The organism is Kitasatospora sp. NPDC087314, from assembly GCF_044744365.1.
Taxonomy (GTDB): domain Bacteria; phylum Actinomycetota; class Actinomycetes; order Streptomycetales; family Streptomycetaceae; genus Kitasatospora.
In genome coordinates this window covers 1-55573 of record NZ_JBIUYE010000026.1, presented here as the reverse complement: position 1 = coordinate 55573, position 55573 = coordinate 1, and the positions used below count along the sequence as shown (strand labels likewise).

Sequence of the window (55573 nt, the reverse complement as noted above, 5' to 3'; positions counted from 1 at the left end):
CGGGCCGGCACCCGGGGGGGCCCCCCCCCCCCCCCGCCGCCGGCCGGCCCGCCCCCCCCCCCCCCCCCCCCCGGGGGGGGCCCGGGGCCCCCCGGCCGGGGGCCCCCCCCACGTCCGCGGCGCTACCGCTTGAGCTTCCAGACCGGGGCGGTGGCGATCGCCTTCAGCTGGTCGTTGGTCAGCGCCGGGGTGCTGCGGGTCGCCGGGGTCCGCTGGCTGCCGCTGTTGAACGCGCTGATCACCACCCGCAGGCCGTCGGCGTGCAGGGTGTCGACCGTCCACATACCCGGGTTGCCGCCCTCCTTGCGGACCACCACCTTGGTGCCGTCCGGCTGCGTCTGGGCGCCGCCGAACAGCTGCTCCTTGGTCCCGTCGTCGCGGGACCAGTCCTGCACGTTGATCTGCACCATGGACTTGCCCTTGCCGTCGTTGACCACGAAGTTGGCGTAGCCCGGCTGTCCGTCGGCCTCCGACTCGGTCAGCCCCTTCGGCAGCAGGCCGGCGACGATGCGCAGGATCTCGTCCTGGCCGTACTCCTTGCCGGTGTCCGGGAGCTTGACCGGCTGCGGCTCCGGAATCGCCGCGACGACCCGGTCCCAGGACTTGTCGGTGACGATCGCCTTCAGCTGCTCCGGCGACAGCGGCGGGGTCGGACGGCTGTCCGGCCGGCCCTTCTCGGCCGGGGAGTTCCACTCCGACAACTCGATCTGGCGGCCGTCCTGGCCGATCAGCTTGGCGTTCCACCACTTGGTGGTGGCCCGCTTGTCCGGGTACTCGTAGCCCTGCAGGACGGTCAGCGAGCCGCCGCCCGGCAGGCTGGTGGCGGTGCAGGCGTCGTAGGGGACGAGCTTCTTGTCCGGGCAGGTGTTCTGCGCCCGGTTCGGGTCGTTCGGCGCCAGGCGGCCGAGCGAGATGCCCATCGCGGCCTTGCCGTGGCCGTCGTCGAAGACCAGCGAGGCGACCGCGCCGGTCCCGCCGCCGGACGGCTTGCCCGGCACGGGCTCGGTGCCGGTGCCGTGGCCGTCGGTGGTCTGCCCCTGGGGCAGCAGGGCCTGGAAGGCGGCCAGCACCTCGTCGCCGGTGACCGCCGGCGCCGCCGGGGCGGACGCCGAGGAGGCCGGGGCCGCCGAGCCGCTCCCGCTGCCGCCGGCGGTGGTGGGCGGGGCGGCCGCGGGCGCCGTGCTCGGGCCCGACGAGGAGCCGGTCAGGTACACCGCGCCGGTGCCCACCAGGGCCAGCGCGGCCGCGCCGCCCACCACCGCCGCGGTCGAACGGCGGCGCCAGCGGCGACGGCCGCGCCGGTACCCGCCCGCGACCAGGTCCGCCTGCTCGGCCTGCTCGGTGCGGAAGCCCTCACCGGTACGGGTGATGGCGTAGAGAAGATCGTCCTCGAACTTGTCCGGCTCGGGCATGGTTGGTCACCGTCTCCTTGCGTCGCGGAAGTACCGGAAGTGGTCAGCGGGTGGCGGTCGGCGGGTGTCGCGGGAATCGTTCAGCGGCCGGCGAGTTCGGCCAGCGAGTCGCCGAGCAGGGTGCGCAGCCGGGCCAGTGCCCGGGTGGTCCTGGTCCGGACGGCCCCGGAGGAGACCCGCAGCACCTCGGCGGTCTCCTCGACGCTGCGGTCCTCCCAGTAGCGCAGCACCAGCACGGCGCGGTCCTTGGCCGGCATCCGCCCGAGCGCGTCGAGCAGGGTCAGCCGCAGACTGCTGTCCGCCTCGTGCCCCTCCGGCTCCGGCAGGGCCTCGGTCGGGCGCTCGCCGCTGGAGCGGCGGCGCTGCTGGGCGATGAAGGTGCGCACCATCACGGTGTGGGTGTAGGCCGCCGGGTTCTCGATCCGGGCCCGGCCGCCGGTGAAGGCGCTGCGCCGCCAGAGCACGTACATCCGGCCGAGGGCCTCCTGGACGAGGTCCTCGGCATAGTGGGTGTCCCCGCTGGTGAGCAGACAGGCCGAGCGGTAGAGGTGTCCCGTCCGGCCGGCGACGAGTTCCAGGAACTCGGCGTCCTTGGTCTCACGACCGCCCCCGGTCCGCCCCATGCGTGCCGCCCCCCGTGTCCGCGCTCCCTGACGCTTCTTGGATGCGGCGAGCAGCCCACGATGTTACAGACGTTTCGGAGGATTCCTCTGCGCACTCCCCGGACGCCGGGCGGACGCTGCGCACACGGATCAGTCGGCGGACCTGCGGCGGTGGTCACGCAGAACGACGCCGCCGCCGATGAGCAGCGCGACCAGCAGCGCCCCGACGCCGAGGACGTACGTCGCGGTGCGGCCGTCGCGGTCGGCCTGGGTCTCGCCGAGGCCGACCGGCCGGGGCACGATCGGGGCGGCGGCCAGTTGGACGGGGGCGTCCGGGGTGGCGGTGAACGGCGCGCTCTCGGGCGCCTTGGTGACGGCCTTGACCGGGTCGACCACGCCCCAGCCGATGAACTGGTCCGGGTCGCGCCGGGTGCGCTGGGCGGTCTGCTCGATCCAGGCCCGCACCTGGGCCGGCTTCCAGTTCGGGTGGGCGCCGACCAGCAGCGCGGCGAGCCCGGAGACGTACGGGGCGGAGAAGCTGGTGCCGTTGTCGACGCACTGGCCGCCCCTGGGGACGGTGGAGAGCATGTCGACGCCGGGTGCGGCGACCTTCACGAAGGAGCCGTACTGGGAGAACGGGGCGCGCTCGTTGTTGCGGTCGGAGGCACCGACGGCGAGCACGGTCGGGAACGCGCCGGGGTAGGTGTCGCCCTCCTTGCCGTCGTTGCCGGTGGAGGCGACCACCACGATGCCGTTGTCCTCGGCGGCCTGGACGGCGGCCTTCAGCTCCTGGTAGCCGCCGAAGCCCGCGGTGCCGGCGCCGCGGACGTCCTGGGAGATGTTGATGACCTTGGCCTGGGCCCTGATCGCCTCGTTGATGGCCTGGACGAGCGTGGAGACGTCGCCGTTGCCGTCGCTGTCGTTCTGGCGGATCGACAGGATCATGGCGTCGGGGGCGAGCCCGACGAAGCCGGTCCTGTCGTAACGGCGGGCGGCGATGATGCCGGCGACCTTGGTGCCGTGGCCGACCGGGTCGTCCTTGGACGTGCCCGGGATCCTTTCCTTGGTCTCCCGGTTGACCAGCAGGCTGGGGCCCTCCACGACCTTGCCGGCCAGCTGCGGGTTCTGGTCGTCCACGCCGGTGTCGATGACCGCGACGGTCACCCCCGCGCCGGTCGTCCGCCCGCCCTGCCAGAGTTCGTCGAGCAGCAGCCGCTGCAGCGACCACGGCACGGTCGCGACGTCCGGCGCGGACTTGGGGCAGTCGCCGGCGGCGGCCAGGCCGGGGCCGTCGGCGTACGCCGGGGCCGCGAGCGGACCGCCCAGCACGGCGAGCGCGGCCAGTGCCGCCGCCGCCTTCCGGTACCCGCGTCCGGACACCCTGCCACCCCTCATGTCGTCCACCCGTGCCGCGCGTCGGGGGCGGGCACCCGGAGTCCGGGCACCCGCCCCCTGACGTTCCCGCCCGGAACGCGCGGTCAGGCCTGCCAGAGCTTGGCGTTGTTGTTCTCGGTGGTCTTGTAGCTCTGCGCGGCGTTGTCCAGCGAGGTCGCGATCTGCGCGCAGACCTTCTGCAGGTCGGAGGCGCGGGCGTCCCACTGGGCCTGGTGGGCCTGGTAGCCCTGCTGGGCCGCGCCCTGCCAGCTGGCGGCGATCCGGTTGACGTCGCCCTTGAGGTCGTTCAGCAGGTGGTCGATGCGGCCGGCCGAGGCGCGCACCTCCTCGGCCGCGTGGTGGACGGTCTCGAAGTTGACGAGGATGTGGTCGGACACGATGTCTCCCTTGACGAGGATGCGGAGCACCCCGCGCTCAGCCGCGGGCGCCCCACCGAGCGGAAGGTCGGAACAGAACGGTGATCGGCGCGGTGCGGCTGATCAGCTCTGGGCGTTGGAGAACAGCGCCTTCTGCTCCTCTTCGGTGCTCGCGTAGTGCTTGGTGGTCAGCTCGATCGCGTGCTGGATCGCGCTCAGCGACTCCTTCAGCTTCGCGATGTCGGTGTTGACCTGGTCCTGCAGGGTCTTGTAGGCGGTCGCCGCCTGACCCTGCCAGCCACCGGTGATGCCGTCGACCGTGCTGATGAGCTTCTGCCGCTCGGCCTCGATCTTCCCGATCGCGTCCTCGATCCGCTTGGCGAAAGCCAGCATCTCCTGCGCGGTCATCGTGAACTGACCCTGAGCCATGCTCCACCGTCCCCCATGAGACAACCATTGCGTACACGGAGGGCCTTGCAGCCCACCTGCCACATCACCCGAGTGATGTCCAGGAGCACTGTAGTCGGCACACGCAGCTCACCCAACACCGAGCACGGAGGAGTTACCAGACCATGACACGGGGGCCAAGTCCGGTGCCCGGCTTGGTCGATCAGGCGTTCTGCGGCTGGGCGGCGCTCTTCGCGGTCAGCGGCGGACCGGCCGGGACCAGGTCCGACCACTCGCGCGGGACCGGGAGCGGCTGGACCTCCTTGTAGCCCAACCGGGCCTGGTTGGCGCCCGATTCGTCCTGCGGGGGCTGCTGCTGGTCCGGCGCGGTGGTGCTCGGCTGCGGGGTGGGCGTCCTCGGGACGCCGCCCTGGCCCGGCTGCGCGCCCGGCGAGGCGGTGGCGCCGCGGCCGCCGTCGCCGTTGGACGGGACGGAGTAGCGCAGGCCGGTCTCGGTGATCAGGAAGTCGGTGCCGGAGCCGCCCGCCGTGTTGTCCAGCGCGCGGTAGAAGAGGCCGTGACCGGGCGTCACGTACGCGGCGCCCGCGCCGTTGTTGTACGCCGCCGGGTAGGAGGTCCCGGCCCAGACGCTGCGCCGGGGCGTGCGGCCGTCCTCGGCGACGCCGTCGAAGGTGCTGCAGACGACCAGGCGCGCGTCCTGCCGGTCCTGCCAGTTGTTGGCCGGCGCGCCGGACTTCAGCGGCCAGTCGTCCCCGGTGTTCGGCAACCGGGTGTCATTGCCGAACGAGGCGTGGTCGGCCGGAGTCATCTCGTCGCTGCGAGGCCTCTTGTCGGCGTCGTACTTGTAGAGATCCTGGTAGGCCGGGTTCTGCCGGATCAGCTCCGCCTGGAACGGCGTCACCAGGTAGAGCCGGTCCTTGCCGACCACGTAGTGGCGGTCCTGGTAGTGCACCAGCCGGCCGATCCGGCGGTCGGACTGGTTGCCCAGCGCCACCGAGGAGTTGGGGTTCGGGCTGTCCGCCACCCCGTCGATCTTCGGGAAGGTGATCGGGCTGCCGGTCACCAGGGTGTCCAGCCACTCGCGCTTGACCCGCTGCGGCACCGCGTTGGGCCCGAAGACCGCGGTGATCAGCGCCTTGCGCTCCTTGTCGTCCGCCTGCGCCGAGCCGATCCCGTGCTTGCGGCCCTGCGCGTCGACCAGGAAGACCTTCGCGTCCCCCGGCCTGGCGGCCGGCTGGCCCGGCGCCGGCTGCGCGGAGACCTGCTGCTCGTCCGCCTGCTGCACCAGCAGCAGCTGGTCCTGGCCGAGCATCCGGCCCTTGGCCCCCAGCGCCGCCGCGTCCGGACCGGCCGCCACGAACACCGCCTGGTTGACGGTCTCCTGTTTGTCGTCCGAGCCCGGGCGGTCGCAGACCGACCACTTCATCGGCTTGTCCGCGTTGTCCCTCGTCGGCAGCTTGTCCGGCGCGTACGGGATGCCGATGGTCGGGCCGTGGTTGGGGTAGCTGTCGAGCACCCCGTCGTCGACCACCACCACCTTGGCGTCGGCCGGCAGCACCAGCCGCGCCGAGGACATGTTGAGGACCTGGTGCAGGCGCTTGGTCCTGCCGTCCGGGTCGATCAGCACCACGTACCGGGTGGTCGACTTCTTGCCCTGGACGACGTTCTTGCCGTCGTCCCAGTGCAGCGGCGCGCTGGGCTTGAACACCCCCCACAGCCCGAACCCGGCGACGACCACGGCCCCGGCCAGGACGCTCGGCAGCACCGCCTTCACCGGGCGCGGCGCGTCCTCGTCGCTGCCGCCGCCACCGGGCAGCAGGAAGGCCCCCACCGTGCGCTTGCGGGCGAAGGTGTACGCGTTCAGCTCGTCCCGGCGCGATGCCATCCTCGTCGTCCCCCTTGTCGGACATTGTCGGACCGGCCTGCCCCGCCGCCCGCACCCGCCGGGCGCGAACCCGCACGAACCCTCTACGATGCGGCAGCAGACGGTGAGTACGGTACGGGTACGGTCCGCGAACCATCCAGCCGGGCCGCGGCAACTGAGCAGAGAGGGTCACCCGGGGGATGCCAGACCAGACCGCCCCAGGACGCCGCGACTCGGCAGCGGGCGGGAGGTCGCGCCGCTCCGGCCGGGCGCAGCGCGTCGACCCCGCAACCGGGACCGCGCCCACGCAACAGCCCGGCGGCGGGCCGGTCCAGATCCCGGTCAACCCCCGACCCGGCCTACTCGGCGGCCGGCTGAAACTCCAACAGCTCGTCCTGGTGGAGGTCGCGGCGGCGCTGGTCGCGGTGGGCTGGACGATCAGCCGACCGGTCGCCGCCGGCTTCGGCGCCGTCGCGCTGGTCCTGGTCGTCCTCGCCGTGATCCCGCTGCGCGGCCGGACCATCCCCGAACTGCTGCGGGTGCGCGCCGCCCTCAGGTCCCGCCGCCGGCGGGCCCGCGGCACGCTGCCGCCGGCCGGCACCGACCCGGCGCTGGCCCCGGCGCTGGAACTCGAACCGGCGCTGCGCACCTGCACCCACGCCACCGAGGCCGACTTCGGCGGCCGCCCGGTCCGCCGGGAGACCGGCATGGTCGGCGACGGCACCTTCCTCAGCTCGGTGCTGCTCGTCCAGGCCAAGGACCAGCCGCTGCGCCCGGTGCGCACCGCGCTGCCGCTGCCCCTGGACGTGATCTGCTCGGCGCTGAAGGTGGACGACATCACCCTGGAGTCGGTGCAGCTCGTCCAGCACACCCAGCCGGCCCCGGCCCCGCACCTGCCCGAGCAGTCGCTGGCCGCCCGCGCCTACCGGGAGCTGCCGGACGGCACCGCCACCCCGGGGCTGCGGCTGACCTGGGTGGCGCTCAAGCTCGACCCGGAGCGGGCCGCGACCGCCGTCCGGGCCCGCGGCGGCGGGGAGGAGGGCGCCCGCAAGGCGCTGCAGCGGGTCACCGACCAGCTGGCCGGGCGGCTCAACAGCGCCGGGTTCAACGCGACCGTGCTGGACGAGCGCGAGCTGATCGCCGCGCTGGCCATCTCCACCTGCGCCAACCCGCTCGCGGTGGCCGGGCGCCAGGGCACCGGCAGCGGCGGCGGCACCACCCGCCGCACCCAGGAGAGCAACCGGTTCTGGCGGATCGACGACCGCTGGCACAGCACCTACTGGATCTCCCGCTGGCCGCAGCTCAGCCGCCCCGGCGGTACCCCCGGCCGGATCGCCGCGCCGGACCTGGTCAACCTGATCACCGGCTCCCCCGCGCTGGCCAGCACCTTCAGCCTGACCGCCGGCCGCGGCACCGGCGGCTCGGTGACGGTCAGCGGGCACCTGCGGGTGACCGGGCGCAGCGAGAGCGAGGTGACCCAGGTCGGCCGCCAGGTGGAGGCCCGGGCGCAGGGCGCCGGACTCGGCCTGGTCCGGCTCGACCTGGAGCAGGCCCCCGGGGTGCTCGCCACCCTGCCGCTGGGAGGAGCGTCCTGATGGCGTACCAGACCTATCCGACCCCCGGGCCGCAGCGCGGCGCCGAGCAGCCCCGGGCGCGGACGCGGATCCTGCCCGGCTTCGGGCTGCGCGGCCCGCGCCGGGAGAAGCACGTGCTCGACGCCGCGGACCTCGGGGCGCTGGCCTTCCCGGTCGGCGACGACGGCGTGGTGATCGGCGCCGACCCGCAGGGGCTGCCCGCGGTGCTCGGCCTGTTCCGGCCCAGCGCATACGACCTGGTGCTGGTCGGCGGCGTGTGGACGGCGCAGGTCATCGCGCTGCGGGCGGCCGCGATCGGCGCCCGGGTCGCGGTGGAGACCGCGCGCGGGCAGCTGTGGGGCCCGCTGGCGCAGGCCGCCGGCGGCGGGCAGCCGTGCGTGACGGTCCACCAGGTCGGCCGGCTCGGCCCGCAGGGTGCCTCGGTGGCCTCCCCGGTGCTGGTGGTGCGCGACCTCGGCGCCCGCCCGCCGCGCAGCCGGCTCTCCGCGGCTCCCTGGCAGACCACCCTGACCCTGCTGCCGTACCTGGGCCCGAACGCGGCCCGGGTGCTCAACGCGGCCGACCTGGTGGGCGTGCAGCGGATCTCCCCGCAGGAGGCGGAACTGACCGGCCGGGTGCTGTCCCTCCCGCCGGAGGACGTCGCCGCGCTGCCCACCCTCGGCGACGACCTGACGCTGTGGGCCACGCGGATGCGACGTCAGTACGTACGGGCCGTGGCCGGGCAGGCCGAGCAGCAGGTTCTCGGCGGTCCGCGCCGGATGGACTGAGCGGCGGCGCCGGGCCCGGAGGTCCGCTCCGGATCCGACGCCGCCTTCAAGAGGGGTTGCCGCACGGCCTAGTCTTTGATGCGGCAACGGCACCGCGGAAACAAGCGGCGGCGAACACGAGGGAGCCCTAGTGAGCAGCGATCGGGACGGCGTCTACGTCGGCGACAACGCGGCGGAGGACGACGACGACTGGTCCGACGCGCCCGACTACACTCCCCCGTCCTGGTACGTCCAGACGGACGCCGTGCAGACGCCGCCGCAGCCGCCGACCCCGGTGGCCGAGGCTCCGCACGTGGACAAGGCCGCACCGGCGGCCCAGCCCCCGGCGGCCCAGACCCCGGCTCCTCAGACCCCCCTGGCGGCTCAGGCCCCGGCCCCGACGCCGGATCAGGCGCCCGCGCCCGTCCAGGCCGCACCGCCCGTCCAGCCCGCCCAGGCCGAGGCGCAGCACGTCCCGTTCCCGGCACCCGGCCCCACCCCGGGCTGGCCGACGGCGGAGGCCCCGGCGCAGCCGCAGCCCGTCCCGGCTCCGCAGCAACCGCCGCAGCCGTACGCGTACCCGAGCCCGGCCCCGCAGCCGGTGCAGCCCGCCCAGCCGGTCCCGCCGCAGTCGTACGCGCAGCCGCCCGCGCAGCAGCTGCCCCCGCAGCAGCAACCGCAGGACCCGCAGGCCGCCGCATGGGCTGCCCAGCCGCAGCCCGTACAGCCGCAGCAGCCGCAGCCCGCCGCGCCGGTGGACCCGCGCCAGGGCGGCTGGCCGCAGCCCGCCGGCTATCCGTCGGCGCCCCAACCCCAGCCCGGGCCGCGGCCCGGCGCCGCGCACCCGTGGCCGGCGCAGGACGCCGCCGTGCCGCCGCCCGTCGCGTTCCAGCAGTCCGCCGCCCCGCAGCAGGTCGCGCACGGCGCGCCGCTCGGCTACACCGCCGCGGTCGAGCTGTCCTCGGACCGGCTGCTGCGCAGCCAGCCCAAGCAGCAGCGCCAGCAGCCGCGCTTCCAGTTCGGCGGCAAGGCGGCGGCCGCCGAGAAGTCCCGCAAGCTGGAGATCATCCGCACCCCGGTGATGAGCTGCTACCGGATCGCCGTGATCAGCCTCAAGGGCGGGGTCGGCAAGACCACGACCACCACCGCGCTCGGCGCGACCCTGGCCAGCGAACGCCAGGACAAGGTGATCGCGATCGACGCCAACCCGGACGCCGGCACCCTGGGCCGCCGGGTCAAGCGCCAGACCGGCGCGACCATCCGCGACCTGGTGACGGCCATCCCGCACCTGCGCAGCTACATGGACATCCGTCAGTTCACCTCGCAGGACCTCAACTCGGGCCTGGAGATCCTGGCGAACGACGTCGACCCGGCGGTCTCGACCACGTTCAACGACTCGGACTACCGCCAGGTCATCGAGGTGCTGGGCCGCCAGTACCCGATCATCCTGACCGACTCCGGCACCGGCCTGCTGTACAGCGCGATGCGTGGGGTGCTGGACCTCGCCGACCAGCTGATCATCGTCTCCACCCCGAGCGTGGACGGCGCCTCCAGCGCCTCGACCACGCTGGACTGGCTCTCCGCGCACGGCTACGCGGACCTGGTGCAGCGCAGCATCACGGTGGTCTCCGGGGTGCGCGAGACCAGCAAGATGATCAAGGTCGAGGACATCGTCGCGCACTTCCAGACCCGCTGCCGCGGGGTGGTCGTGGTGCCGTTCGACGAGAGCCTGGCGGCCGGCGCCGAGGTCAACCTCGACATGATGCGGCCCAAGGTCCGCGAGGCCTACTTCGAGCTGGCCACCCTGGTCGGCGAGGACATCATCCGGGCCCAGCAGGCCGCCGCCCAGCAGTCCGGATGGCAGCAGCAGGCGCAGGCGGCGGCGTACCCGGCGCAGGCCGGCCAGCCGCAGCCGCAGCCGTACACGGGGCAGGCGGGGCAGGCGGGGCAGCCGGGGCAGGCCGCCCAGCCGGCCCCCGGGGCGCCGTGGGCGCCGCAGCCCGGCCAGACCCCGCCCGGGTACGGCTACCCGCAGCAGCCCCCCGCCCCGGCGGCCTGGCCGCAGCCGGGCGCCCAGCAGCCGCCCGCGCCGCAGCCGGGCCCGGGCTACGGCTACCCGCCCGCCCAGGGGCAGCCGCCGCAGCCCGCCCCGCCGGCCCAGCCGGACGGCTGCCAGCCGCCGCCCGGGTACGGTCCCCCGCAGCAGTGACGCCGAAGGGCCCGCCGGACACGGCGGGCCCTTCCCCGTGGCGCGGCGGCGCTCAGGCGCCGTCGGTCAGCTCGCGGGCCTGCTTGACGTCGTCGGCCATCCGGTCGAGCAGCGCCTCGATGGAGTCGAACTTCTCCATCCCGCGCAGGTAGGCCAGGAAGTCCACGGCCACGTGCAGCCCGTACAGGTCCAGGCCGACCCGGTCGATGGCGTACGCCTCGACGGTGCGCGCAGTGCCGTCGAAGGTCGGGTTGGTGCCGACCGAGATGGCGGCGGGCATCCGCTCGCCGTCCGCGGTCAGCCAGCCCGCGTACACGCCGTCGGCCGGGATCGCGCTGTACGGCACGGTCTCGACGTTGGCGGTCGGGTAGCCGAGTTCACGGCCGCGCTGCGCGCCGCGCACCACCACGCCCTCGACCCGGTGCGGACGGCCCAGCACCTCGCCGGCGCCGGCCATGTCCCCGGCCTCGACCAGCCGCCGGGTCAGGGTGGAGGAGAACGGCTCGCCGGCCCCGGCGGTGCCGCTCACCTGGAGGTCGACCACCTCGACGTCGAAGCCGGCCGACCGGCCCAGCTCGGCGAGCAGCGCGACGTCCCCGGCGGCCCGGTGCCCGAACCGGAAGTTGGGGCCCTCGACGACGGCCCGGGCGTGCAGCGCCTCGACCAGGACCTGCCGGACGAAGGTCTCCGGCGACTCCTGGGACAGCTCCGGGGTGAACGGCAGCACCAGCACCGCGTCCACGCCGAGGCCCGCCATCAGCTCGGCGCGGCGCGCCTGCGGGGCGAGCAGCGCCGGGTGGCTGCCCGGACGGATGACCTCGCGCGGGTGCGGGTCGAAGGTCACCACGACCGCGGGGAGGCCGAGTTCGCGGGCGCGCTCGACCGCCCGGCCGATGATCAGCTGATGCCCGCGGTGCACCCCGTCGAACGAGCCGATGGTGACGACGCTGCGTCCCCAGTCACCGGGGATCTCCTCCAGGCCACGCCAGCGCTGCACCCTGACCGCTCCTTGTTCCGTACGGCGCGTACCCTCTGTACGCTCAAACGCTCAAACCCGAACCCCTATAGCGTGCCATGCGCCTGCTCCGGCTCCGGCACCGGAATACGGGTTGGGCGCACCGGCGGCCGTACGGCCCGCCCGAGCGCGGTCCGCTCCGCCTCGGCGGCGGCGTACTGAGGGTCGCGGCCGGCCGCTGCCAGGGCGCGCATCCGGGCCAGCCGGGGACCGTCCGGCCGGGGCGGGGCGGCGTCCCGCGGCCACTGGACGAGCAGCTGCGCGAACGCCGCCGAGCGGCCCGCGCAGCGCACCAGCAGCTCGTCGGCGGCCGGCAGGCCGGGTGTCGCCCGGGCCAGCACCGCCCGGGCCCGGGCCGGCTTCTCGGCCGCGCAGTGCTCGGCCAGCCGCTCCACGGCCGCGGTCAGCACCGCCGGGTCGGCCTCGGTGGCGAGCAGGGTGTCCAGCAACTCGCAGCGCAGCGCGTCCGCCGCCGGGTCCGCCACCGGGACGGACAGCACCTGTGCGAACGGCCGCCGCACGCCCGCCGCACGGGCGGCCAGCGCGCCGCCGAGCAGCACCCGCAGCTCCAGCCGGGCGGCCGGGCCGGCGGTCGCGGCGCGCTCCAGGCGGCGGCCCAGGTAGTCGACGGCGACCGGCCCGGCCAGCGCCGGGTGGTCGTGCAGCAGCCGGGCGGCCAGTTCGGTGCCCCGCCGGGTGGCCACCGGGGTGCGGGCGTCGGCCAGCACCCGCAGGGTCTCGGCGGCGGCCGCGCCCGGGGCCGCCAGCCGGTCGGCGAGCGCGGCCAGCACGGGCTCCGGGTCGCTCTCCAGGGCCGGGGCGAGCGCCCGGGGGGTGAGGAAGGCGTCGCCGCCCGCCCGGTGCAGTGCGAGCGCGGCGGGGAGGTGCTCGGCCCGGGTCTCCGGATCGCCGACCAGCAGGGCGAGCGCGGCGCCGCGCAGGCCCGGTTCGTCCTCGCGGGCGAGCAGGGTCAGCGCGGTGAACCGCAGCAGTCCGGCGGCGGCTCCGGCGGCGTGCGGGGCGACCCGCAGGGCGTGCACGGCGGCGGCGACGTGCCGCTCGGGCCGCCGGTCGTGGCTCCAGCGGTCCACCGCCCGGCAGAGCGCGGAGGGCTCCTCGACCGCGAGCACGGTGAGCAGCGCGTCCGCCCTCGGGTGCGCGGCGTCGGCCAGCGCGTCGGCCAATTCGTCCAGGGCGAGCCTGCGGTGGGCGTGCAGCAGGTCGTGGGCGAGGTCGGCGACGGTGCGGCCGGGGCGGCCGGGCAGGCCGCGCGGGTCGTCGAACCAGGCGCAGAGCAGCGGGAACACCGCGACCGGGTCGGCGCGCAGCCGCTCGGCCGCCGCGCCGAGGAACGGCTGCCCGGGCCCGTCGGCGGCCACCAGGCGGCGCAGCAGTGCGAGTTCGGCCTCGACGGGCAGGCCGAGCCCGGTCCAGAACGCCGGGCCGAACGCCCCGAGCCCCTCCGCCGGCAGCCCGTCCACCCCGCCCGCCGCGGCCGCCTGTTCGGCGATCCGCCCCGCCAACTGGTCGAGGAGTGCCCGGTGTTCGGCGGGATCGGGGCTGGCGGCCAGCCCGGCGGTGAGCAACCGGCAGGCCCACCAGGCCGGTTCGCTGCCCGACGGGCGCAGGTCCAGGGCGCGCCAGAGCCGGTGCAGCCACGGGTCCAGGGCGGGCGCGCCCCAGGTCTCGGCCAGCCGGCGCAGCGCGGCGGCGACCGGGCCGATCCGGTGCCGGGGGACGGCGCGCACCGCGCCGCGCGGGCTGGGCCCCGCTCCCCCGGCCCGTCCGCCGGGCGACGCCCCCAGCCCGTCGGCGGGCGAGGGGGGCGTGTCCTCGGTCTCACCCAGCAGCATCCGCAGCGCGGCGTCCAGGTCCAGGTGCAGACCCTGCAGCCAGTCCGCGAACTCCCCGTGCGCGAACCGGAATCCGGGCCCGGCGGGGACGAACAGGCCCTCGGCGAGGACGGCCGTGGCCCAGCCGCCGGACGCCGGGAACAGCTCCTCGAACGCGGCCCGGCCCAGCCCGCCCGGCTCGGCGCCGAGCATCCGCCGGGCCGCCTCGTGCACCCGCCCGGCCACCGCCGCCGCCAGCCGCCGCACCCGCCCGTGGGACGGCCCGGCGGGCCGGGCGGAGCCCCGGCGGTGGGCGCCCGGGCGGCGCGGCCGGCCGTCCTCGGCCAGCCGCTGGGCCACTCGCAGGCAGCGCAGGTCCAGGTAGGCGCCGAACAGCTCGCCCCGGCGTGCCGGTTCCCCGCGCAGGCCCTCCGCCCACAGCTCACCGGCCAGCCGGGCGGCCAGCGGGTGCCGCGCGTCGGCGGCGGCCGGCCAGCCCGGCGGCAGCCCGTACCGGCGGCGCACCCGCTCGGCCGCCTCGGCGGGCAGCGGGCCGAGCCGGTGCCCGCCGAGGGTCGGGGCGCCCGGGCCGGCGCCGTCCATCCGGACGGTGGGGGCGCTGGCCAGGTCGCCGCCCGGCTCCGGCTGGTCCGCGCACCGGGTGCGGTCCGTGCCGCTGCCCCACTTCTGGGCCGCCAGCCGCTCCCAGGCCTCCTCGCCGCAGGCGGTCAGCAGCCGCGCCCCGCAGCCGGTCAGCCAGTCCCCGGCGCCGCGCAGCCAGCGCGGGTCCTGCGGCGCCGGGGCCTCCTCGGGGCCGTCCAGGACCACCAGCAGCGGCCGCCCGGCCGCCGCGCACAGCGCCGCCACCGGCTCCGGCGCGGGCGCCGGGATGCCCAGTTCGGCCGCGGCGGCGGCCAGCGCCCGCTCCACCGCGGCGGCGAGCGAGCGGTCCTCGGCCAGCAGGTCGGCGCCGCGCAGCCAGAGGGTGGGCAGCGGCCGGGCGCCGTCCGCGCGGCGGGCGGCGAGGGCGGCGAGTTCGGTGGAGCGCCCGCTGCCGGGGGCGCCGACCAGCGCGGTGACGGTGGCCGGCGGTTCCTCCCCGGTCAGCCCGTCGGGCCGGTCGACCCGGTCGGCGGCGAGCCCGGCCACCCGGCCGGGTCCGGCCCCGGCGGCGGCCAGCTGCGCGGCGGTCAGCCGCAGCACCCCGGCCAGGTTGAGCGTGGGCCCGTAGGCGGGCACGGTCGCGGCGTTGCGCGCCAGCAGTTCGGCCAGCGGCGGGGCGACGACCGCGCCGCCACCGGCCGGTACCGCGGGCAGCGCGCCGCCGCACTGCGGGCCGCCCAGCGCGGGCACGGCCAGGGCCACCACGGCGCCGCTGCGGGCGTCCAGCACCGGCGAGCCGGCCGGCACCGCGACGCCGGCGATCACCGGCGGGTCGAGCAGCAGCAGCCCGCCCGGCAGGTGGCCGCCGTCCGGCCGGACGTACCCGGCGCCGGTGACGCCCAGCAGGCCGCAGCGCAGCGCCACCGCCCGTTCGTCCTCCCCGGCCAGCGCGGGCAGCAGCACCTCGGGCCCGGCCCCGAGCGCGGCGACCGGCAGCGGCGGTACGGGCAGCCCGCCGACCGCGTCCGTGCGCAACAGGGCGAGCCCGTGCTCGGGCAGCGGCAGCACCGCGTCCGGGCCCACCACCCGGGTCTGCCCGCCGGGGGTGTGCAGGACGATCCGGTCCAGGCCGGTGACGCTCTCGTGCGCGGTGAAGACGGTGCCCTGCGGATCGGCGACGAACCCTAAACCGTGCAGCCGCCCGTTGAGGTCGCGGATCCGCAGCAGGTACCGCCCTGGCTCCCCCGCCACACCGTCGCCGTCCAGGAATCCCGGCATTCGCACCGCCCTCCCCGCAGGGCCCGGCGGCCCGGGAGCGGACTCGTCGCGGCGACCTGCTCGCCGCCGGGGAGCCTGCCCGCCCGGGAGCGGGCCCGACCGCGCCCGCGCCGCTCACCACGGCCGTTCACCTCGCGCGCCCCCCCGGACGAGTGAAACCCCCGCCGGGATGACTCCCGACGGGGGTGAACTGCGGCTAGCCCCAGGGACCTGAGGGGCCTCAGCCGACGAAGACCGCGACCGGCTTCGCCTGCCCGCCCTTCTCCTCGACCAGCGCGAGGAAGCGCCCGTCCGGCCCGAACACCGCGATCGGCCCGTCCACGCCCAGCCCGGGCGCCTTGAGGCGGGCGCCGTGCGACAGCTTCTCCGCCGCCGCCTCGTCCAGGTCCCAGCGCGGGAAGGCGGCCGCCGCGGCCTCGGCGATCGGCAGCACCTGCAGCCCCGCGGCGGAGTCGCCGGTGACGGCGGCCTCCAGCTGCTCCAGGGTGTGCGCCGACTCCACCGAGTACGGCCCGACCCGGGTCCGCCGCAGCGCGGTCAGGTGGCCGCCGACGCCGAGCCCGGCGCCCAGGTCGCGGGCCAGTGCCCGGATGTAGGTGCCGGAGGAGCACTCGACGGTCACGTCCAGGTCCACCACCGGCGTGCCGTCCTCGGCGACCGCCGCGCGCTGCCCGTGCACGGTGAAGGAGTGGATCGTGGTGGGCCGGGCCGCGAGCTCGAAGTCCTCGCCCTCGCGCACCCGCGCGTACGACCGCTTGCCGTCGATCTTGATCGCGCTGACCTTGGAGGGCACCTGCATGATCTCGCCGGTGAGCGCGGCGATCCCGGTGTCGATCGCCTCCCGGGTCACCCCGTCGGCCGGGCTGGAGGCGGTGACCTCGCCCTCCCGGTCGTCGGTGACGGTGGTCTGGCCGAGCCGGATGGTCGCCTCGTACGTCTTGGCGGTGAGCATCAGGTGCCCGAGCAGCCGGGTGGCCCGCTCGACGCCGATCACCAGCACGCCGGTGGCCATCGGGTCCAGCGTCCCGGCGTGCCCGACCTTCCGCGTCCCGGCCAGCCATCGCAGCTTGGCGACGACCCCGTGCGAGGTGATGCCCTCGGGCTTGTCGACGATCACCAGGCCGTCCGGGCCGGTGCCTTTGCGCTTCATCAAGTTCTTTCTCTAAAAAACGGTCAAGAGATGATCAACGTACCGGTCGCAGCGCGCCCCGGAACCGTTCGACCACCGCGGCCACGTCCTCCCGCGCGCTGAACCCGGCCGCGAAGACGTGCCCCCCGCCGCCCAGTTCGGCGCAGGCCGCGGCGACGTCCACCGCGCCCTTGGAACGCGAGGAGCCCCGCAGCGTGCCGTCCGGGTCCTGCTTGAGCACCAGCGCCACCTCGGCCTCGGCCGGGCGGCGCAGGATGTCGATCAGCCCCTCGATCTCCTCGACCGTGACGCTGAACAGCACCAGGTCCTGGTACGGCACCCAGGTCCACACCAGGCCCAGCCCGCCGGCCGCGTCCGGCTCGTAGACGGCCCGGTCCAGCGCGCCCGCGAGCACCTTGAGGTAGCCGAAGGAGGAGGTGTCCCACAGCTGCCGGGAGATCAGGTCGTGCCGGATGCCGGTGGCCAGCAGCCGCCCGGCGAGTTCGTGGGTGGCGGGCGTGGTGGCCCGGTACTTGAACGAACCGGTGTCGGTGGCGACGCCGGTGTAGAGGCAGGTGGCCAGATCCTGGTCGAGTTCGACGCCGAGCCGGCGCAGCAGTTCGTCGACCAGAACGGCGGTGGCCGGCGCGGTCGGATCGATCAGCTGGTGCGTGCCGAAGCCCGGATTGGAGGCGTGGTGGTCGATCACCACCAGCGCGGGCGCGGCGAAGGCCTTGCCGTGCAGCAGGCCGAGCCGGCTCTCCGCGGCCACGTCGAAGCAGAGCACCAGCTCGGGGACGTCCGGCACCTCGGCGGCCGGCACGATCAGCTCCTGGCCGGGCAGGAAGGCCAGCGACTCGGGCACGATCTGCGGGTCGTCGCCGAAGGAGACCCGCACCTGCTTGCCGAGCCCGCGCAGCGCCAACGCGGCCGCCAGCGAGGAGCCCAGGGCGTCGCCGTCCGGGCAGATGTGGCAGATCAGGTCGATCGAACGCGCCCGCCCGATCTCCGCCACCACCTGCTGCCAGAGCAGCTCGAAGCCGCTCTCCTCGGCGCGCGGCCCCGGGAGCGCCGCGAGGGCACCCTCCACCGTGCTGGTGGAGGACGCCCCCGTGGTCGAACCGGCTCGCGAGGCGGCCTTCGCCGGCTCACCCGCCATGACTACTCGTCCTCGTCGTCACGCTCGGACGCCGGAACCTTGTACGGGTCCGCGTCGCCGGCGTAGGTCGCGCCCGCGGCGGTGGTGCGCACCGCCGCGTCGATGGCCTTGGCCCGGTCGAGCAGGTCGTCGATGTTCCGTGCGTTGTCCGGCAGCGCGTCCGCGACGAAGGTCAGCGTCGGGGTGAAGCGCACCCCGATCTTGCCGACCTCGGAGCGGATCACGCCCTTGGCGCTCTCCAGCGCGGCGGCGGTCGCCTCGCGCTCGGTCTCGTCGCCGAAGACGGTGTAGAAGACGGTGGCCTCGCGCAGGTCCCCGGTCACCCGGGTGTCGGTGATGGTCACGAACCCCAGTCGCGGGTCCTTGATCCGCCGCTCCAGGGTCTGGGCGACGACCACCTGGATGCGGTCGGCGAGCTTGCGCGCCCTTGCGGTGTCGGTCACGTTGCCTCCTCGTGCAGTGGGTCCGGCATCCGGGCGGCTGCGCGCCCGTCGGGGCCCAAGCCCCAAAGTACCGGCCCGCGCCCGGCCTTGCGGGCGCTCTGGGTCCTGATCCGTGTGAGAACGGCGACTTCCGCCGACCGTCTCCACGGCTCTCATTCGTCGTCGTCGTTGTGGTAGCGCCTCCTCGCGGAGAGGAGCTGCACCTCGGGGCGGCCGGCGACCAACCGCTCACAGCTGTCCAGGATCTCGGTGACGTACCCGGCCTCGCCGGACACCACCGCGAGGCCGATCTCGGCCCTGCGGTGCAGATCCTGGTTCCCGGTCTCGGCAGCGCACACGCTGTACTTGCGCTGCAGTTCGGCCACGATGGGCCGCACGATCGAACGCTTCTCCTTGAGCGAGTGGACGTCGCCCAGCAGCAGGTCGAAGGTGAGTGTTCCCACGAACATGTGTGACAGGTCTAGCCGACCTGGAAGGCCTCGGGGAAGCCGCCCGGAACCGGGCTGGCGTACGAGGACCGACCCTACACAGCGAGACCGGGGCCGGTCGACGGAAATACCACCCGTCGACCGGCCCCGGCGGCCACCCGCTTACGCGCGCGGCTTCTCGCGCATCTCGTAGGTCTCGATGACGTCGTCGACCTTGATGTCGTTGAACGACCCCAGGGTCACACCGGCCTCGAAGCCCTCGCGGACCTCGGTCGCGTCGTCCTTGAAGCGGCGCAGACCCTCGATGGTGAGGCTCTCCGCCACGACCTTGCCGTCGCGGATGAGGCGGGCCTTGGCGTTGCGGCGCAGCAGGCCCTCGCGGACCAGCACACCGGCGATGTTGCCGAACTTGGAGGAACGGAACACCTCGCGGATCTCCGCGGAGCCGAGGCGCACCTCCTCGTACTCGGGCTTGAGCATGCCCTTGAGGGCGTTCTCGATCTCCTCGATCGCCTGGTAGATGACCGAGTAGTACCGGACGTCCACGCCTTCCTTGTCGGCCGCAGCGCGCGCACGGCCTTCGGCGCGCACGTTGAAGCCGATGATGATGGCGTCCGAGCCCATCGCCAGGTCGACGTCGGACTCGGTGATCGCACCGACGCCGCGGTGCAGCACCCGGAGCTCGACCTCCTCGCCCACGTCCAGCTTGACCAGGGCGTCCTCAAGGGCCTCGACCGAACCGGAGACGTCACCCTTGATGATGAGGTTGAGCTGCTCGATGGAGCCGGCGGCGATGGCCTTGTCCAGGTCCTCCAGGGACACCCGGACCCGACGCTGCGCGAAGGCGGCGTTGCGGTCGCGGGCCGAGCGCTTCTCGGCGATCTGGCGGGCGGTGCGGTCCTCGTCGACGACGATGAAGCTGTCGCCGGCGCGGGGCACCGAGGTCAGACCGAGCAGCAGCACCGGACGGGACGGGCCGGCCTCGGTGAGGTGGTTGCCGTTCTCGTCCAGCATCGCGCGGACGCGGCCGTAGGCGTCGCCCACGACGATCGAGTCGCCGACGCGGAGCGTACCGCGCTGGACCAGCACGGTCGCCATGGCGCCGCGGCCCTTGTCGAGGTGCGCCTCGATGGCGATACCCTGCGCGTCCTGCTCGGGGTTGGCCCGCAGGTCGAGCGAGGCGTCGGCGGTGAGGACCACGGCCTCCAGCAGCTGGTCGATGTTCAGACCCTGGCGCGCGGAGATGTCGACGAACATGGTGTCGCCGCCGTACTCCTCGGCCACCAGACCGAACTCGGTCAGCTGACCGCGGACCTTGGTCGGGTCGGCGCCCTCGACGTCGATCTTGTTGACGGCGACCACGATCGGCACACCCGCGGCCTTGGCGTGGTTCAACGCCTCGACCGTCTGCGGCATGACACCGTCGTTGGCCGCGACCACCAGGATCGCGATGTCGGTGGACTTGGCGCCACGGGCACGCATGGCGGAGAACGCCTCGTGACCCGGGGTGTCCAGGAAGGTGATCGGGCGCTCTTCGCCGTTCACGATCGTGGCCACCTGGTAGGCGCCGATGTGCTGGGTGATGCCACCGGCCTCGCCGGCCACCACGTTGGACTTGCGGATGGCGTCCAGCAGGCGGGTCTTACCGTGGTCGACGTGACCCATGACGGTGACGACCGGCGGGCGCGGGGCCAGCTGGTCCTCGTCGCCCTCGTCGGCGCCGAAGTCGATGTCGAACGACTCCAGCAGCTCGCGGTCCTCGTCGTCCCGGCTGACGATCTCCAGCTGGAAGCCCATCTCGCCGGCCAGCAGCTCGAGGGTCGCGTCGGAGACCGACTGGGTCGCGGTGACCATCTCACCGAGGTTGAACATGACGGAGACGAGCGCGGCCGGGTTGGCGTTGATCTTCTCCGCGAAGTCCATCAGCGAGGCGCCGCTCGACAGGCGAACGGTCTGGCCGTTGCCGCGAGGCAGCATCACACCGCCGACGGACGGGGCCTGCATGGCCTCGTACTCCTGGCGCTTCGCCCGCTTCGACTTGCGGCCACGCGCCGGGCGACCGCCCGGGCCACGACCGAAGGCGCCCTGCGTGCCACCACGGGCACCCGGGCCGCCGGGACGACCGCCGAAACCACCGGGGCGCGGGCCGAAGCCGCCGCCGCCACCCGGGGCACCGCCACCGGGACGCGGACCGCCGAAGCCGCCGCCACCGGCCGGACGCGAGCCCGGACCGGCCGGACGACCCTGGAAGCCCGGACGGGCGCCACCGGCACCACCCGGACCACCCGGACGGCCGCCGGGGCCACCCGGGCCACGGCCACCGGGGCCCGGACGCGGGCCGGGAGCCGGACGCTGCGGCATCATGCCCGGGTTCGGGCGCGGCATGCCGGACGGGGTCGGGCCGCCGGGACGCGGGCCGGCCGGACGGGGCATGCCGTCCGGACGCGGACGGTCGCCACCCGGACGCGGCGCGCCACGGTCGGCACCGGGAGCACCAGCGGGACGCGGACGGTCGCCACCCGGACGCGGGGCGCCACGGTCGGCACCGGGAGCACCGGCCGGACGCGGACGGTCGCCACCCGGACGCGGCGCGCCACGGTCGGCACCGGGAGCACCGGCCGGACGCGGACGGTCGCCACCCGGACGGGGACGGTCACCGGAGGGAGCGCCGCCACCCGGACGGGCACCCGGCGCGGCCGGACGACGGTCGCCGGGGCGGGCCATGCCGGTGGCGCTGCCCGAGGTGAACGGGTTGTTGCCCGGACGCGGACCGGCCGGACGCGGGCCCGGACGGGCGCTGCCGCCGGCAGCAGCGGGGGCGGACGCCGGACGCTGGGCCTGGGCGGCCGGGCGCTCGGCGGGGGCCTCGGCCGGAGCCGGGGAGGAGAACTCGGCCGCCGGAGCCGCAGGTGCGGCGGGGCGGGCCGCCGGGCGCGGGCCCGGGGTCGGCGCACCCGCGGGGCGCGGGGCGGCGGGCGCGGCCGGGGCGGCGGGAGCCGCTGCGGCCGGGGTGGGACGGGGGCCCGGGGTCGCGGCAGGGCGCGGACCCGGGGTCGGGGCACCCGGCTTGGGTGCGGCCGCACCGGCGGCGGAGCCACCGGCGGGCTGGGGCGCCGCGGGCTTGCGCGGGCCCGGCTTGGCAGCGGAACCACCGGTGGTGGGGGCCACTCCCAGAGCGTCAGTCAACTTGCGTACGACCGGCGCCTCGATGGTCGAGGACGCCGAACGGACGAACTCACCGAGCTCGGTGAGCTTGGCCATGACGGCCTTGCTCTCCAAGCCAAGCTCCTTGGCGAGTTCGTAAACCCGGACCTTAGCCACTTCACTCCTGTCTATGAGTCCGGGGTGTCTCGTCCGCCGGACCGTCGCTACTTCATGGGCGTACCCATCGCGTACTCATCGCGTACTCATCGAGTGCTCATCGCAATCTCGACCTACTTCCACATCGCGAGGTACCTGACTGGTGCACGGCGTGCGGCTGCCCGCGCGCTGTGCTTGTTGCGGTGGTTCTCCGTCGCGCAGAGCGACGGCCGTAGCGGGAGGTTCCCCGGGCGGGCCTGAGTGGACTCAGGGCTCCGGGGTGTCGCCTGCCCGCTCCCCGATGAACTCGCGGAGCCGCTCCGTGTCGAGCGTGCCCTGGAGCCGGAAGGCCCGGGGGAACGCCCGACGGCGGACCGCGAGGTCGAGGCAGGCCGGATCAGGGTGCAGGTGCGCGCCCCGGCCCGGCAGTGCGCCACGGGGATCAGGGACGCAGACGCCCTCGACCGCCGTGACACGCAACAGCTGGTGCTTGGCCGCTCGCTTGCGGCAGCCCACGCAGGTGCGTTCCGGGCGTGCTCGGACATGCGTCCGGCCAGACGAAGGCAAGTCTACCCCTCCGAAGGGACATGGCGCCGCCCCGCCGATCCCGGGGGGAGCGGCGGGGGGTCTTTGGACAGAGCGAGCGGCCGGTCAGCGCCGCACTTAACGGTCGGCGTCCCGGTCGGTGTCCCGGTCAGCGTCCCGGCCGCCGTCCTCCGGCTGGCCCTCGGTGTCCGGCCGGATGTCGATCCGCCAGCCGGTGAGGCGGGCGGCGAGGCGGGCGTTCTGCCCCTCCTTGCCGATCGCCAGCGACAGCTGGTAGTCGGGCACGATCACCCGGGCGGAGCGCTGGGCGAAATCGACGATCTCCACGCTGGTCACCCGTGCGGGGGACAGCGCCGCGGCGACCATCTCGCGAGGGTCCTCCGACCAGTCGACGATGTCGATCTTCTCGCCGTGCAGCTCGCCCATCACCGCGCGCACCCGGCTGCCCATCGGGCCGATGCAGGCGCCCTTGGCGTTCAGGCCCTGCCGGCGCGACCAGACCGCGATCTTGGTGCGGTGGCCGGCCTCACGGGCGATCGCAGCGATCTCCACGCTGCCGTCCGCGATCTCCGGGACCTCCAGCGCGAACAGCTTCTTCACCAGGCTCGGGTGCGTCCGCGACAGCGTCACCGAGGCCCCGCGGACACCGCGGCGCACCGCCACCACATAGCACTTCAGCCGGGTGCCGTGCCGGTAGTCCTCGCCCGGGACCTGCTCCTGCGGCGGCAGGATGGCCTCCAGCTTGCCGATGTCGACCAGCACGTTCTTCGGGTCGTTGCCCTGCTGGACGACACCGGTGACGATGTCGCCCTCCTTGCCCGCGTACTCGCCGAAGGTCTGGTCGTCGGCGGCGTCGCGCAGGCGCTGCATCATCACCTGGATGCCGATGCTGGACGCGATCCGGCCGAAGCCGTTCGGGGTGTCGTCGAACTCCTTCGGCTCGACGCCCTCGTCCAGCTCCGCCGGGTCCTCCATCGCCCACACGGTGACGTGGCCGGACTTGCGGTCCAGGTGCACCCGGGCGCGACGGCGCGAGCCCTCGGTGCGGTGGTACGCGGTGAGGAGGGCGGACTCGATGGACTCGACCAGCAGGTCGAAGGGGATGTTCTTCTCGTTGACCAGCGTGCGCAGGGCACTCATGTCGATGTCCACGGCTACGCCTCCTCGTCTTTCGTCACGTTCGTCATGGTCCAGGCGGTGCGCAGGTCACTCCGCACCGTCGTCCCCCTCCTCGGAGGCGTCCGCGAAGTCCGCGGCCTCGTCGAGGAGCTCGTCGTCCTTGCGGTTGAACTCGACCTGGACGCGCGCCCGAGCCACCTCGGCGTACGCCAGACGGCGCTCCTTCGGACGACCGCGGCCCTTCACCGGCTGCACCTCGACCAGCGCGCCGTCCTCGTCCGCCTCCAGCACCCGGGCGACGATCTCCCCGCCGTCGACCAGGTGGATCTTGGCCAGCCGGCCCTCGGCGCGCTGCCAGTGCCGGGGCAGGTCCAGCGGGCGCTCCGCGCCCGGCGAACCGACCTCCAGCAGGTAGGGCTCGTCACCCATCAGGTCCGACTCGTCCAGGGCCTCACCGACCACCCGGCTGAACTCCGCGATGGCGTCCATGTCCACGCCGCCGTCGGTGTCGACGTCGATCTGCACCTGGCGGCGGTTGCCCGCCTTGGTGACCTTGACGTCCTCGAGGTCCAGTCCGGCCTGCGCGGCCAGCGGCTCCAGCAACGCGCGCAGCCGGTCGGTGTGGGTGGTGCTCATCCGGGTGGACTCCTCGGCCGCGTCTGCTGTTGTCAGAAGGTCGCTCCGCACCCTCCGGCGCCGGTCCGGCGCACACCGGGTCACGGCAGCTCGGCCCAAAGCCTAGCCGGTGAAGCCGGGAACCACCGATTCCGGACCACCGCCGACCGGTCGCACGCCACCCACTGCGAGCAAGCTCACACCGGCCCCCGCCGGGCCCCGAGATCCGAATCCGGGCCCGAAATCGTGGGGATTCTGTAATCATTCACGCCAACGAGGACCGGCGGGAAGGCCGCCCTCCCGCACACGCCCCGGAGTGACACCAATGCAGCCGCCCAGCCGACGCAGCTTGCTGGCCCTCGGGCTGCTCGTCCTCACCGCGTGTACCAGCGGCTACGACGGCAACGACGCCGTGCCCGGCAACCGCGGCCCGCTGCCGAACCCGGACGAACCGGTCGTCCTGCGTTCCATCGCCGCCACCGACACCCTGCTCAGCGGCTACGACGCCCTGCTCGCCGGCCCTGGCGGCGCCCAGGCCGCCCTGCTCCAGCCGCTGCGGGCCGAGGTGGCCCAGCACCGTGCCGCGCTCGCCTACGGCCTGCCCGCCGCCTCGATCCCCCCGGCGCCCCCGGCCACGCCCGCACCTTCGGGCCCATCCACGCCTTCGGGCACGCCGTCCGCCACCCCGACCGCCGTGCCGGTGACCACCCCAGCGGCACTCGCCGCGCTCGAACGGCAGACCGCCCAGACCCGCCTCGCCGACCTGGCCGCCGCCAGCCCGCCGCTCGCCCGCCTGCTCACCTCCGTCGCCGCCTCCGACGTACTGCACGCCGTCGCACTCGGCGACACCACCGCGTCGGCCACCCCGCCCCCGGCCGCCGGCACGCCCACCGAGGCGCCGACCGCGCCCCCGGGCGACCAGCCCACCAACTCCCCCTCCCCCTCGGCCACTCCCTCCGCCGCCGCGGCCGTCACCGCCCTCCAGGGCGCGCTCGGCGCCGAACACGCCGCCGTCTACGGCTACGGCGTGGTCGGCGCCCGGCTCCCCGAGGACCAGCAGCGCGCCGACGCCCGCACCGCCTACGCCGCCCACGAGGCCCGGCGGGACTCCTGGCAGCGGCTGCTCGCCTCCCTCGGCGCCACCCCGACCGCCGCCGCCGGCGGCTACCAGCTCCCGTTCGCCGTCACCGACACGGCCGGCGCCACCCGGCTCGCCGCCCACCTAGAAACCCGGCTCACCGCCGTCTACGCCGACCTGGTCGCCGCCGTCCCCGGCCCCCAGCGGAGCGCCGCCGCCGACGCCCTGCGCGAGTGCGCCCTGCGCGCCCACCGCTGGGGCGCCGCCGACACCGCCTTCCCCGGCATCCCCGAGCCCCTCCCCACTCCCACCGCCGCCCCTTCGGCTACCCGGCCCTGAGACCGGACCCGGCCCGCGCCACTGACCTGCGGTTTCCCGTCCATGGCCGACAATGGACGGGTAGTACCAACGGGGGAGCGTCAACCGGAAGGCCGGCATGTCGGGAGTAGCACCGCAGATCACCGTCCCCACCTGGCTGGCGCGCAGCGTCGCCGCGAGCCAGGGCGAGCCGGGCCGGCAGTGGCTGGCCGGGCTCCCCGCGCGGGTGGCCACGTACCTGGCGCGCTGGGACCTCACCCTGGAGCGGGTGCTCGACCCCGGCGGCAGCCTGAGCCTGGTCGGCTACGTCCACCGTGACGACCTCTCCCTCGCCGTCCTCAAGGCCGGACTTCGCACCCCCGAGACCGCCCTGGAGCACGCGGCGCTCGCGCACTGGGCCGGCCGCGGGGCCGTCCTGCTGCTGGACTCCGACCCGGCCGAGGGCGTCCTGCTGCTGGAGCGGCTGCACGGGGAGATCCCGCTGCGCTCGCTCGCCGAGGCGAAGGCGATGCTGGAAGCGACCAGCCTGCTGCACCGGCTCTGGTCCGACCTGCCGGAGGGCCACCCGTTCCCGTCGCTCGCGGCACGGACCGCCGACACCTCGGAGCGGCTGCAAGGACTCCGCGCCCTTCCCGGAGCGGCCGAGGCCCAGTCGCTGGTCACCGAGGCACTGGAGACGGCCGACGGCCTGGCCGGCTCCGCCACCGAGACCTTCCTGCTCCACGGGGACTTCCACCACGGCAACGTGCTCGCCGCCGACCGGGCACCCTGGCTGGCGATCGACCCGCGCCCGCTGGCCGGCGAGCGCGCCTTCGACCTGGCCCGGCTGGCCCTGGACCGGGCGGACACCCTGGTCGGCTCCCCGGGCGTGGCCGCGGCCGTCCGCCGCCGGCTGCACCAGCTCGCGGACGCGCTGGAGGTGGACCGGGAGCGGCTGCGCGGCTGGACGCTGTTCCGGGCCGTCGACCTCGCCCTGCGGGCCCTGGCGGCCGGCCGCCAGGAGGACGCCGAGCTCTACCTGGAGTTCGCCGGAGCGCTTTAGGACGCGCCGGGCTCGCGCAGCGGAAGCCGCGCCCCCATCACCGCGTACAGCCGGTCCGTCGCGGGGAAGCGCACCGCGCGGGCGAGGTCCTGGTAGCCGAGCGCCCGGTAGAGGCGTCGCGCGGGGGTCTCCGCGTCGATCGCGGAGAGGATGCTGCGGTCCAGCCCGGAGTGCTCGCAGAGGGTCCGGATCAGCCGGGAACCGACGCCCTGGCCCTGGAATTCGGGCAGCACGTGCAGCTCGGTGACGGCGAACACGTCGTCCAGCCAGCCGCCGTGGCCGCCCGCGCTCAGGTAGGGCTCGATCACCGTGCTCCACCAGTGCTCGCGTTGGTTGGGCATCCCGTAGCCGAAGCCGACCAGCCGACCGTCGCTCATCGCGCCGAACGCGATCACCCCGGCCTGGCGGGCGTGCCGTCCGACGATGTGCAGCCGGACCGCGACCTCCTCGGGCGTCAGGCCGAACGCCACCGCCTGGACCTCCAGCGCCTGCGGCGCCCAGGCCGCAAGGTCGATGGCCTCGATCGTCACCCCGGTCAGCTGATCCATGCCCCGGACGTTACTACTAGCAGCCCGGTGGCGCGGGCGAAGATCGGAACCGAACACCCGGGGCCCGGGGTCAGAACAGGACGCTCATGAATGCGCCCACCTCGCGGAACCCCACCCGCCGATACGCCGCCCGGGCCCGCAGGTTGAAGTCGTTGACGTAGAGCGAGACCACCGGGGCGACCTCGCGCAGCGCGATGTCCAGGACGGCGGCCATGCCGCTCTCGGAGAGGCCCTGGCCCCGGTACTCGGGGGCGACCCAGACGCCCTGGACCTGGCAGGCGCCCTCGGTGACGGCGCCGATCTCGGCCTTGAAGACCACCTGGCCGTCCTCGGTGAAACGTGCGAACGAGCGCCCGGTGGTGACGAGTTCGGAGACCCGGGCCTGGTAGAGCAGGCCGCCGTCGCCGGCCAGCGGGGAGACCCCGACCTCCTCGGTGAACATCGCCACGCAGGCGGGCATCAGCGCCTCGACCTCGTCGCGGCGCACCCGCCGCACCAGCGGGTCGGGGGCGATCTCGGCGGAGGGCGCGGTGGTGGCCATCAGCGGCTGGTGGGCACGGACTTCGCGGGCCGGGCCCCAACTGCGTTCCAGCAGCGCCCAGAAGGCGGCGGTGGCCTCGGCCGGTCCGACGATCGAGGAGCAGCGGCGGCCCTGTCGACGGGCCCGCTCGGCGAAGGCGGCGACGGCCTGCGGCCCGGCGTCGACCAGGACGAGGTTGGCTCCGGCGTAGCAGAGCGCGGCCAGGGCGCCGGCCCCGTCGTACCAGCCCCACATCTCGCCGCCGAGCCGCCACGGGTCCAGGCCGACGGCCTCGACCCGGGTGGCGACGAAGGCGTTGGCGACCGGGTCTCGGTGGAGGATCTCCAGGGCGTCCGCGAGGTCGGGGGGCTCCAGCACGCGGGTGGTGGCCAGGGAGCGGGCGGCCTGGAACGAGCCGGGGAGCATCACACCTCGATCGAGCATCGAGACAGCACCTCACTGAGACGAATCTGGCCGCACCCTACTCCGTGGCCCCACCCGGCTACGGCCGCGGGGCCGTCCGCGAACGGACGGCCCCGCTTCCGGAAAGCTGCGCGCGGCGCACCCGCGCGGACCCCGCGCGGTCAGTCGGCGGCGACGACGGTCGGCGTACCGGCCTCGACGCCCGCCTCCTGCATCTGCTCGGCGAGCTTGAGCGCCTCCTCGATCAGGGTCTCGACGATCTTCGACTCGGGGACGGTCTTGATGACCTCGCCCTTGACGAAGATCTGGCCCTTGCCGTTGCCGGAGGCGACGCCGAGGTCGGCCTCGCGGGCCTCGCCCGGACCGTTGACGACGCAGCCCATGACGGCGACGCGCAGCGGCACCTCCATGCCCTCCAGCCCGGCGGTGACCTCCTCGGCGAGCTTGTAGACGTCGACCTGGGCGCGGCCGCAGGACGGGCAGGAGACGATCTCCAGGCCGCGCTGGCGCAGGCCCAGGGACTCCAGGATCTGGTTGCCGACCTTGATCTCCTCGGCCGGCGGGGCGGAGAGGGAGACCCGGATGGTGTCGCCGATGCCCTCGGCGAGCAGCGCGCCGAAGGCGACCGCGGACTTGATGGTGCCCTGGAAGGCGGGGCCGGCCTCGGTGACGCCCAGGTGCAGCGGGTAGTCACAGGCGGCGGCGAGCTGGCGGTAGGCGTTGATCATCACGACCGGGTCGTTGTGCTTGACCGAGATCTTGATGTCGCGGAAGTCGTGCTCCTCGAACAGCGAGCACTCCCAGAGCGCGGACTCGACCAGGGCCTCGGGGGTGGCACGGCCGTACTTCTCCAGCAGGCGCTTGTCGAGCGAGCCGGCGTTGACGCCGATCCGGATCGGCACACCGGCGTCCCTGGCGGCCTTGGCGATCTCGCCGACCTTGTCGTCGAAGGCCTTGATGTTGCCCGGGTTGACGCGGACCGCGGCGCAGCCGGCGTCGATCGCGGCGAAGACGTACTTCGGCTGGAAGTGGATGTCGGCGATCACCGGGATCTGGGACTTCTTGGCGATGATCGGCAGCGCGTCGGCGTCGTCCTGGGAGGGGACGGCGACCCGGACGATCTGGCACCCGGACGCGGTGAGCTGGGCGATCTGCTGCAGCGTGGCGTTGATGTCCGAGGTCACGGTGGTGGTCATCGACTGCACCGAGACGGGGGCGTCGCCGCCGACCGGTACGTTGCCGACCATGATCTGCCGGGATACACGGCGCTTGGCGAGCGGCTTGAGCGGCAGGGACGGAATACCGAGCGAGATCGCGGTCATGTGCGCAGGGTTCCCCGGGGTTGAGGTGTGGTCGACCGCCCGGCCATTGGGACGGCCGAGGCCGGGCGCGCGATCGAGGCGCGCCCGGCCTCCACGGTACGGCACGGCGCAGGGCCCCAGCACACCCGCCGTACCCGGACCCCCTAGCTGATCTTCACCGGGTTCACCAGGTCGGCGACCATCACCAGCAGGGTGAAGCCGATGAAGATGCTGGCCACGACGTACGCCACGGGCATCAGCTTGGCGACGTCGAAGGGGCCCGGGTCGGGCCGCCTGAACATCCGTGCGAAGCGGCGCCGGACCGCCTCCCAGGCCGCACCGGCGATGTGGCCGCCGTCCAGCGGGAGCAGCGGCAGCATGTTGAACAGGAAGAGCGAGAGGTTGATGCCGGCCAGCAGGTTCACGAAGATCGCGACCCGCTGGGTGGCCGACTCGTGGAGCGAGAACACCTCGCCGCTGACCCGGGCCGCGCCGACCATCCCGATCGGCGAGTCCGGGTCGCGCGGGGCGTCACCCACCACGGCGTTCCACAGGCCCGGGATCTTGCCGGGCAGGGCGGCCAGCGACTTCACCCCGTTCTCGGCCATGTCGTACATCCGGTCGACGGACTGCCCGAAGCCGAGCTGGACGGTTTCGCTCTTGGGGGTGAACCCGAGGAACCCCGCCTGAACGGTCTGGCCCTTCACCGGCACGCCCCTGCCGTCGTACTTCTGCACGTCGTTGACGGCGATGGTGGGCTTGAAGGTGAGCCGCTCACCGCCGCGGTCCACGACGATCTCCACCTGCTTGCCGGCCGACTTCCGGATGTCCGCCTGGAACTGGTCGTAGTCGCGGATCCGGTCGCCGTCGAAGGAGAGCACCTTGTCGCCCTGGCGCAGGCCCACCTCGTTGGCCGGGGTCTTGGGCGCGTCGGCGGGGCAGGTGTCGGTGGGCTGACCGGCCTTGACGACGCACTGGGCGACCGAGCCGATGGTCGGCACCGCCATGGAGACGCCGAAGCCCATCATGACGGTCAGGAACAGCCCGAAGGCCAGGATCAGGTTCATGAACGGCCCGGCGAACATGACGATGATCCGCTGCCAGGGCTTGCGGGTGTAGAACAGCCGGTGCTCGTCGCCCTCCTGGAGCTCCTCGTAGGAGGCCTCCCGGGCGTCCTCGATCATGGTCCGCCAGGGCGAACTGCTGCGCTTGGTGATCCGGCCGTCCTCGCCGGGCGGGAACATCCCGATCATCCGGATGTAGCCGCCCAGCGGGATCGCCTTGAACCCGTACTCGGTGTCGCCCTTCTTGCGCGACCAGACGGTCGGGCCGAAGCCGACCATGTACTGCGGCACCCGGATGCCGAACAGCTTGGCCGTGGAGAGGTGGCCGAGCTCGTGCCAGGCGATCGAGACGAGCAGCCCGACCGCGAAGACCAGGATGCCGACCACCGTCAAAACCATTGCCACCGCTGGTCCTCCATGCCGCTCCGCTCGTCGTCTTGTCTTACCGCAGTCACGCCGGGTCGGACACCCGGCACGGGCGTTCCCGACCGGGAACGCCCCACGCCGTCAACCCGCCGCCGTCAGCCCGCCGCCAGCTCGCGGGCCCGGGCGCGGGCCCAGTCCTCCGCGTGCAGGACGTCCTCGACCGTCAGGGAAGTTCCCGGAACGGGCGTGCCGTGCTCGGCGACGACCTTGGCAACAGTGTCCACGATTCCCGTGAAAGCGAGGCGGCCCTGCAGGAACGCCTCCACGCACTCCTCGTTCGCCGCGTTGAAGACCGCCGGGGCGGTACCGCCCAGGGTGCCCACCTCACGGGCCAGCTCCACCGCCGGGAAGGCGTCGTTGTCCAGCGGGAAGAACTCCCAGGTCGCGGCCTTGGTCCAGTCGCAGGCGGGGGCGGCGTCCGGCACCCGCTCCGGCCAGCCCAGGCCCAGTGCGATCGGCATCCGCATGTCCGGCGGGCTGGCCTGCGCCAGCGTCGAACCGTCGGTGAACTCCACCATCGAGTGCACCACCGACTGCGGATGGACCACGACCTCGATCCGGTCGAACGGCACGTCGTACAGCAGGTGCGCCTCGATCACCTCCAGGCCCTTGTTCACCAGGGTGGCCGAGTTGATCGTGACCACCGGGCCCATCGCCCAGGTCGGGTGCGCCAGCGCGTCCTGCGGGGTCACCCCGGCCAGCTGCGCACGGGTCCGGCTGCGGAACGGGCCGCCGCTGGCCGTCACCACGAGCTTGCGCACCTCGGCCCGGGTGCCGCCGGCCAGCGCCTGGAACAGCGCGGCGTGCTCGGAGTCCACCGGCACGATCTGCCCCGGCTTCGCCACCGCCTTCACCAGCGGGCCGCCGACGATCAGCGACTCCTTGTTGGCCAGCACCAGCACCCGGCCCGCCGCCAGCGCGGCCAGCGTCGGGCGCAGCCCGATCGACCCGGTGATGCCGTTCAGCACCGAGTGGCACTCCATCGCGGCCAGCTCGGTCGCCGCGTCCGGCCCCGCCAGCACCGCCGGCAGCGGACCGCCGGCCGCCTTCTCCGCCAGCGCCGCGCGCAGCGCCGGCTCGGCCACCGGGTCCGCCACCGCCACCGTGTGCACGCCCAGCCGCAGCGCCTGCTCGGCGAGCAGCTCCACCCGGCCGCCGGCCGCCGACAGGGCGACCACCCGGAAGCGGTCCGGGTTGCGGAGCACCACGTCGATGGCCTGGGTGCCGATCGACCCGGTCGAACCGAGGATCACCAGCTCCCGGGGGCCGGAAGGGTCCTGCACGATGGGCGTGAACCGCAGCTGCGGGTGGGCGAGCGAAGTCATGCGCCCATTGTGTCCTGCCCGCAGCCCTGCGCAGGACCCCCTCGACGGGACGCCCGGCAGGGGACCGCCACCGCGCGACGGCTCTCCCCAGGACGCCGGGGCCCGCCCCGGGCTACCGTCGGAGCCATGCGTACCGTCATCGCCGGGGGCCACGGACAGATCGCGCTGAAGCTCGAACGGCTGCTCGCCGCGCGCGGCGACCGGCCCGCCGGGATCATCCGCCGCCCCGAACAGGCCCAGGACCTCGCCGACGCCGGAGCCGAGCCGCTGCTGCTCGACCTGGAGTCCGCCACCGCCCCGCAGCTCGCCGAACTGCTCGCCGGCGCCGACGCGGTGGTCTTCGCCGCCGGCGCCGGACCGGGCAGCGGCGCCGCCCGCAAGAACACCGTGGACCGCGACGCCGCCGTCCTCCTCGCCGACGCCGCCGAACTCGCGGGCGTCCGGCGTTACCTGATGGTCTCCTCGATGGGCGCCGACGCCGACGCCCACCACCCCGCCGACGAGGTCTTCGAGACCTACCTGCGGGCCAAGGGCGCCGCCGACGACGCCGTCCGGGCCCGGACCGGGCTGGCCTGGACGGTGCTGCGCCCCGGCCGGCTCACCGACGGCCCCGGCACCGGCCTGGTCCGGCTCGCCCCCTCGGTCGCGCGCGGCGCCGTGGACCGGGCCGACGTCGCCGCCGTGCTCGCCGCGCTGCTGCGCGAACCGGGCACGGCCGGGCAGACGTTGGAACTCGTCGCCGGCAACGCCCCGATCGAGGAGGCCGTCACCGTCGCGGCCGGGCACAACGGCTGAACCGGAGCGGGGCGCCGGGCCGGCCCCGGCACGCGCGAAGGGCCCGGTCACCGGACCGGGCCCTTCGTCGGGGTCGCTCAGCGGGGGTCGATCAGAGGTCGAGGCCGGTGAGGACCAGGACCTTCTCGACCGTGTAGTCGTCCATCGCGTAGCGGACGCCCTCGCGGCCGACGCCGGAGTCCTTGACGCCGCCGTACGGCATCTGGTCGGCGCGGTAGGACGGCGCGTCGCCGATGATCACACCGCCGACCTCCAGCTCCCGGTGGGCGCGGAAGGCGGTCTGCAGGTCGTGCGTGAACACGCCCACCTGCAGGCCGAACGGCGAGTCGTTGGCGGCCGCGAACGCCTCGTCGACACCGTCCACCCGGTGCAGCGACAGGACCGGACCGAACACCTCGGCCTTGGCCAGGATCGCGTCCGCCGGCAGCTCGGCCAGCACGGTCGGCGCGTAGGTCGCGCCCTCGCGGGTCCCGCCGGCGAGCACCTTGGCGCCCTTGGCGACCGCGTCGTCCACCCAGGACTCCACCCGCTTGGCGGCGTTCTCGTCCACCAGCGGGCCGACGTCCGTCGCGTCGTCGTTCGGGTCACCGGTGACCTGCGCCTTGACCTTGGCCACGACCTTCTCCACCAGCGCGTCGTACACCGACGCGTCGGCGATCACCCGCTGCACCGAGATGCAGGACTGGCCGCCCTGGTAGTTGGCGAACATCGCGATCCGGGTGGCCGCCCAGTCGAGGTCGGCCTCCGAGGACCAGTCGGCGAGCACCACGGCCGCGGCGTTGCCGCCCAGCTCCAGGGTGCAGTGCTTGCGCGGCACCGAGTCCATGATCTGGTAGCCGACCTTGTCCGAACCGGTGAAGGAGATCACCGGCAGGCGCTTGTCCTGCACCAGCGCCGGCATCCGGTCGTTCGGCACCGTCAGGATGCTCCAGGAACCGGTCGGCAGGTCGGTCTCGGCCAGGATCTCGCCCAGCACCATCGCCGACAGCGGGGTCGCCGGGGCCGGCTTCAGGATGATCGGGGCGCCGACCGCGATCGCCGGGGCGACCTTGTGGGCGACCAGGTTCAGCGGGAAGTTGAACGGGGCGATCCCGAGCACCACACCGCGCGGGAAGCGGCGCACCACCGCGAAACGGCCCACGCCGCCCGGGTCGGTGTCCAGCCGCATCGTCTCGCCGTTGGTCCGGCGGGCCTCCTCGGCCGCCCAGCGGAAGACCGAGACGGCACGGCCGACCTCGCCGCGGGCCCACTTGATCGGCTTGCCGTTCTCCGCGGTGATCAGCTGGGCGATCTCCTCGGTACGCTCGGTCAGGCGCTTGGCCACGTGGTCCAGCGCGGCGGCGCGCTGGTGCGCGGGCGTGGCGGCGAACACCGGCAGCGCGGCGACGGCGGCGTCCAGCGCCTCCTCGACCTGGGCCTCGGTCGGGATGCTCACCGTGCCGACCAGACGGCCGTCCCAGCTGTTGTGCACCTCGAAGTCGGCGTCGCCGCTCGCCCGGCGGCCGGCCAGCCAGAAATCGTACGTGGTGGTCACCGTGGTACCGGCCCTCTCCTCGTCGTCGTCAGGCCCACGGGAGTGGGACCCGAACCCGAGGGTAGGTGGGGCGGCGGGCCGACCGGATTGGCCGACCAGGAGTGTTCGACTCCGAGGCCACTCCATCCCGTCCAGGGCCTGCGGTTACTCCTCGCCGGAGCGCAGCGCCAGCCACAGCTCCATCCGCACGTCGGTGTCGTCCAGCGAACGCCCCAGCAGCTCCTCGACCCGGCGCATCCGGTAGCGCAGCGTGTGCCGGTGCACCCCGAGATCGGCCGCCGCCGCGTCCCACTGCCCGTGTCGGGACAGCCACGCCCGCAACGAGGCCACCAGATCGCCGCGGGCCGTCCGGTCGTGCTCGCGCAGCGGCCGCAGCAGCCCCTCGGCGAACGCCGTCACGGCGTCCTCCCCGAGCAGCGGCAGCAGCGAACCCGCGCCGACCTCCTCGTGGTCCACCGACCGCCGGCCGCCGCGCAGCGCCACCGCCAGCGCCCGCTCGGCCTGCGCGTGCGCCGTCCCGGCCTCCTCCAGCGCGGCCGGCGCGGACACGCCCAGCGACAGGCCCTCGTGCTCCTCGACCGCGCCCAGACAGGCCCGGTGCACCGCGCCGTTGTCCAGCGCCAGCACCATCAGCCGCAGCCCGTGCGCCCCTTCCTCCCGCGCCACCAGCAGCTTCTCGCCCACCCGGGCGCCCGCCTGCTCGGCCCGGTCCCCCAGTTCCCCGAGGGCCTCCGCGGCCTCCGCGTTCGGCCCGGCCCCGGCCACCAGAACCCGTATCGTCCCCTCCGGCAGGCCGCCGAACAGCCCCACCGCCACCTGGCGGGCCGTCGCCACCTCTCCCGCCAGCACCATCCGCAGCAGCGCCGCGCCCATCCGCTCCTCCGCCTGTCGCAGCTCGCGCGAGCGCTCCAGCGTCAGGGTCAGCAGCGCCACCGCCGCGTTCAGCACGTACCGCTCGGTCGGGGTGATCCGGTCCTCGGTCCCCACCGCCAGGAAGCCCCGGGCCCGCCGGTCCGCCCCCAGCGACTGGACCACCACGTAGTCCTCGTCCGCCGTGTCTATCCCCGGCGCCCGCCCCTGCAGCGCGGCACTCGACGGCGCCGGGCGCCGGCGCAGCCGGTCCACCTCCGCCGCCAGCCGCCCCGCCCGGCGCGCCGCCCAGTCGGGCGCCACCACCGACAGCGCCCCCGACCCGTCGTACAGCGCGGCCCACCCGCCCAGCCGAGCCGCCAGCCGGCGCACCACCGCCGTCGTGCCGTCCTTGCCCAGCGCGGCCCGGGTCAGCTCCTCCTGCGCCTCGAAGGAGGTCGTCACCGCCTCGTACTGCTCCGCGGCCAGCGCCGCCGACACCACCTTGCTGATCGCGATGAACGGCGTCGGCTCCGGCACCCGCAGCAGCGGCAGCCCCCGCTGCGCGGCCGCGTCCACCAGCGGCTGCGGCACCTCCGTGTGCGACAGCCCCACCCCCAGGCCCAGTCCCACCACCCCGGCGTCGGCCAGCCGGTGCACGTACGCCTGCAGCTGCGCCGCCGTACGGCCCAGCTTGATCCCGGTGGTGAGCAGCAGCTCGCCACCCTCCAGGAACGGCGTCGGGTCGTCCAGCTCACTGGTGTGCACCCAGCGGACCGGCCGCTCCAAGTGGTCCGCACCGGCGAGGACCGTCAGATGGAGCGAGCTGTTGCGGACAACGGAGGCGAGTGTGGGGGGCATGGCACCTTCGGGGGATCGACCTGACCGCGCCGTTGCGGCCGGGCGAGGAGAGGGCAATGGGACAAGTGAGAGTCTCTCCCCTTCATTATGGACGCACCGGACAACCGGCACTGCCGAATCCACCTCGAAGGCGAGCTTGGACCTCGCGCCCCGTCACCCCCGCAGATCCACCAGCAGCGGCGGCACCTGCTCCCCCGACACCGCCGTCAACGACACCACCGCGTGCCCCGCCGGCAGCGCGTGCGCCAGATCCGACGGCGACCACCGCAGCCGCTCCACCTCCCGCGTCGTCACCGACTCCGTCTGCGCCGCCGTCCCCGACAGCGCCCGCCGCCCCAGCCGGCCGGCCCGCCGCACCACGCCGCCGGAGGTGTCGGGGGTGTGGGTCACCGCGGTCTCCGACACCAGATGCGTCCCCCAGGCCTCGGAGAACATCCGACCGTCCCACGGCGCGATCCCCGGGAACACCATCCGGCAGCCGACCGCACCGAACAGCGGCGCCCGCAGCGCCTCCGGCAGGTCCACCAGCGTGCGCAGCAGCAGCACCGCGCCCGCGTTCGCCCCGCGCATCCGCTGCACCCCGCGCACCGCGGTCGCGTCCAGCGCCGCCGAGGCGTCGTCCACCACCAGGCCCGCGAACAGGGAACGGTCCTCGCGGGCCCCCGCCGCCTGCACGAACTGACCCACCACCAGCCGGGACAGCATCCGCGCGGCCTCCGGGTGGCTGCGCTCCGGCAGCTTCACCCGCACCCGCAGCGGATGGTCCAGCACCCGCATCGCGAACGGGGGCCGGCCGGTGCCGTCCGTCGCGAAGGCGCCCTCGAAGGCCGGCCGGTCCAGCAGCGTCAGCCGATCCGCCAGCAGCGCGCCGGGGTCGTCCGCCCGGCCGCGCTGGCGCTCCCGGTGCTCCAGGTCCCGCTCGTACACGGCCAGTCGGCCGGCCACCCCGAGCGCCTTCACCAGGGCCGCCAGCGCGTCCGGCTCACCGGCCAGCAGCGCCCGCAGCTCCCGGACTCCCGGATAGCGGCCGTACGCGGCGTGGAACGGGCCCACCACCTGTTGCAGCGCCGTCCGGGCGTTCTCCGCGCGGGCCGTCAGCTCGTCCGGCAGCAGCGCCTCGGCCAGCCGGGCGGCCGCCTCGTCCGGATCCCGCGCCGCGCCGTAGAGGTCCAGCCCGTACACCGACGCCGGGTCACCGGGCGCGATCACCACGTCGTACCAGGCGTCCGGGCCGAGGTCGGCGTCCGCCGCCCCGACCACCACCGCGCACGCGGTACCGGCCAGCGCCTGCAGGCACAGCGCCTCCGCCACCGGCCGCGCCAACCGCGCCGTCTTCCCCGTCCCCGCCGGGCCCACCGCCAGCAGCGAGGTGCCCAGCACCGCCGGATCCAGCGCGAAGCCGGCCGCCCGGTGGCTCAACGGGTTCTTCGGCACGTCCTGGGCGGTCCCGAGGCAGACCTGACCCAGCAGCAGGTCGTGCCGCTCGGCGCGGCCCGCCAGCTCTCGCGACTCCGAGGGGTGCGCGAAGGCCGCCCCGCCCCGCGCCGCCACCTGCTCGACGAAGGCCGGCACGAACGCCGGGTCCGCCTGCGCCGACTCCCACGCCCGCTGGATCCGGACGTAGTCGACGTCGCCGACCGCCTCCCGCTCCAGGCGCCCGGCTGCCTCGGCCGCCCCGCCCTGCCGCAGCCCGTCCCACGGGTCCATCCCCCGGGTCGCCTCCGCCGCCACCCGGTCCTCCTCGGCGGGCTGCTCCTGCGTCACCGTCCGCGACAGCAGCGGCGCCACGTACCGGCGCCACACCTCGGGCCAGCGGCCCATCCGGCCGAAGAGCTTGATGACGAGCGCGGCCACCAGGAGGTTGACGGACACACCGACGACGGTCACCTCGGTGTCGGTGGGGTTCTTCACCCAGACGGTCAGCACGATCAGGCGAAGCACCAGCTGGGTTCCGTACAGGAATGCGAACCACGCCACCACCGCGTTGAGCCCCGCCCGCAGCAGCAGCGGCCAGGCCGCGACCTGGGCCGCCTCCGCCCGCTCCGGGTCGATCCGGCGGTAGCCCAGCCGGTAGACGCCGGGCTCGGCCTCCGGGCGCGCGGCCGCGGCCCAGGTGGGGAGGTCGAAGGCGGGGGGCCCGCCGGCGCGGGTACCGGGCCGTTGGTGGGGCATCGGGGCCGGGGATCTGGTGGTGGTCCGATCGGTGTGGTGGTGTGCCCCGTCCTGCGCCATGTACGGCCCCGCTCCCTCGCCCGCCCGGCCCGACCGCCGTCGGTGCCGCCATACCCATGCCGCCGTACCGGCGACACGCCCGCGCTCAATGTAGTGGAGCGGGACCTGCGGGTAGTCTCACCACCCGCGCTGGCCGTGCCGGACAAGTCGGACGGCTCAGTGCTACCGAGTGGCGCATGCCCGGCCGGGGAGGGCGGCCGTAGCCTGCGAAGCACCGAGCCGAGAAGTCTGGAGAAACCCCATGAGCGCCGCAACGCCGCTCCCGCAGGAGCGCCGCCTGGTCACCGCGATCCCCGGTCCGAAGTCGCAGGAGCTGCAGGCCCGCAAGCTGGGTGCGGTGGCGGCCGGCGTCGGCACCACCCTGCCGGTGTACGTGTCCCGTGCCAACGGCGGCGTGCTGGAGGACGTGGACGGCAACTCGCTGATCGACTTCGGCTCCGGCATCGCCGTGACCAACGTCGGCAACAGCGCCGAGGCCGTGGTGGCCAAGGCGAGCGAGCAGCTGGCCGCCTTCACCCACACCTGCTTCATGGTGACCCCGTACGAGGGTTACGTGGCCGTCGCCGAGCAGCTGAACGAGCTGACCCCGGGCGACCATGACAAGCGCACCGCGCTCTTCAACTCGGGCGCCGAGGCGGTCGAGAACGCGGTGAAGGTCGCCCGCGCCTACACCAAGCGCACCGCCGTCGTGGTGTTCGACCACGGCTACCACGGCCGCACGAACCTGACCATGGGCCTGACGGCGAAGAACATGCCGTACAAGCAGGGCTTCGGGCCGTTCGCCCCGGAGATCTACCGGGTGCCGGTGGCCTACCCGTACCGCTGGCTGACGGGCGCGGAGAACTGCGCCGCCGAGGCCGCCGCGCAGGCGATCGAGATCATCAACAAGCAGATCGGCGCCGAGAACGTCGCCGCGATCATCATCGAGCCGATCCAGGGCGAGGGCGGCTTCATCGAGCCGGCCAAGGGCTTCCTGCCGGCGATCGTGGAGTACGCGAAGGCGAACGGCATCGTCTTCGTCGCGGACGAGATCCAGACCGGTTTCTGCCGTACCGGCCAGTGGTTCGCGTGCGAGGACGAGGGCATCGTCCCGGACCTGATCACCACCGCGAAGGGCATCGCCGGCGGCCTGCCGCTGGCCGCGGTGACCGGTCGCGCCGAGATCATGGACGCCGCGCACGCGGGCGGCCTGGGCGGCACCTACGGCGGCAACCCGGTGGCCTGTGCGGCCGCGCTGGGCGCCATCGAGACGATGAAGGAGCAGGACCTCAACGGCAAGGCGCAGCGGATCGGCGAGATCATGCTGGGCCGCCTGCGGGCGCTGCAGGAGAAGTTCGACATCATCGGCGAGGTCCGCGGCCGCGGCGCGATGATCGCCGTCGAGCTGGTGAAGCCGGGCGGCAAGGAGCCGAACGCGGAGGCCACCGCGGCCATCGCGAAGGCCTGCCACGCCGAGGGCCTGGTGGTGCTGACCGCCGGCACCTACGGCAACGTGCTGCGCTTCCTGCCGCCGCTGGTCATCCCGGAGCACCTCCTGGCCGAGGGCCTGGACATCCTGGAGGGCGCGTTCGCCGCCGTCTGAGCGGTGTCGCCCGTCAGGTCGTGAGACCCCCTTCCGGAGGGATGTCCGGACAGCGCTGAACGGCCCGTGGGGACCTCTGGTCCCGCACGGGCCGTTCGGTTGTCGGCGGCCGGTCGCGGGCCCGCCGCCCGGCCGGGCATGATCGTCGGGACGTCCGAAAGCGTTGCCCCGGGCAGGGCGGAAGCGTTGCCCCGGGCAGGGTGAAGATGATGTGCGGAATCGCTGAAGGCGCTCGGCGCGGAAGGGCTGTTGACGTAGTGTCATCGCAGATGGACAGCGAGCCTCAGCCATTGGCGGAGCCGCCAGCGGGACCGCCCTCGGCGGTGGGTCCGCACGCGCGCCGCGAGGACAACCAGGCCGCCCCGGGAGGGGCGGCGCACACCGAAGGCCGATCGACCGACCGTCCGACCCACACCCCCCGGGGCGCACGGAACGGCGATCATCAGAGCCGCCCCGGAGCTCTCCCCCCTGCTCCGGGGCGGCTGTCCGGCGTTCCGGGCCGGGTGGCCCGCTCGGTGGCCGTGCCGGTGGTGGCGGCGGTCGTACTCCTGCTGGTGTCGTGGCAGGTGGCGGTGGACGGCCCGTTGCTCGGGCTGGACCGTTCGGTCCGCGCCGCCGTCCGGGCCGCCCATCGGGAGCAGCCCGACACGCTGCTCGACCACCTCGGCCACGCCCTGTCGGATCTGGGCAGCAGCGTGCCCGCGATCCCGGTGCTACTGGCGGCCGGCGCACTGGCCGCGTGGTGGTGGCGCCAGGCCGACGCGGCGGGGCGCTGGTGGCTGCCGCTGCCGGTGGCGGTGCTGACGGCGGGGCTGATCCCGCTGCTCGTGGTGCCGGCGAAGGCCGCGTTCGCCCGGCCGGGCCCGCTCGGTGATCCGCTGACGCCGGGCCAGTGGGGCTGGTACCCGTCCGGACACACCACCACCGCGTCGCTCTCGTACGGGGTGGCGGCGCTGCTGCTGGCCCGGGTGGCGGGCCCGCGCGCGGCGCGCCTGCTGACGGCGGGCGCGGCACTGCTGGCGGTGGCGGTCGGCGCGGGGCTGGTGTGGAGCGACTTCCACTGGCTGCTGGACGTGGTGGCCGGCTGGTGCCTGGCCGCCCTGGTGCTGTGGGGGGCGGCCCGATGGCTGCCCCGGCCGGGCGGCGGCGGGAGGCGTCAGGCCTCGGGGTCCTCGTTGCGGTGAACGAGGCCGGTCTCGCCGTTGTCGCGGTGCCACTCGATGACGAGTTCGTCGCGGGCACCGAAGCGGACGAGGTGGCGGCCGACGACGTCCTCCAGGCCGGGCAGGTTCTCCCGCTCGCCCTCGACGGTGAGCAGCAGCGCGTCGGGCGCGGCCTCCAGGGTGGCGGTGCCGGCGCCGAAGACCAGGGTGCCGCGACCGGTCTCCTCGGAGAAGGCGGCCTCGATCTTGCGGCCCATGTGGGCGGCGAGCTGCTTGGCGTAGCGGGCGGAGCGGTCGGTGGTGACGCGGGCTTCGGAGCGGGGCACGGGCCCTCCAGTGATCCGGGAAGGGAGCTTAGGGTCCCCTCAGTTGAGGCTACGCTAACCCAGATACTGAGTCTGGCTCAACATATTTCCCGGGCGCCCGTCCGCCGTCGGCCGCAGGCCCCGGACCGGCCGATACGCTTGGGCGGACGCCTGCCGAGGAGACCGCCGATGACCACCACGCCGACCGACGATCCGGCGGGCGCCTCCCCCACCCCGCCGGCGGGCTCCCCGGACACCGCCGCCGAGCTGGCGGACACCATGACCAGGGCGATCAAGCGGATCCGCCGCCGCACCAGCGAGCGGCTGGAACCGTACGGCATCACCCCCGGCCAGGGCCGGGCGCTGCGCGCGCTGGCCCACGCGCCCGGCTGCGAGCTGCCGGACCGCGCGATGCGGCTGAGCGACCTCGCCGACCGCCTGCACATCGCCCCGCGTTCGGCCACCACCGTGGTCGACGCCCTGGAGGAGGCCGGCCTGGTCGAGCGCAGCCCCGACCCCGCCGACCGGCGGGCCGTACGGATCCTGCTCACCGAGGCCGGCCAGGCGGCGGTGGAGCGGATCGGGCAGGTCCGGCACGAGGTGGCGCAGGAGTACTTCGGCCGGGTCAGCCCCGCCGACCAGGAGGTGCTGTTGCGAGTGCTGCGTTCCGCCGAGGCCGACTACGCGGCCGCCATGCCGCCGCGGCGGCCGGCATCCCCGGGCGCAGCACGGTGATGCCGATCCCGGCGATCACCAGCAGCGCGGCGCCGGCCGCCATCGGGCTGATCCGCTCCCCGAACAGCAGCCAGGCCGAGGACATCCCGAACACCGGCACCAGCAGCGAGTAGGGCGCGACGGCGGTGGCGTCGTAGGTGCGCAGCAGGAAGCTCCAGGCGACGAAGCCGAACAGGGTGGAGACCAGCCCGACGTAGCCGATCGCACCGAGCCCGGCCGGGGTGATCTCGCGCAGCGCGCGCAGGTCCGCGTCCGGGCCCTCGACCAGCAGGGACAGGGCGAGCAGCGGCAGCGGCGGGACGGCGCTGACCCAGACCATCCAGCGCAGCGCGTCCGGCGGCGCGGCCCTGCGGGTCAGCACGTTGGACAGGCCCCAGGCGACGGCGGCCAGGGCGACCAGGGCGAAGGCGCCGAGCGAACCGCCGAGGCCGTGGTCGAGGGCGCTCAGGGCGATGCCGGAGAAGGCGATCGCCAGTCCCACGAGGCGCTGCCCGGCGGGCCGTTCGCGCAGCAGTACGGCGGCGAACAGGGCGGTGAAGACGGCCTGCCCCTGGAGCACCAGGGAGGAGAGGCCGGCCGGCATCCCGGCGTGCATGCCGAGGAAGAGCAGCCCGAACTTGACCACCCCGAGGACGAGGCCGACCGCCAGCACCCAGCGCCAGGCCACCCTGGGCGGGCCGACGAAGAAGACCGCCGGTACCGCGACGACGGCGAACCGCAGGGCGCAGAAGAGCAGCGGCGGGAAGCTGTCCAGGCCGACGTCGATGATGACGAAGTTGAGGCCCCAGACGGCGGCCACCAGGACGGCCAGGGCGATGTGACGCGGACTCATGGTTCTGCCGGGAGCGGCGGGTGTTGCGGTCATGGGTCGAGCATGGCGGCGGCCAATCGTGTAGCACCAGCGATGAGTTCTGAACGAAACGCTTTAGCATCGCTGCATGATGGATCTGGGGCGCCTGCGGGCGCTGCACGCGGTGGCGGTGCACGGCTCGGTCGGCAGGGCGGCGGCCGCGCTCGGGTTCACGCCCTCGGCGGTCTCGCAGCAGATCGCCAAGCTGGAGCGGGAGACCCGGACGGTCCTGCTGGAGCGGCAGGGCCGGGGCGTGGTGCTGACCGACGCGGCGCAGGAGCTGGCGGCGACCGCGCAGGCCGTCCTCGGGCTGGTGGAGCGGGCCGAGGTGCGGCTGGAGGAGCAGCGCGGCCAGGCGGTCGGGCGGCTGCTGGTCGCCGCGTTCGCGAGCGGAGCGCGCGGGCTGATGCCCGGGGTGCTGGCCGACCTGCGACGGCGCTGCCCGGAGCTGGACGTCCGGCTGCTGGAGTGCGACCCGTACCCGGCGGCCGAGTTGGTGGCCCGGGGCGAGGTGGATCTGGCGCTGGTGCAGGACTGGCCGACCGTCCCACTGCCGGTGCAGGAGGGCCTGTCCCGGCTGGACCTCGGGACGGACCCGGTGGACCTGCTGCTGCCCGCCGAGGACGAGCTGGCCGAGCTCGTCGCGGTACCGGTGCAGCGGCTGCGCGGGCGGCGCTGGATCAGCGTGCCGCCGGGCAACATCTGCCACGACTGGCTGGTCCGCACCCTGCGGGAGGCTGGGGAGGAGCCGGATGTGCGCTACCAGGTCGGCGAGTTCGAGACCCAGATCGCGCTGGTCGCGGCCGGCCTGGGGATCGGCCTGGTGCCGCGGCTCGGCCGGGGCGCCCTGCCGCCCGGGGTGGTCGCCCGGCCGGTGGTGCCGGAGCCGACCCGCCGGGTGTACGCGCTCTGGCGCGCCCAGGCCTCGCGGCGGCCGGCGATCACCGAGGCGCTGGCGGTGATGCGGGAGCGCTCGGCGCTGCTGGGCGCCCCGGCGCGTTAGATCCCGCCCAAGCCCTAGCTGGCGAGGCCGATCACCAGCCACATGAAGCCCACCCCGGCGACGGTGCAGAGCAGGGTGCTGCGGGAGGGGTGCGGGCTGTGCGCCTCCGGGAGGATGTCGGAGGTGGCCAGGTAGAGCAGGAAACCGGAGAAGAAGCCGAGGTAGAGGCCGAGCAGGTGCTCGGGAATGGTGAAGGCGAGGGTGATCGCGGCGCCGGACACCGGGGCCAGGGCGTCCGCCGCGAGCAGGGTCACCGCCCGCCGCCGGTTGTTCCCGTAGAGCCGGGTGATCGTGTACGTGTTGAAGCCGTCGGCGAAGTCGTGCGCGACGACGGCGATGGCGACGACCGTTCCGACCGTGGTCCCGGCCTGGAAGGCGGCGCCGATCGCGAAGCCGTCCATCACGCTGTGCCCGACCAGGGCCAGCGCGGCGGTCATGCCGATGCCCTGGCGCCCGGCGTGGTGGGCGTGCCCGTGCTGGTGGCCGTGGGTGTGCTCGGCGTACTCGCCCTCGTGGCCGCGGTGGATGGCGACCGCGCGTTCGACCACGTGGATGGTGAGGAAGCCGACCGCGAACATCAGCAGCGCCTGCGGCACGCCGTGCACCTCGTCCGGTGCCTGGCGGATGGCCTCGGGCAGCAGGTCGAAGGCGACCACGCCGAGCATGAGGCCGGCGGCGAAGCCGAGCACGAGGTGGCGGCGGTCGCCGGTGCGCTGGGCGACGAAGCCGCCGATCAGGGTCATCAGGAACGCCCCGGCGGCGACCAGGACGGCGGTCACCGGGCAACCTCCGGGTGGGTCGACCCGCCGTGCGGGCGGCGGCGGTTCCCGCCGTGTGGTCTGCCGAGCGCTCTGCCCATTCCTCTCCCCCTGGGGTCCGCCCGTGGCCGGGCCGACCGCCGACCGTATCGGACGACCGTTCGATGATGATCGCCCGGGGTGCCGTTGCTCGGCCGGGGCTGCTTATCAGCCTCGGGCCGGGGTCGGGGGCACGCCCGCCGGATGGGCCGTCGGGATGAGCGCCGGGTGGGTGGCGGGAGCGGGTCAGCGGCCGGCGGAGAGGGGCAGGCCGAGGTGGGTGCGGGCGAGTTCGCGGACGCCGTCGCCGTCGACCAGGTGGATGTGCCGGTGGCTCTCCTCGCCGGTGAGGTCCAGGGCCTCGTCGGCGAAGCGGCCGGTGGTCAGCCGCAGGCCGCGCTCGGCGGACTCCTCCTGGACGGCCTCGGCCAGGGTGGCGATCTCCGCGGCGCTGACCGGTGCGGCTCCCCGGGAGGCCCAGACCACCCAGCGGCCGGGCAGCGCACTGCCCGGGGCCCCCTCACCGGTGGCGACCAGCCCGGCCGGGCTCCGCAGCCGGACGCTCCACTCGGCGAGCCCGCCCCGGGTGAGCAGGTCGCGCACCAGCTGGGCGAACTCGTTCGCGGACAGGTCGGGTGCGGCCGGTACGGCGGCCCCCGCCTGGGCGGCCGGCTGGACGCCCAGGCGGCCGTACGGGTCCGGGGTGACGGCGGCGCCGAGCTGGCGCAGGCGGACGAGCGCCTCGTCCTGCTCGGAATCGGCGTAGACGCCCTCGTCGTCGCGCTCCTCGTAGGGGGTGGCGGGCGGCAGCAGCCGGGTGCGGGCCAGCGCGTCGCGGTCGGCGTCCACACTGACCAGGCAGAGCGGCTCGGCGGTACCGGGCTCGCGCAGCCAGCCGTTGAGCACGACGCCCGCGAGTATCTCGTCGGTGTCGACGGCGTCGGCGGCCTGCAGGGCGCGCAGGGCGAGCCGGGCGACCAGGCGCAGGTAGTCGGTGGCCCGGTCGGCGGGCGGGCGCGGGACCGGGACGATGTCGCCGTCCGGGGCGAGCCGGTAGCCGGTGAGCGAGGGCACCAGGTCGAGCGGCGGCAGGTCGAGGTCCAGCACGGCGGTGCGGGTGAGCGGGCGGAAGACCGCACGACAGGGGGCGGGCAGGTCCTGGGTGGCGGTCTCGGCGGCGGCGAGCGCCCGTTCCAGCAGCGACTCCACGGCGGCCGGCTCGGACAGCCGGTAGGCCCGCCGGCACTCCTCCAGACTCTCGTTGTACTCGCGCACGGCACGAGCGCGGGCCGCCTCGGCCGCCTCGTGGACGCGCCGGGACTCGTCGGCGGCCGGGCTGCCGGCCTCGGCCCGGCGGGTGCGCCACTCGCGCAGGGCGCGTTGGTGAGCCAGCCGGGCCTGAGCCAGTTCGCGCTGGTAGCCGGAGTCGAGCAGGCGGCGGGCCGGGGTGCCGTCGGGGTCGGCGACGGCCGGCTCGGCGGGCGCGAAGTCCGCCCAGCGGGGTTCGGCCTCGCTGTCGGCCTCCGGTCCGTCGGTCGGGTAGGGGCGGGGCTCGTAGTGGCGCAGCTGGCTCTCGAAGTCCATCGCCGAGACGGGCAGGGCGGCCCGCCGGAGCAGGTCGGCCAGCCGGTCGTGCTCGGTCTGGACGGTGAGCGTGCGGTGGTGGGTCAGCGCGGCGGCCCGGGCGTGGGCCGCGACGGACTCCTCGGGATCGGCCGCCCCCGGTCCGGACGCGCCGCTACCGGGCGAGCCGTCACCGGGCAGGCCGTCACCGGACGTGCCGTCACCGGGTGAGCCGGGGGCGGCCGGACCGGGGGCGGCACCGTCCGGGTCCGGGCCCCGGTCGGCGTTGAGGTCGCGGAAGACCGAGGCGAGGAAGCCCGGCCGGGGGAACTGGACGGTGGCGGTACCGTCGGGCTGGCCGTCTGCTGAGTGCTGCATCGGTCGTCGTTCCCCCATGCTCGTCCGGCGCCTGCCCGGGGCGGCCGGCGACACTGCGGCCCGCCCCTGCCGGACATTGTCCACCGAACGGGCGGCAGTGGTCAGCCAAGCCTCTCAGTTGGTCCGGGTGTTGGTCAGGTGCAGGCCGATGTAGCCGACATAGATCCGGCCACTGCCGGAGCAGTCGTCCAGGTAGTGCAGCCGGGGCGCTGTACGGCCGCCGCCGATCCGCAGGTGTGCGCCCATGAACGCGCGCCGGGAGACGTCGACGCATTCCGGCACCGGCAGCATCCGTTCGCGCTTCCACTTGGTGTGGCTGAACACCGTCCGGGACTCGCCCCGCACCGCCTTGCGGGGCGGGAAGTGGTGGCAGCCCTCCGGGGTGTGCTCGCACCACTGCTTGAAGTCGCCGCCGGCCGCGCCGCGCACCGCCGCCTCGGCGTACTCCTGCAGGGCGGTCAGACCGTCCCAGGCGAGCCGGGCCCAGCCTGCGCCGGAGCACCGGAGCCCGTCCAGGGCGAGCGCGTTCTTCTGGTCGCCGGTGAAGGTCAGCAGCGGGAACTCGTCGATTCTGGCCATGAGTTCGGTGAAGTTCTCCGGTTTCGCGGGCCGACCGGACGGCCTGGCGGCGGGGTGCCCGGCGGTGCCCGGGACGGTCGGGACGGTGCAGTGGCGGGTGGTCAGGGCGCGGGAACCGGTCCGCACGTGACCGTCGCGGCCGTCGCGGCGCTCGTGCGGCTCGCGGGGCTCGCGGGGCTCGCGGGGCTCCGGACGATCGTGGCCCTCACGGCCGTCCCGGTTGTCCCGACGCTCGCGGCGCAGCGTGCGCCGGACCCGCTCCAGCTCGTCGGCCCGGGCCTGCTGCTCTGCGCGGTCCTGCTGCTCCTCCTGGGCGAGCACGGCCAACTCGGCTCGGGCGGCGGCCGGGTCCTCGGCCGGGCTGACGGCCGCGCGGGACGGCGCCGGCAGGACCCGCAGCACCGGGACGGCCGCCAGCGGGGGCGGCAGCGGCAGATCGGCGGCGAGCCGGCGCGGCTCGCGGGCGAGCAGCCCGGCGGCGCGGCGGACATCCTGCTCTATTCGCCCCCGGGCGAGTACCGGGTGCCGGGCGCCGTCCTGCCGGGAGGCCGGGTCGACCTCGGGCAGGTAGGTGCGCACCGCCCCGCCGTAGACGCTGTGGTACTCCAGCGCGACGTTGAACCCCGTGCGGGCGCCCGGATCCAGGACGTAGGCGGTGGCGAGGCCGGGCAGCTGATGGCAGAGCGGGCGGACCACGTCCTCGACCCAGTGGTCCAGCGGGAGGTTCACCGGAACGCTGGCGACCACGGTGGGCAGTCGGCGCTCCGGGTCGCAGAGCTCGTCGATCAGGTCGTCGACCTCGGCGGCGGTGATCACCCGGGGGGCCGGGTGGACGACGGCCGGACCGTCGGTGGCGTCGAGCAGCGGGAGGAGGGTGCGGGCGAGCTCGGGCACCGGCACCCGGCAGGGCGTCCGCACACCGCTGCCGGTGCTGTGCGTCTCGGCCTCCAGCCGGACCCAGGTGGGGCCGCCGGTCTTGGTGGCCACGGTCAGGGTCAACTGCCGGGTGCCGTGCGGGGCCGGGGTGCGCAGGCGTCGACGGTCGTAGCGGCCGGCGGCCGCGCCGCCGCGCAGCGGGCCCTGGTCGCGGTCGAGCAGGACTCGGTCGCCCAGGCGGAGGCGCTCGGCGACGGGGGTCGATCCGGGTGAGGTCTGCTCGGGTGAGGCCTGTTCGGTCGAGGTCTGCCTGGAGGAGGGCGACCCGGCGGGGGCGCGGGGGGCCGGCGGGGGCTCCTCGCAGCCTTCCTGTTTCAGCCAGGCGGCGAGCTGCTCGTCGGCCAGGGCGACGGCCTCGGCGTGCGGGAGGGTGGTGGTGACGGTCATCCGGTAGGGCGTCGCGGGGCCGGGTAGGTCGGCGCCGGCGGGCGACGGGAAGCGGTCTGAGGTCATGCGCATACCTCCGTGGTGCGGGGTGGGGTCTGGTCTCCTCCATCGATGGGTTATTCGTCCGGTTCGGCCGGATCCTTGCCCAGGAAACGCCACGGCCCGGAGCGGAAGTTCCAACTCCGGGCCACGTCAATACGTTCGGGTGAATCTACTCAAGCCGCGCGCCGCGTGGCGCGGCGCCTGGGCTAAGACCGACCGGTCTTGCCAGGCCTGCGGTGCCGGGCATCCCGCTCAGACCCCGGCGGGCCCGGCGTCGCTGCGGCTCCACGCGGGCGCCGGGACCGGCACCGCCAGCGGGCGGCCGGCCGGGGCGGCGTAACTCGCGATCAGCACCACGGGCTCGTCCCCGAGGTTGCGTCCCACATGGACGTGGACCGGACCGGCCTCCTCGACCAGCGAGTCCCCGGCCCGGCTGACCTCGACCCGGCCGTCGTGCAGGGTCCGGGTCAGCGTCCCGGACAGCACCACCACGTCCACCCGGCCCGGGTGGAAGTGCCAGCCGGTGCTGGCGCCCGGGGGCAGGGTGATGGTCTGGACGACGGGCATCTCGGGCCGGCTTCCTGGTCGACGACCTGATCAGGCTAGGCAGGCCCCGCAAGGCGCCGACACGGATCGGCCGGGATCCGGCCGATTATGTGTCCGAAAGCGGCGCCGCCGCCGGATCCGCCGTCAGACCGGTACCTCGACGTACGTCCGACCGGCCGGGACCGCAACGGCCGTACCGCCGGTCGCCTCGGCCAGCCAGGTGTGGAAGGCCGCCACCTCCGGTTCCGGTACGCCCACCTCGATCCGCACCCCGGTCGGCTCGTAGGCCAGGTCGCTCACCGCGTACCCGGCCGCCCGCAGGTCGTTCTCCACCCGCCCGGCCCGCACGTGGTCCGCCGTCACCGCGAGCAGGGCGACCGGCCGCCGCTCCAGCAGGCCGATCTCGTCCACCGCTTCCGACACCGCGCTCCCGTAGGCCCGCACCAGGCCGCCCGCACCGAGCTTGATGCCGCCGAAGTACCTGGTCACCACGGCGGCGGTGTCGGTCAGGCCTCGCCGGCGCAGCACCTCCAGCATCGGCACTCCGGCCGTACCGCCGGGCTCGCCGTCGTCGCTGGAGCGCTCGCGGCGCTGCTCGTCACCGACCACGAAGGCGGTGCAGTTGTGCCGCGCGTCCCAGTACTGCTTGCGGATGCCGGCGATGAAGGCCTGCGCCTCCTCCTCGTCGGCCACCCGGGCGAGGTGGCAGATGAACCGGGACTTCTTGATCTCGATCTCGTGGCTGCCGGCCCGCCGGATGGAGAGGTAGGGCCTGGCGGTCGGTTCCGGCGTGGCGGACATGGCGCGGTGGTTCTCCCGGAAACGACGACGGCTGGCGGCGCACACCCCGGGCGTCCGGGGCGGCACCGCCAGCCTATGGCCCGCGGTCAGCGCCCGGCCAGGGCGTCGAGCCGGGCGCGGTCCAGGCCGGTCAGCGCGGTGACCTCGGCCGGGTCGACGGCGCCGCAGTCCAGGCCGCGCAGCAGGTAGCCGCTGAGCGCCCGGGCGGTGGCCGGCTCGTCCATCACGTCGCCGCCCGCCTTGTCGACGTACGCGGCCAGCCGGGCGGCGGCGGCCGCCAGACCCTCGCGGTAGAACGAGTACACCGCGACGTACCGGGTCGGCAGGTGGGCCGGGTGCATGTCCCAGCCCTGGTAGTAGGCGCGGGCCAGCGAGCGGCGGACCAGGTCGTGGTGGAGCTTCCAGGCCGCGTGCACCTGCTCGGTGGAGCCGGTCGGGATGACGTTGGTCGAGCCGTCGGAGAGCCGGACCCCGGTGCCGGCCGCGGCGACCTGCATGACCGCCTTCGCGTGGTCGGCGACCGGGTGGTCCATGCTCTGGTAGGCCGCGCTGACGCCGCAGGAGGCGCTGTAGTCGAAGGTGCCGTAGTGCAGCCCGGTGGCGCGGCCCTCGGCGGCCTCGATCAGCCGGGCCACGGTGGCCCGGCCGTCCGGGCCGACGATGGCCTGGGTGGTCTCGATCTGGATCTCGAAGCCGATCCGGCCGGCGGGCAGCCCGGCGCGGCGTTCGAAGTCCTCCAGCAGCCGGACCAGCGCGGTGACCTGCTCGGCGTAGGTCACCTTGGGCAGGGTGAGGACCAGGCCCTCCGGCAGACCGCCGTCGGCCAACAGGGTGGCCAGGAACAGCTCCAGGGTGCGGATGCCGCGGTCACGGACGGCCGCCTCCATGCACTTGATCCGGATGCCGATGTACGGCGGCGCGGCGCCCTCGGCCACGGCCGTGGCGACCAGTTCGGCGGTGCGGACGGCGGCGGCGTCCTCCTCGGCGTCCGTGCGGGGTCCGTAGCCGTCCTCGAAGTCGATCCGCAGGTCCTCGATCGGCTCGCGCTCCAGCTTGGCGCGGACCCGGGCGTGCACGTCGGCGAGCAGGTCGTCGTCGGCCACGCCGAGGGCGCGGGCCAGCTCGGCGGGGGTGCCGGCGTGGGTGTCGAAGGCCTCCAGGGCCTGGCGGCCCCACTCCCGTACGGTGTCGGCGGCGAAGACGTCGGCGGGGACGTAGACGGTGTGCACCGGCTGCCTGGTCCCGGTGTCGCCCGGGTAGCGGCGCGCCAGTTCGGCGTCGACCGGGGCGAGCAGCGCCTCCACGGCGGCGCGGGCGGCGGCGGAGAAGGAGGCCCCGCCCGTCGGTTCGTTACCGTCGACCTCGACCTGCGACATCCGCACTCCTCCACGCCGAACCAGCACTTCAACAGTTTGTTGAGGCGAAGGTAGCTCCGACCGGATCGGGCGTCAATGGCCGACCGAGCGGTGGACGGAGGGCGCTGGACGGGGCGGCGGCCTGGTCAGTCCCTCCCGGCGGCGGCGTAGCGGTCGCGCAGCTGCGGGTAGAGCTCGGCGACGTCCTTGGGGTGGACCGAGCCGTCCGGGCGGTTGCCGGTGACGCCGTACTCCTTGGTCAACCACTCGGCGAGGCGCTGGGGGTCGGGCTGGTGCTCGTGGTTGTCCATGTAGCTGACCAGGGCGTCGTAGGCCAGGTCCGGGTCCAGCCGGGCGGGCGCCGAGCGGGGCGCGGGCTCCTCGGCGTGCGCGGACCGCTCGACCGACACGGGCTGCTCGGCGTGAACGGGCTGTCCGGGGTGAACCGGCTGTCCGAGGTGCTGGGGCTGCGGCTCGGCGGCGAGGCCCGCCTCCTGGACGGGCTGGGCCGGCAGCTGCAAGGCGGGGGCCGGCTCCTCGACGACCGGGCGCGGGGGCTTGAACCACGGCGAGGCCTGGCCGGGCACCCGCCCGCCCGGGGCGGCGTCGGACGGGTGGCCCGTCGTGCGCACCGGGCGCTCGGTCCACACGTTCAGCTCCTCGTGGGGCGACTGCAGGACCTCCGCCACCACGCCGTCCGGCTCCTGCGCGGCACGCAGCCGGACCGCGGCCAGCTTCGCCAGCATCGGCGCGGCCACCTCGGCGGACATCGGCGCGACGACGGCCGGGGCCGGTTCGGGCTGGACCTGAGGTTGGGGCTGGGCCTGGGGCTGAGGTTGGGGCTGGGCCTGGGTCTGCTGCGGCTGCCGGGTCGGCTCCGGCCGGGCGGCAGCGGGGACGGCCGCGACCGGAACGGCGCCGACGGGAGCCGCAGGGGCGGCGGCCTCGGCCGGGGCGATGGCCGTGGCGGCCCGGCCCTCCTGCTGCTGCTGGAGCTCCAGGGCCTCCTTCTCCGCCTGGGCCTCCCGGGCCTCCCGCTCGCGCGCCTCCTCGTCCAGCCGGTCGAACAGCGCCGGGTCCAGCGGCACCCCGTACTTGGCCAGCTTGAGCGGCAGCAGCGCCTGGATCGGCGCCGAGCGGCGCCACCCGCGCCCGTACCGGAAGCGCAGCTGTGCCCGGTAGACCAGGCGGTTCTGCTCCAGCCGGACGACCTCGTCGTAGGAGCGCAGCTCCCAGAGCTTCATCCGTCGCCAGAGCCGGAAGGTCGGCACCGGGGAGAGCAACCAGCGCATTACCCGGACCGAGTCCATGTGCCGATCGGCCGTGATCGCCGCGATCCGGCCGACCGCGTGCCGAGAGGCCTCGACCACGACCACGAAGAGCACCGGGATGACGGCGTGCATCCCCATGCCGAGCGGGTCGCCCCAGGAGGCGGCCGCGTTGAAGGCGATGGTGGCGACGGTCAGCAGCCAGGCGGTCTGCCGCAGCATCGGGAAGGGGATCCGCAGCCAGGTCAGCACCAGGTCGAGCGAGAGGAGCACGACGATGCCGGCGTCGACGCCGATCGGGAAGGCGTAAGAGAAGGCGCCGAAACCTTTTTGCTCGGCCAGCTCGCGCACCGCGTTGTACGAACCCGCGAAACCGATGCCCGAGATGATGCAGGCCCCGGCCGCGACCAGGCCGAGCAGGCCCCGATGGGCCTTGGTGAGCGTTGGGCGTGCCATTACGTCTATCAACCCCTGGATGTCGGCTTTTGCCGTACGCTGCCTCGGCTGCCGGTTCCCGCTGGTCGGGGCGCCGGACGGCTGAGCGACCTCCGGGCTCGGCCCACCGGAGTTTACTCGTACACCTGTTTCAGCGTTTCCACAGCCCGGCGTGTCACCATCCGGAGCACGGAGGACCCGGGCGGTGCCGGGCGGATCGTCAGCCCTTCGGCCCAACCGTGTCGTTGAGGTAGGTCAGCACCGCGAGCACCCGTCGGTTGGCGTCCTCGTCCGGGGCCAGTTCGAGCTTGGTGAAGATGTTGGCGATGTGCTTGGCCACCGCACCGTCGCTCACCGCCAGGCGGGCGGCGATCGCCGAGTTGGAACAGCCCTCGGCCATCAGCTCCAGCACCTCGCGCTCGCGCGGGGACAGCCGCAGCAATGGGCCGGGCCGGCGCGAGGTGGTCTGCATCAGCTTCGCGATCACGTCCGGGTCCATCGCCGTCCCCCCGGCCGCCACCCGGCGGACCGCGTCGATGAACTGATCGGCGTTGAACACCCGGTCCTTCAGCAGGTAGCCGATCCCGCCCGTGCCGTCGGCCAGCAACTCCCGCGCGTACAACTGCTGGACGTGCTGCGACAGCACCAGCACCGGCAGCCCCTGGATCTCCTTGCGCGCCTTGAGCGCCGCCTGCAGCCCCTCGTCGGTGAGCGTCGGCGGCAGCCGAACGTCGACCACGGCGACGTCCGGCCGATGGGCCAACAATGCCTCCAGCAGCTCGGGGCCGGTCTCCACCGCCGCGGCGATGGTGAAACCATGCGCTTCCAGCAGCCGGATCAGGCCTTCGCGAAGGAGGTAGAGGTCCTCGGCGAGGACAACTCGCACGGCAACTCCAAGGTGATGGTGGTCGGACCGCCCGACGTGCTGTCGATGGCCAGGACACCGTCGAAGGTACCCAATCGCCGCTCTATCCCGCGCAGGCCCGTCCCCCGGGCCGGATCCGCCACGCCCACCCCGTCGTCCGTCACCGTGACTCGCAGCGACCCGGCCCGGTACAGGATGTCCACCCACACCTGCTCCGCCGCCGAGTGCTTGGCCGCGTTCGCCAGCAGCTCGCAGATGCTGAAGTACACGGCCGCCTCCACCGGCGCCGGCGGACGGTCCGGCAGGCTCACGCACACCTCGGTAGGCAGCGCGCTGTCCAGCGCCAAAGCCCGTACGGCGTCGCCCAGTCCGCGCTCGGCGAGCACCGGCGGGTGGATGCCGCGGACCAGGTCCCGCAACTCCTGCAGGGCCCTGGCCGACGACTGCCTGGCCTCGGCGAGCAGCTCCCGGGCGGCCGCCTGGTCGGTGTCCATCAGGTGCTCGATCGTGCCCAGTGTCATCCCGATCGCGACCAGTCGTGCCTGCGCGCCGTCGTGCAGGTCGCGCTCGATCCGCCGCAGCTCGGCCGCCTGGTCGCCGACCGCTTCCGCCCGGGTCTCGGTCAGCTCGGCCACCCGCTTGGTCAGCTGGGCGTGCGTCGCCCGGCCGTCCTGGTCCAGCACCCGGCGGGCCATCTCCGCGTACCCGCGCACCGCGTACGGCGCCGCGAACACCCCGACGGCGATCATGCCGAGCCCGAACACCGCGCTCAGCAGGATCGACACCAGGCGCGGGCTCAGCACGCCGATCCCGTCCGCCGGCAGCGGCCCCGCCAGGGTGTAGACCGTACCCAGCAGTATCAGTGCGGCCACCGGCCCGGCCAGAGCCGCCACCAGGACGGGATTGATGACCAGCCAGGCCATCTCCGCGCGGGTGGTCCGGTCCCGGAAGCCCCAGTGCACCAGCTGTGCGTACTTCGCGACCGTCCGGGAGCGATGGTACGAGTACCCCGTCCACCAGTGCCCGCGCTCGTCCAACTCCAGCGCCGGCAGCGGCCCGTACGCGACCGGCAGGCGGATGCCGTACCAGCGCTCCAGCTGTCGGCGCGTCCGGTTCGCGGTGCGGCGGATGAACTGGGCCGCCACCACGATGCCGGCGATGAGCGCCACGGCGAAGGCCACGAAGAACACCGAGTAGTAGTACTCCAGGATCCTGACCGCCACCGCGCCCGCGGCCACCGCAGCCCCCACCGGCAGCACCAGCCCCGGCAGCGCGCCGACCACCAGCAGAGCCAGCCGTGCCAGCCCCTGGCCGCCCGAGGCGAGGGCCGCCTCGGTCTGCGCGCGCACCGTCGCACCGCTCGTTCGACTCGCTGTTGTCACGAAAGCTCCTGATGCCGGTCTCGATCGTCCTCCTCAAGTGTTCACGAACGACCCGCTCCAGACACTGGCCATGCCACCCCAATTCCTGGGTGGTCCTAGCACCACCTGCGGGTGGACATAGCCCGAGCGGACTGCTGAGATGGTCCGGAAATGCGAAGAACCCCCATCCGGTTTCCCGGATGGGGGTTCTTCTGAATGATTGTTCGGCGGCGTCCTACTCTCCCACAGGGT

Annotated in this window: 45 protein-coding genes; 10 read left to right on the top strand and 35 right to left on the bottom strand. The window is 74.5% G+C overall.

Annotated features, from left to right (window positions below; all coding sequences use genetic code 11):
• Positions 1–122 precede the first annotated feature (122 nt).
• From ACIO5E_RS37940 to ACIO5E_RS37915, 6 genes are all read right to left on the bottom strand, one after another.
• Entirely contained in the window at positions 123–1412 is a 1290-nt protein-coding gene (locus ACIO5E_RS37940; RefSeq protein ID WP_400676803.1) for a hypothetical protein, read from the bottom strand.
• An 80-nt stretch (positions 1413–1492) separates the two neighbouring features.
• Positions 1493–2035, bottom strand: coding sequence for a SigE family RNA polymerase sigma factor (locus ACIO5E_RS37935; protein ID WP_400676802.1), 543 nt, complete (start codon positions 2033–2035; stop codon positions 1493–1495).
• A 129-nt stretch (positions 2036–2164) separates the two neighbouring features.
• Positions 2165–3409, bottom strand: a complete 1245-nt coding sequence (gene mycP / locus ACIO5E_RS37930; RefSeq protein ID WP_400676800.1) for a type VII secretion-associated serine protease mycosin — start codon at positions 3407–3409, stop codon at positions 2165–2167.
• Between the two features lie 83 nt (positions 3410–3492).
• Entirely contained in the window at positions 3493–3786 is a 294-nt protein-coding gene (locus ACIO5E_RS37925) for a WXG100 family type VII secretion target (RefSeq protein ID WP_400676798.1), read from the bottom strand.
• A 102-nt stretch (positions 3787–3888) separates the two neighbouring features.
• Positions 3889–4194 carry a WXG100 family type VII secretion target gene (locus ACIO5E_RS37920; protein WP_280685381.1) on the bottom strand — a complete coding sequence of 102 codons (306 nt, stop codon included), beginning with the start codon at positions 4192–4194 and terminating at the stop codon, positions 3889–3891.
• Between the two features lie 181 nt (positions 4195–4375).
• The gene (locus ACIO5E_RS37915; RefSeq protein WP_400676796.1) at positions 4376–6058 is read right to left on the bottom strand and encodes a type VII secretion protein EccB; all 1683 of its coding nucleotides are present in this window, start codon (positions 6056–6058) and stop codon (positions 4376–4378) included.
• A 179-nt stretch (positions 6059–6237) separates the two neighbouring features.
• On the opposite strand from ACIO5E_RS37915, the gene eccE reads away from it, so the two are divergent.
• From eccE to ACIO5E_RS37900, 3 genes are all read left to right on the top strand, one after another.
• Positions 6238–7632, top strand: a complete 1395-nt coding sequence (gene eccE / locus ACIO5E_RS37910) for a type VII secretion protein EccE (RefSeq protein ID WP_400676794.1) — start codon at positions 6238–6240, stop codon at positions 7630–7632.
• Positions 7632–8399 (top strand): hypothetical protein, encoded by a 768-nt coding sequence (locus ACIO5E_RS37905; protein ID WP_400676792.1) that lies wholly within the window; start codon positions 7632–7634, stop codon positions 8397–8399. The genes eccE and ACIO5E_RS37905 overlap by 1 nt, the downstream gene beginning before the upstream one ends.
• A gap of 130 nt (positions 8400–8529) precedes the next feature.
• A complete protein-coding gene (locus ACIO5E_RS37900) occupies positions 8530–10587 on the top strand; it encodes a MinD/ParA family protein (protein ID WP_400676790.1) in 2058 nt (685 codons plus the stop codon).
• Positions 10588–10639: 52 nt separating this feature from the next.
• Here ACIO5E_RS37900 and ACIO5E_RS37895 read toward each other — a convergent pair whose 3' ends face one another.
• The 10 genes from ACIO5E_RS37895 to rimP form a co-directional block, all read right to left on the bottom strand.
• Complete coding sequence (locus tag ACIO5E_RS37895) at positions 10640–11584, bottom strand: bifunctional riboflavin kinase/FAD synthetase (RefSeq protein WP_400676788.1); 945 nt, start codon at positions 11582–11584, stop codon at positions 10640–10642.
• 65 nt (positions 11585–11649) lie between these two features.
• Entirely contained in the window at positions 11650–15315 is a 3666-nt protein-coding gene (locus ACIO5E_RS37890; protein WP_400676786.1) for a serine protease, read from the bottom strand.
• Between the two features lie 220 nt (positions 15316–15535).
• Positions 15536–16465, bottom strand: a complete 930-nt coding sequence (gene truB / locus ACIO5E_RS37885) for a tRNA pseudouridine(55) synthase TruB (protein WP_400676784.1) — start codon at positions 16463–16465, stop codon at positions 15536–15538.
• A 34-nt stretch (positions 16466–16499) separates the two neighbouring features.
• Positions 16500–17603 carry a bifunctional oligoribonuclease/PAP phosphatase NrnA gene (locus ACIO5E_RS37880; RefSeq protein WP_280685388.1) on the bottom strand — a complete coding sequence of 368 codons (1104 nt, stop codon included), beginning with the start codon at positions 17601–17603 and terminating at the stop codon, positions 16500–16502.
• A 2-nt stretch (positions 17604–17605) separates the two neighbouring features.
• A complete protein-coding gene (gene rbfA, locus ACIO5E_RS37875) occupies positions 17606–18046 on the bottom strand; it encodes a 30S ribosome-binding factor RbfA (RefSeq protein ID WP_280685389.1) in 441 nt (146 codons plus the stop codon).
• A gap of 152 nt (positions 18047–18198) precedes the next feature.
• Positions 18199–18495, bottom strand: coding sequence for a DUF503 domain-containing protein (locus tag ACIO5E_RS37870; protein WP_030397729.1), 297 nt, complete (start codon positions 18493–18495; stop codon positions 18199–18201).
• Positions 18496–18636: 141 nt separating this feature from the next.
• A complete protein-coding gene (infB, locus tag ACIO5E_RS37865; protein ID WP_280685390.1) occupies positions 18637–21795 on the bottom strand; it encodes a translation initiation factor IF-2 in 3159 nt (1052 codons plus the stop codon).
• Positions 21796–22041: 246 nt separating this feature from the next.
• A complete protein-coding gene (locus ACIO5E_RS37860; protein WP_280685391.1) occupies positions 22042–22290 on the bottom strand; it encodes a YlxR family protein in 249 nt (82 codons plus the stop codon).
• A 147-nt stretch (positions 22291–22437) separates the two neighbouring features.
• Positions 22438–23472 (bottom strand): transcription termination factor NusA, encoded by a 1035-nt coding sequence (gene nusA, locus ACIO5E_RS37855; protein ID WP_400676781.1) that lies wholly within the window; start codon positions 23470–23472, stop codon positions 22438–22440.
• Between the two features lie 54 nt (positions 23473–23526).
• On the bottom strand, positions 23527–24075 hold the full coding sequence (gene rimP, locus ACIO5E_RS37850) for a ribosome maturation factor RimP (RefSeq protein WP_400676779.1): 549 nt from the start codon (positions 24073–24075) through the stop codon (positions 23527–23529).
• 802 nt (positions 24076–24877) lie between these two features.
• On the opposite strand from rimP, the gene ACIO5E_RS37845 reads away from it, so the two are divergent.
• Positions 24878–25471 (top strand): ferritin-like domain-containing protein, encoded by a 594-nt coding sequence (locus ACIO5E_RS37845; RefSeq protein ID WP_400676830.1) that lies wholly within the window; start codon positions 24878–24880, stop codon positions 25469–25471.
• Positions 25472–25568: 97 nt separating this feature from the next.
• Positions 25569–26492, top strand: coding sequence for an aminoglycoside phosphotransferase family protein (locus tag ACIO5E_RS37840; RefSeq protein WP_400676777.1), 924 nt, complete (start codon positions 25569–25571; stop codon positions 26490–26492).
• Here the strand turns inward: ACIO5E_RS37840 and ACIO5E_RS37835 are convergent.
• From ACIO5E_RS37835 to dxr, 5 genes are all read right to left on the bottom strand, one after another.
• Positions 26489–27040, bottom strand: coding sequence for a GNAT family N-acetyltransferase (locus tag ACIO5E_RS37835; RefSeq protein WP_400676775.1), 552 nt, complete (start codon positions 27038–27040; stop codon positions 26489–26491). The genes ACIO5E_RS37840 and ACIO5E_RS37835 overlap by 4 nt on opposite strands.
• A 70-nt stretch (positions 27041–27110) precedes the next feature.
• Positions 27111–27986 (bottom strand): GNAT family N-acetyltransferase, encoded by an 876-nt coding sequence (locus tag ACIO5E_RS37830; RefSeq protein WP_400676827.1) that lies wholly within the window; start codon positions 27984–27986, stop codon positions 27111–27113.
• Positions 27987–28144: 158 nt separating this feature from the next.
• The gene (gene ispG / locus ACIO5E_RS37825; RefSeq protein ID WP_280685396.1) at positions 28145–29305 is read right to left on the bottom strand and encodes a flavodoxin-dependent (E)-4-hydroxy-3-methylbut-2-enyl-diphosphate synthase; all 1161 of its coding nucleotides are present in this window, start codon (positions 29303–29305) and stop codon (positions 28145–28147) included.
• Between the two features lie 143 nt (positions 29306–29448).
• Positions 29449–30753, bottom strand: a complete 1305-nt coding sequence (locus ACIO5E_RS37820) for a M50 family metallopeptidase (protein ID WP_400676773.1) — start codon at positions 30751–30753, stop codon at positions 29449–29451.
• Positions 30754–30869: 116 nt separating this feature from the next.
• Positions 30870–32099 carry a 1-deoxy-D-xylulose-5-phosphate reductoisomerase gene (gene dxr, locus ACIO5E_RS37815; protein WP_400676772.1) on the bottom strand — a complete coding sequence of 410 codons (1230 nt, stop codon included), beginning with the start codon at positions 32097–32099 and terminating at the stop codon, positions 30870–30872.
• Between the two features lie 126 nt (positions 32100–32225).
• Here dxr and ACIO5E_RS37810 point away from each other — a divergent pair, with 126 nt between their 5' ends.
• The gene (locus ACIO5E_RS37810) at positions 32226–32894 is read left to right on the top strand and encodes an NAD(P)-binding oxidoreductase (RefSeq protein ID WP_400676770.1); all 669 of its coding nucleotides are present in this window, start codon (positions 32226–32228) and stop codon (positions 32892–32894) included.
• Between the two features lie 91 nt (positions 32895–32985).
• Here ACIO5E_RS37810 and ACIO5E_RS37805 read toward each other — a convergent pair whose 3' ends face one another.
• From ACIO5E_RS37805 to ACIO5E_RS37795, 3 genes are all read right to left on the bottom strand, one after another.
• Positions 32986–34428, bottom strand: coding sequence for an aldehyde dehydrogenase family protein (locus ACIO5E_RS37805; RefSeq protein WP_400676768.1), 1443 nt, complete (start codon positions 34426–34428; stop codon positions 32986–32988).
• A 144-nt stretch (positions 34429–34572) separates the two neighbouring features.
• Positions 34573–36138: a PucR family transcriptional regulator gene (locus ACIO5E_RS37800; protein WP_400676766.1), complete on the bottom strand. Its 1566-nt coding sequence runs from the start codon at positions 36136–36138 to the stop codon at positions 34573–34575.
• A gap of 153 nt (positions 36139–36291) precedes the next feature.
• Positions 36292–38310, bottom strand: coding sequence for an ATP-binding protein (locus ACIO5E_RS37795; RefSeq protein WP_400676764.1), 2019 nt, complete (start codon positions 38308–38310; stop codon positions 36292–36294).
• Between the two features lie 301 nt (positions 38311–38611).
• On the opposite strand from ACIO5E_RS37795, the gene gabT reads away from it, so the two are divergent.
• Together gabT and ACIO5E_RS37785 are read left to right on the top strand one after the other, a co-directional pair.
• Complete coding sequence (gene gabT / locus ACIO5E_RS37790) at positions 38612–39952, top strand: 4-aminobutyrate--2-oxoglutarate transaminase (RefSeq protein ID WP_400676762.1); 1341 nt, start codon at positions 38612–38614, stop codon at positions 39950–39952.
• Positions 39953–40467: 515 nt separating this feature from the next.
• A complete protein-coding gene (locus ACIO5E_RS37785) occupies positions 40468–41136 on the top strand; it encodes a phosphatase PAP2 family protein (RefSeq protein WP_400676760.1) in 669 nt (222 codons plus the stop codon).
• On the opposite strand, the gene ACIO5E_RS37780 is transcribed toward ACIO5E_RS37785, so the two are convergent.
• Positions 41109–41441 carry a DUF2218 domain-containing protein gene (locus ACIO5E_RS37780; protein WP_400676759.1) on the bottom strand — a complete coding sequence of 111 codons (333 nt, stop codon included), beginning with the start codon at positions 41439–41441 and terminating at the stop codon, positions 41109–41111. The two genes, ACIO5E_RS37785 and ACIO5E_RS37780, sit on opposite strands and share 28 nt — an antisense overlap.
• A gap of 168 nt (positions 41442–41609) precedes the next feature.
• On the opposite strand from ACIO5E_RS37780, the gene ACIO5E_RS37775 reads away from it, so the two are divergent.
• Positions 41610–42155, top strand: a complete 546-nt coding sequence (locus ACIO5E_RS37775; RefSeq protein ID WP_400676757.1) for a MarR family winged helix-turn-helix transcriptional regulator — start codon at positions 41610–41612, stop codon at positions 42153–42155.
• On the opposite strand, the gene ACIO5E_RS37770 is transcribed toward ACIO5E_RS37775, so the two are convergent.
• A complete protein-coding gene (locus ACIO5E_RS37770; protein ID WP_400676755.1) occupies positions 42046–42987 on the bottom strand; it encodes an EamA family transporter in 942 nt (313 codons plus the stop codon). The genes ACIO5E_RS37775 and ACIO5E_RS37770 overlap by 110 nt on opposite strands.
• A gap of 106 nt (positions 42988–43093) precedes the next feature.
• Here ACIO5E_RS37770 and ACIO5E_RS37765 point away from each other — a divergent pair, with 106 nt between their 5' ends.
• Positions 43094–44008 carry a LysR family transcriptional regulator gene (locus ACIO5E_RS37765; protein ID WP_400676753.1) on the top strand — a complete coding sequence of 305 codons (915 nt, stop codon included), beginning with the start codon at positions 43094–43096 and terminating at the stop codon, positions 44006–44008.
• Between the two features lie 14 nt (positions 44009–44022).
• Here the strand turns inward: ACIO5E_RS37765 and ACIO5E_RS37760 are convergent, their stop codons facing one another.
• From ACIO5E_RS37760 to ACIO5E_RS37720, 9 genes are all read right to left on the bottom strand, one after another.
• Positions 44023–44751 carry a ZIP family metal transporter gene (locus ACIO5E_RS37760; RefSeq protein ID WP_400676824.1) on the bottom strand — a complete coding sequence of 243 codons (729 nt, stop codon included), beginning with the start codon at positions 44749–44751 and terminating at the stop codon, positions 44023–44025.
• 300 nt (positions 44752–45051) lie between these two features.
• Positions 45052–46746 (bottom strand): restriction endonuclease, encoded by a 1695-nt coding sequence (locus tag ACIO5E_RS37755; RefSeq protein WP_400676751.1) that lies wholly within the window; start codon positions 46744–46746, stop codon positions 45052–45054.
• Positions 46747–46860: 114 nt separating this feature from the next.
• Entirely contained in the window at positions 46861–48714 is a 1854-nt protein-coding gene (locus ACIO5E_RS37750; protein ID WP_400676749.1) for a hypothetical protein, read from the bottom strand.
• Between the two features lie 228 nt (positions 48715–48942).
• Positions 48943–49257, bottom strand: a complete 315-nt coding sequence (locus ACIO5E_RS37745; RefSeq protein WP_400676747.1) for a cupin domain-containing protein — start codon at positions 49255–49257, stop codon at positions 48943–48945.
• Positions 49258–49380: 123 nt separating this feature from the next.
• Positions 49381–50037, bottom strand: coding sequence for a YigZ family protein (locus ACIO5E_RS37740; protein ID WP_280685411.1), 657 nt, complete (start codon positions 50035–50037; stop codon positions 49381–49383).
• A gap of 86 nt (positions 50038–50123) precedes the next feature.
• Complete coding sequence (locus ACIO5E_RS37735; RefSeq protein WP_400676745.1) at positions 50124–51413, bottom strand: DUF6986 family protein; 1290 nt, start codon at positions 51411–51413, stop codon at positions 50124–50126.
• A gap of 125 nt (positions 51414–51538) precedes the next feature.
• The gene (locus ACIO5E_RS37730; protein ID WP_400676743.1) at positions 51539–53116 is read right to left on the bottom strand and encodes a DUF2637 domain-containing protein; all 1578 of its coding nucleotides are present in this window, start codon (positions 53114–53116) and stop codon (positions 51539–51541) included.
• A 199-nt stretch (positions 53117–53315) separates the two neighbouring features.
• Positions 53316–53981: a LuxR C-terminal-related transcriptional regulator gene (locus ACIO5E_RS37725; RefSeq protein WP_400676741.1), complete on the bottom strand. Its 666-nt coding sequence runs from the start codon at positions 53979–53981 to the stop codon at positions 53316–53318.
• Positions 53933–55342 carry a histidine kinase gene (locus tag ACIO5E_RS37720; RefSeq protein WP_400676739.1) on the bottom strand — a complete coding sequence of 470 codons (1410 nt, stop codon included), beginning with the start codon at positions 55340–55342 and terminating at the stop codon, positions 53933–53935. Before ACIO5E_RS37720 ends, ACIO5E_RS37725 begins: the two co-directional genes overlap by 49 nt.
• Positions 55343–55573: the final 231 nt, after the last annotated feature.

Bases quoted from the DNA above. Each gene is read 5' to 3' on its own strand.
- ACIO5E_RS37730 (WP_400676743.1), bottom strand. From the start codon at position 53,116: ATGGCACGCCCAACGCTCACCAAGGCCCATCGGGGCCTGCTCGGCCTG.
- ACIO5E_RS37770 (WP_400676755.1), bottom strand. From the start codon at position 42,987: ATGAGTCCGCGTCACATCGCCCTGGCCGTCCTGGTGGCCGCCGTCTGG.
- ACIO5E_RS37740 (WP_280685411.1), bottom strand. From the start codon at position 50,037: ATGTCCGCCACGCCGGAACCGACCGCCAGGCCCTACCTCTCCATCCGG.
- ACIO5E_RS37765 (WP_400676753.1), top strand. From the start codon at position 43,094: ATGATGGATCTGGGGCGCCTGCGGGCGCTGCACGCGGTGGCGGTGCAC.
- ACIO5E_RS37800 (WP_400676766.1), bottom strand. From the start codon at position 36,138: ATGCCCCCCACACTCGCCTCCGTTGTCCGCAACAGCTCGCTCCATCTG.
- ACIO5E_RS37840 (WP_400676777.1), top strand. From the start codon at position 25,569: ATGTCGGGAGTAGCACCGCAGATCACCGTCCCCACCTGGCTGGCGCGC.
- gabT (WP_400676762.1), top strand. From the start codon at position 38,612: ATGAGCGCCGCAACGCCGCTCCCGCAGGAGCGCCGCCTGGTCACCGCG.
- ACIO5E_RS37880 (WP_280685388.1), bottom strand. From the start codon at position 17,603: ATGGCGGGTGAGCCGGCGAAGGCCGCCTCGCGAGCCGGTTCGACCACG.
- dxr (WP_400676772.1), bottom strand. From the start codon at position 32,099: ATGACTTCGCTCGCCCACCCGCAGCTGCGGTTCACGCCCATCGTGCAG.
- ACIO5E_RS37830 (WP_400676827.1), bottom strand. From the start codon at position 27,986: ATGCTCCCCGGCTCGTTCCAGGCCGCCCGCTCCCTGGCCACCACCCGC.
- rimP (WP_400676779.1), bottom strand. From the start codon at position 24,075: ATGAGCACCACCCACACCGACCGGCTGCGCGCGTTGCTGGAGCCGCTG.
- ACIO5E_RS37810 (WP_400676770.1), top strand. From the start codon at position 32,226: ATGCGTACCGTCATCGCCGGGGGCCACGGACAGATCGCGCTGAAGCTC.
- truB (WP_400676784.1), bottom strand. From the start codon at position 16,465: ATGAAGCGCAAAGGCACCGGCCCGGACGGCCTGGTGATCGTCGACAAG.
- ACIO5E_RS37835 (WP_400676775.1), bottom strand. From the start codon at position 27,040: ATGGATCAGCTGACCGGGGTGACGATCGAGGCCATCGACCTTGCGGCC.
- ACIO5E_RS37870 (WP_030397729.1), bottom strand. From the start codon at position 18,495: ATGTTCGTGGGAACACTCACCTTCGACCTGCTGCTGGGCGACGTCCAC.
- mycP (WP_400676800.1), bottom strand. From the start codon at position 3,409: ATGAGGGGTGGCAGGGTGTCCGGACGCGGGTACCGGAAGGCGGCGGCG.
- ACIO5E_RS37920 (WP_280685381.1), bottom strand. From the start codon at position 4,194: ATGGCTCAGGGTCAGTTCACGATGACCGCGCAGGAGATGCTGGCTTTC.
- ispG (WP_280685396.1), bottom strand. From the start codon at position 29,305: ATGACCGCGATCTCGCTCGGTATTCCGTCCCTGCCGCTCAAGCCGCTC.
- ACIO5E_RS37935 (WP_400676802.1), bottom strand. From the start codon at position 2,035: ATGGGGCGGACCGGGGGCGGTCGTGAGACCAAGGACGCCGAGTTCCTG.
- ACIO5E_RS37905 (WP_400676792.1), top strand. From the start codon at position 7,632: ATGGCGTACCAGACCTATCCGACCCCCGGGCCGCAGCGCGGCGCCGAG.
- ACIO5E_RS37760 (WP_400676824.1), bottom strand. From the start codon at position 44,751: ATGACCCTGATCGGCGGCTTCGTCGCCCAGCGCACCGGCGACCGCCGC.
- ACIO5E_RS37940 (WP_400676803.1), bottom strand. From the start codon at position 1,412: ATGCCCGAGCCGGACAAGTTCGAGGACGATCTTCTCTACGCCATCACC.
- ACIO5E_RS37915 (WP_400676796.1), bottom strand. From the start codon at position 6,058: ATGGCATCGCGCCGGGACGAGCTGAACGCGTACACCTTCGCCCGCAAG.
- ACIO5E_RS37745 (WP_400676747.1), bottom strand. From the start codon at position 49,257: ATGCCCGTCGTCCAGACCATCACCCTGCCCCCGGGCGCCAGCACCGGC.
- ACIO5E_RS37890 (WP_400676786.1), bottom strand. From the start codon at position 15,315: ATGCCGGGATTCCTGGACGGCGACGGTGTGGCGGGGGAGCCAGGGCGG.
- ACIO5E_RS37795 (WP_400676764.1), bottom strand. From the start codon at position 38,310: ATGCCCCACCAACGGCCCGGTACCCGCGCCGGCGGGCCCCCCGCCTTC.
- ACIO5E_RS37755 (WP_400676751.1), bottom strand. From the start codon at position 46,746: ATGCAGCACTCAGCAGACGGCCAGCCCGACGGTACCGCCACCGTCCAG.
- eccE (WP_400676794.1), top strand. From the start codon at position 6,238: ATGCCAGACCAGACCGCCCCAGGACGCCGCGACTCGGCAGCGGGCGGG.
- ACIO5E_RS37750 (WP_400676749.1), bottom strand. From the start codon at position 48,714: ATGACCTCAGACCGCTTCCCGTCGCCCGCCGGCGCCGACCTACCCGGC.
- ACIO5E_RS37775 (WP_400676757.1), top strand. From the start codon at position 41,610: ATGACCACCACGCCGACCGACGATCCGGCGGGCGCCTCCCCCACCCCG.
- ACIO5E_RS37735 (WP_400676745.1), bottom strand. From the start codon at position 51,413: ATGTCGCAGGTCGAGGTCGACGGTAACGAACCGACGGGCGGGGCCTCC.